Genomic DNA, 56,354 nt, shown 5'->3' with positions numbered 1-56,354 from the left:
CGCCCAGTTCGAGCGGATCGCACAGGAGGCGCAGGCCGCCGGGTCCGCCTGAGCGGACCCCGGACCTCCCGAGGGACGACTCACCCCACGGTGAGCGTGATCGCTCCGGCGTACGTCTGCCCGGCGGCGACGGCTGTGACCGTCCCGTCGACGGTCACGGTCAGCTTCTTGCCACGGGGTGCCTCGACCACGGCGTCGGCCGCGAGGGCGAATTTCGTCAGGTACGAGGTGCCGGTGACCGTCCAAGTGGAGCCTGCGCCGAGCTGGACGACAACCCCGTTGTTCACCGCCGCCTGCGTCGTGTTGGTGACCTCGCCCAGCTCGTAGAAGTTGGAGGCGTCGATCGTGGAGACGCGGTGCTGGGTCCTTGACGCCGAGATGACGCCCTTCACGCTGCTGTCGTCGAAGGTGAGGACCATGTTCTTGCCCTTGCGCATGCCGTTGTAGAAGTCGCCCTTCAGCGCGATGGAGGTGAAGGTGGCGGCTCCGTCGGTGGTGTGGACGGCGGTGACGTCGAAGCCTACGTCCTTCGTCGGGTCGCCGGTGGGCTCGGTGTAGACGCCGACATTCATCATCCTGCCGTTGACGCGGACCGGGCCCGGGTCGTCCAGCTCCATCAGCTGCAGGATGATCCCGTTGCGCGGGTTGAGCCGGGCACCCTGCGAGCCGTCGACGGAGATCGCGGTCTGCTGCCCCTTGTTGAGGAAGGTGGCCTTCGCCGAGTTGATGACGGTGCCGCCGTCGAGCGTCAGTGTTCCGGCGCCGAAGAACATGTAGCCGAAGTGCCCTGAGTTCACGACCGTGTTCTGGGCCGGAAGCGCCGCCAACTCACCTTCACTCAGGCCGAGTTCGAGTTCGGCGTTGAGTGCGGCGACGGCTTCGGGCGTGCTGTCGCCGTAGTGCACGTTCGCCGCCGGGCCGGCGATGATCGTCGCGTAGCTGCCGACGTCGAACCGGGAGCCGAGCACGCGGACGGTCGCGTCACCGATGGCGTAGGTGCCGTAGCCGTACGAACCGGTGTTGCCGACCTGGCTGTTGACCACCGTCAGCTTCAGCCCCCGGCCGCCCTCGACGGACAAGGCGCCCCAGGTCTCCGAGAACACCGTCGAGTCGAGGTAGGTGGCCCGGCTGCCCGCGCCGATGAGGTTGGTGGCGCGGACGTTCCCGTCGAGGCCGAGCATCCAGGGCACCGACTGCATGTACGGCGTCTCGACGGTGGCCTGGTAGTCGGCAGGCAGAACACCGTTCCGGGTGTGGATCCGGGAGTTCTTGACGACGACGTTCGCACCGGCGTCGGCGATGACCCCGGTGCGCACGACGCCCTTGGTCGCGATCCGCGCGCCGTCGACGACGAGAGTGGTCGCGGACCCGGTGCCGACCACGGCGGCACCGTATCCGGCGAAGTCGGAACGCCCGTTCCCGGTGAAGGAGATGACGGGCCGTTCCAGCTTGTAGTCGGCGTCCTTCACGTACACGCCGTCGAAGCACTCGCCGGTCGAGGTGATCGACACGTTCTTCGCGGCGGTGTCGGTGAGTCGGCCCCCGATGACGCTGGTCAGTACGGACTTGGCACGCTCCACGCCGCCGGCGTCCACGTACAGGGCCTGGCGGAAGGGGAAGGTGAGCGTCTCGTAGGTCACCGGGTTCGCCTCGGCCACCGTGAGGACGACGTCGCCCCCGTAGGTGCCTGCCTGGATCAGCGTCCGGGTGCCGCCGGTCTCGGTCAGCAGCTGGCCCGTCTCCACGCCGTCGACGGTCAGGGTGACGCTGTAACCGTCGGGGGCGGCGATCTTCCCGCCCTCGGCGATGGAGAGCCGGGCCACGCGGGTGGTCGCGGAGAGCTCGTACGTCTCCCCGGCGGCGACCGTGATCCGCGTGCCCCGAGCCGTCGCCGGCGCGGCGGTCGCGGAGGCGACCGGGGCCAGTACGGCACCGGCGGTCGCGGTGCCGGCGATGAGAATCGAGCGTCGGGTGATCAGCGTCATGGCATGCCTTCCCAGGGATCGAATGCGCGATGGGATCCGAGCGGATGCGTCAGTCGCGCGGAGTTACTGTCCGGCCGCCTCAACACGGCGGCCACGGCTCGGACTTGGGGCACCAAGGGTGCGCTACCAGAGTGAAACAGCCCTGGGCAACGGGGTGAAGGTGTCCGGCGTACACATCCCGGAACCCGATGCCTCGGATCGCCCGGCCCGGTTCATGGGGTTCACACAGAGTGGCCACAGCGCGGATGGCGCAGGCGAGTTCGGGTGGTTACGCGGGTGCGATCATCCCCGCCGACAGGTCGATGTCCGCCCCGCACAGGCCCGGCATCGCGAGCATCGCAAGGAGGGCCCGGGCGACCTCGTCCGCCTCGACGAGGCGGCCCAGCGCGGCCCGGGAGGCGAAGTCCCGTTCCGCCTCCTCCGGGGTGCAGCCGGTCAGTTCGGCCGTCAGACGGAAGTTGCGGGCCATGCGCGGGCCCCGAACCGGGCCCGGGGAGAGGGAGTTGACCGAGACTCCCTGCGGGCCGGTCTCACCGGCGAGGGTTCGGGTGAGGCCGAGGAGCGCCATCTTCGAGGCCGTGTAGGGAGTGCGGTGGAGCAGGGGGCGTTTCCCGCTGACCGAGGCGATGTTGACGATGTCCCCGCGGCCCGCCGTCAGCATGGGCGGCAGGAAGGCCCGGCACATCAGGTAGACGCCCCGGACGTTGGCGGCGAACACGTCGTCCCACTCGTCCGGCTCGATGTCGACGAGCGGTCTCACGGGGCCTGCGACGCCCGCGTTGTTGACCAGCAACGACACCTCCTCGTCGGCCAGTCGGTCCGCCAGCGCGTGTACCGACTCCGGGTCGGAGACGTCACACACCGCCGTACGCGCCTCACCGCCCTCCTTGACGACCCGGTCCGCCGCGTCTGCGAGGGCGCCCTCGTCACGGCCGACGAGAACCACCCGGGCCCCGGCGTCCGACAGCGACGACGCGAACGCCCGCCCGAGCGGCCCGCCCCCGCCCGTGATGAGCGCCGTACGCCCGCGCAGATCGGTGTACGGGTTCATGCGCCGTTCCACGGCAGGTCGTCGCCCTCCGCCTTCGCCGCGCGTACGTCGCCGGAGCGGGCGTGGCCCTCGAACAGCTCGACCCGGGAGGCCCGCCCGCAGAGTCGCCCGAGGAGGGCCTGCGAGGCGGTGTCGGTGACCTCCTGGTATGTCACCGTCTTGAGGTACTTCCCCACCCAGAGGCCGCCGGTGTAGCGGGCGGCGCCGCGTGTGGGCAGGACGTGGTTGGTGCCGATGACCTTGTCGCCGAACGACACGCAGGTGCCCTCGCCGAGGAACAGGGCGCCGTACTGGGTCATCTTCTCCAGCGCCAGGCGCGGTTCGGCGGTCAGGACCTCCACGTGTTCGAAGGCGAAGTCGTCGGCCAGCGCGTACATCTCGTCCAGGGTGTCGACGACGTGCACCTGGCCGTGGTCGCGCCAGGCCGGCCCCGCGAAGTCGCGGGTGGGCATACCGGGGAGGAGCCGTTCCACCTCGGCGATCGTCCGCTCGGCGACCTCACGGGAGGTGGTGATGAGGACCGCCGGTGAGTCCGGTCCGTGCTCGGCCTGGGAGAGCAGGTCGACCGCGCAGACGAACGGGTCGGCGTCCTCGTCGGCGAGGACGAGGATCTCGGTGGGCCCGGCGAAGAGGTCGATGCCGATCTCGCCGAACAGTTGTCGCTTGGCCTCGGCCACGTAGGCGTTGCCTGGCCCGGCGATCAGGTTGACGGGTCGCATCGAGTCCGTCCCGACCGACATAGCGGCGACCGCCTGCACTCCGCCCAGGAGCCAGATCTCGTCCGCGCCCGCCAGGTGCGCCGCGGCGACTGTGGCGGCCGGGATCTCACCACGGATCGGCGGTGTGCAGGCGACGACACGCGGCACGCCCGCGACCTTGGCGGTGACGACGGTCATGTGGGCGGAGGCGGTGAGCGGGTAGCGGCCACCCGGGATGTAGGCACCGGCGGCCTGCACGGGGATGTGCTTCTGCCCCAGCCGGACGCCCGGCAGGGTCTCCACCTCGAACTCGCGCAGGGAGTCCAGCTGGTGGCGGGCGAAGGCGCGGACCTGGTCCTGGACGAAGCGGATGTCGGCGATGACCTGCTCGGGCACCGACGCGACGATCTTCTCGACCTCCTCGTCGGAGAGCCGGAAGGAGTCCGGGCTCCAGTTGTCGAACTTCTCGGAGTACTCGCGCACGGCCGCGTCACCGCGCTCGCGGATGTCCGCGATGACGCCGGTCACGGTCTCGCGCACCTGGGCGAGTGAGGCGGCCACCTCGGCCCTGGGTACGGCGTGCTTCAGGATCTCTGCCACAACTGCGGCCTTTCTCAAGCGAGTTCGGGAAGGCGTCTCAGACGGGCGGCGCGACGAACAGGACGTCGGGGTCGTTGAACTGCTCCTTGGCGACCGACTCGCTCATCGGGTCGGCCGTCCCCCACTGGTCCTGCGTGATCGGGTCGTCGACGTCATGGCGGCCGGGGTGCCACACGTCCTCTTCGAGGACGGCGAGTTCGGTCGTGTACTCGACGGTGTTGCCGTGCGGGTCGTGGAAATAGGCGAAGGTGTTGTCGCCGGCCAGGTGGCGGCCCGGGCCCCAGGTGAGCCTGGTCCCGGCACGCAGGGCACGGCCCGTGCCGCGCATGTACTCCTCGACGCCCCGCATCTCGAACGAGGCGTGGTGCAGGGAGACATGGGGACCGCGCGCGATGGCGAAGGAGTGGTGGAGAGGGCTGCACCGCAGGAAGTACATGAGGTCGCCCATATGGGTCGAGTAGAGGGTGTCGGTGAGCCGGAACCCGAGGTGTCGGACGTAGAAGTCCCGCAGTCCTTCCGGGTCCTGGGAGTTGACCACGCAGTGCGAGAGCCGTACGGGGATGGCCTCGCGTTCCTCGATCCTGCGGTGGGTGCGGGTTCCGACCTCCGCCGACACCTCGACGACCCGGCCGTCCGGGTCGAAGAAGCGGAAGCCGTAGCCACCCCCGGGGGTGTCCAACTCCGCTGGTTCGGAGATGAGTCGGACCTCTGCCCGGGCCAGTCGCAGCGCCAGTTCGTCCACGGCGGCGGTGGAGACGGCGCCGAACGCGATCAGGTCCATCCGCTTCCGCTCGTCCTGGCGGATCCGCACGATGTACTGCTCGGGGCTGCCCTCGGCGGCGAAGAACGCGATGCCGCTGTCGTTCGCGATCTCGGTCAGGCCCCAGGTGGTGCCGTAGAAAGCGCGCTGGGTGTCGAAGTCCGGTACGGCCAGGTCGACATGGCGCAGATGGGTGATGGGCTGGAAGGCGGAGGCGGTGTCCGGGGTGCTCATGCGTGGCTCCTTACGGTGTTGCGCTGGTGGCCGAGGCCGGTGACCTCCGCCTCCAGCACGTCCCCCGGCTTCAGGAACACGCCCCAGTGCGCGCCGTTGCCTGCCGGGGAACCGGTCAGGAGCAGGTCGCCGGGGCACAGGGTGGTGGTCGTGGACGCGTAGGCGATGAGCCGTGGGATGTCGAAGATCATGTCCTTGGTTGACTCGTCCTGGCGGACAACTCCGTTGTGGCGCAGGGTGATCCGCAGGTCGTCCGGGTCTCCGACGAAGGCGGCCGGGACGAGGAAGGGGCCGGTCGGCAGGAAGGTGTCGGCGTTCTTGGCGGTGAACCAGTCCGTGCCGATGGCCTTCAGGTCGGGCCGGTAGAGGCGGTCGCGGGTCGTGAGGTCGTTGCAGATCGTGTAGCCGGCGACGTGCGACATCGCCTCCTCGGCCGGGATGTTCCTGCCCGGCTTCCCGATGACGAGGGCGAGTTCGAGTTCCCAGTCGTGCTGCTCGCCGAGCGCCGGGAGCACGATGTCGTCGTACGGGCCGCACATCGCGCGCGGCGAGCCGAGGAAGACGTACGGGACGCCGTCGCGTGCCCGCTCGTCCATCATCTTCTCGGCGTCGGCTCGGGCCTCCTCGGGCGTCGCGCCGTGCACGCTCTCCTTCTCGGCGGCGACCAGATCGACCACGTGCTTGCGGTAGTTGGCGCCGCTCTGGAGGATCTGGCCGGGCTCGATCGGGGCCAGGACGCGGAGCGCCGCCAGGTCGTGCCACGGGCCGTCGGCAGCCCTGGCGAGGTCGTGGAGGCGGGGCAGCCAGGCGTCCCAGTCCTCGACGATGGCGCGCACGGAGGGCACCTGGTCGGACAGGTCACGGACGCGGGCGCCGGTGACCAGACCGGGGAAGGCGCCCGAACCGCTCCGATACGTACCGAGCGCGAACGGTCCGGAATGAGTGGGCAGGGAATCGGGCACGGTCGGCTCTCCTCGAACGGCTGGGGGCTCGACCTCGACGCTAGGCAGCATCGGGGGGCGGCGGAAATGGCCGTTGGCGATGCCTGCCATCACCGGCCCGCCTCGGTCCCGGTGGCATCGCCGTACGGGATGGATGACGTGCCCCTTGTCGATGCCTCGATCCGTTGACCCTGCATCCATCGCCCACGCAGGCTCGGACCACCCACCGAGGCCGAGGAGACAGCCGTGACCGCCGTGATCGTCGAACATGCCGAGCTGACCGTCGAGGCCGGTCGTGAGCGGGCGTTCGAGGAGGCGTACGAGAAGGCCCGCCTCGTTCTCGCCGAGGCGGACGGGTTCCGCTGGACCGAGCTGCTGCGCTGCGAGGAGCGGCCGGACACCTATCTGCTGCTGGTCGGCTGGGAGTCCGTCGCCCACCACACGGTGGGGTTCCGCGAGTCCGAACGCTTCGCCCGCTGGCGCTCGCTGGTCGGCCCGTACTTCGCCGCGCCGCCGGTGGTCGAGCACTACAGCGAGCGCGCCGCCCGCTTCACGGGCTGACCGTCACCCCCTGCCACTACGTTCGCAAGGATCCCCATGCCCGTTGAAAAGGTGCTCGTCGTCGGCGGCGGCATCACCGGAAGCGTGCTGTGCCTCGCGCTGGCCCAGCGCGGCGTCGAGGCCGAACTCGTGGAACTGTCACCCCAGTGGTTCGGGGTGGGGCACGGCATCACTCTCCAGGGCAACGCCCTCAAGGCGCTGCGCTCCGTTGGCGTACTGGAACGGGTGCTGGCCCGGGCGGTGCCGTTCGACTTCATGCGGCTGCGCCATGCCGACGGGGAGCTGATCACCGAGTTGCCGACGCCGCACACCGGTGGGCCCGAACTGCCTTCCACGGCAGGGGCGTTGCGGTCCGATCTGCAGAACGCGCTGTGCGACGCCGTGCACGCGCACGGAGTGCGGGTCCGGCTCGGGCTGAGCGTCGAACGGCTCGACCAGTCGTCCCGCCATGTGGACGTCACGTTCACCGACGGTTCGACCGGTCGGTACGACCTGGTGGTCGGCGCCGACGGCATCAACTCGCGGATGCGCGGACGGCTCGGCATCGACACACTTCCCCGTCCGGTCGGCATGTCGATATTCCGTGTCGTCGCCGAGCGTCCCGCCGAGATGGACTGCGCGGAGGTGTACTACGGCGGCCCCCGCTACAAGGCCGGCTACAGCCCGATCTCCCCGGACCAGTGCTACGCCTACCTCCTCGACGAGAACCTCGACGCCTCCCTGGTCGGCGCGCGGGCACCCCTCGGGCTGCTGCGCGAGCGCGGTGCCGGGTACGGCGGTACCTGGGGCAAGATCCTCGCCTCGCTGCCCGACGACACGGCGGTCGACTACCGGTGGATCGAGGCGATTCTTGTCGACGAGCCCTGGCATCGTGGCCGTACGGTGGTGATCGGCGACGCCGCGCACGCGTGCCCGCCGCTCATCGCGCAGGGCGCGGCGATGTGCGCGGAGGACGCGGTGCTGCTGGCCGAGTTGGTCGCCGGGGACGAGCCGGTGGACCTGGCGCTGGAGCACTTCATGGCGCGGCGGCTGCCGAGGGTGCGGATGGTGCTGGAGAACTCGCTCCAGCTTGCCGCCTGGGAGATCGCCCCGGGCACGCCCGGTGCGGACCCGGCGGGCATCATGTCGCGGACGCTGAACTCCCTGACGGCGGCGGCATGAGCGGCCCCGTCGTCGACTTCCACGGCCATCTCGCGGTACCGGCAGCCGACGCCCTGTGCGCGGACACGCCCGGACTCGCCGCCGAGCTGGCCGCCGAGCAGCGCGCCCACTCCCCCGCCTCTCTCGCGGTCAATCGGACTCAACTCCAGCGCCTGACAACCCAGTTGACGGACGTCCAGGCTCGACGCGCCGATCTGGACGCGATGGGTGTGGACGTCCAGGTGGTCGGTCCGATGCCGATGCACCACTACTGGGCCGACATCGAACTCGCCGCCCGGCTCACCCGTACCGTCAACGAGGCGGTGGCCGTGCACTGTGCCGCCGCGCCGGAGCGGCTGTTCGGGCTCGGCACGGTGCCGCTCCAGCACCCGGACCTCGCCGTCGCCCTGCTGGGCGAGGCGGTCGCCGATCACGGTCTGTACGGGATCAGCGTGTCCACGACCGTCGAGGGACGGGAGTTGGCCGATCCCGCGCACGACGTGGTGTGGCAGCGGGCGGAGGAGCTCGGCGCGGTGGTGTTCGTGCATCCGTGGGGCTGCTCGCTCGGCGCCCGGCTGGCCACCCACTACCTGGGCAACACGGTCGGTCAGCCCGTGGAGACGACGGTCGCGCTCTCGCATCTCATCTTCACCGGTGTCCTCGACCGTTTCCCCCGTCTGAAGCTGGTGGCCGCGCACGGCGGGGGCTATCTGCCGACGTACATCGGGCGTTCCGACCACGCCTGGCGGGTCCGCGAGGACGCGCGCGGCTGTCTCGAACCACCGAGCTCGTATCTGCGGCGCATGTGGTTCGACTCGCTCGTCTACACCCCGCGCGCGCTGCGCCACCTGGTCGAGGAGGTGGGCGCGGACCGGGTCGTCCTCGGCACCGACTACCCCTTCGACATGGGCGTGGACGACCCCGTGGCCCGGTTGCACGCCGCCGGGCTGATCGGCGCCGACCGGTCCGCCGTCGCCGGGGGCAACGCCTACGACCTGCTGCTGAAAGGACGCGTCCGATGAACATGGGCACGAATCCCGGCCCCACTACCAGTCCCGGTCCCGGTCACGCTCTCGGTCCCGTCGAGGAGGAACTCGCCAAGGCCCGTTCCGCGTACCGCAACTGGGGCCGCTGGGGGCCGGACGACGTGCTGGGCACCCTCAACCACATCGACGACGCGATGCGTGCGCACGCGGTGGGTCTGGTGCGTCGCGGGCGGCCCTTCTCGCTCGCGCAGGAGTTCAACGAGCGGGGCCCGCAGCGCGGTTTCCGGGGCCGGATCAACCCCGTCCACTACATGAAGGACACAGGTTCGGACGCGGCAGCGGGTACTCAGGGCTTTCCGCACGGGTTCGGCGGCGCCGACGACCATGTCGTGATGCCGCTCCAGGCGTCCACGCAGTGGGACGGGCTCGGCCACATCTTCGACAACAAGCAGGCGTGGAATGGCCGTTCGTGCACGATCGTCAGTGGTGACGGCGACTCCGTCACGGGTATCGAGCACATGAAGGACGCCTTCACCGGACGCGGTGTCCTCCTCGACGTCGGCCGCGCGATCGGCGACGACCACGGCGAACTCCCCGACGGTTTCCCCATCCTGGAGGAACACCTGCGCGCGACGATCGAGGCCCAGGGTGCCACCTCGACGGTCCGCCGCGGCGACCTCGTCCTCGTCCGCACGGGCCAACTCGGCCGCGTACGACGGCTCGGCGACTGGGGAGGCTACGCGGCCGGCGACGCCCCCGGCCTCTCCTTCACCACCCTCGGCTGGCTGCACCGCACGGAGATCGCGGCGATCGCCTCCGACACCTGGGGGCTTGAGGTGCGGCCGTACGAGTTCGCCGAGCGGGCCATGTCCCCGCTGCACCAGATAGCGATCCCCAACATGGGGCTGCCGTTGGGCGAGATGTGGGACCTGGAGGAGCTGTCGGAGGACTGTGCGGCCGACGGTGTCCACGAGTTCCTGCTCGTCGCGGCGCCCCTGCCGGTCACCGGCGCGGTGGGCGCCCCCGTCAACCCGATCGCGATCAAGTGAGCAGGGAGTCGATGACTGTCATCAATCGGGGGACGACCCCCGAACCCCCGCGGAGCAACCGCTTCTCCGGCACCCTCCACCTCCCCGGTGACGAGGACTTCGACGAGGCCCGCTTCGGCCGGGTCTTCAACGCCCGCCGCCCGTCGGACCGTTCACCGGCCGCCGTGTTGCGGGCTGCTACCGAGCAGGACGTCGTCGAGGGCGTGCAGCTCGCCCTGGAACGGGGCTGGCAGGTCGCCGTCCGCTCCGGCGGGCACAGCTGGGCCGCCTGGTCGGTGCGTACGGACACGCTGCTGATCGACCTCGGCGACCTGCGCGAGATGACGTACGACGACACGACCGGGATCGTGACAGCCACCCCGAGCGTCAAGGGCGGCGACGAACTCAACCCGTTCCTCGGCGAGTTCGGCCGCTTCTTCAACGGCGGGCACTGCCCTTCGGTCGGTATCGGGGGCTTCCTCCTCCAGGGCGGCCAGGGCTGGAACGCGCGCGGCTGGGGCTGGGCGGTGGAGAACCTCGTGGCGATCGATGTCGTCACCGCCGAGGGCGAGCTGGTCCGCGCGGACGAGACGACGAACTCCGACCTGTTCTGGGCGGCGCGGGGTGCCGGCCCGGGTTTCTTCGGCGTCGTCACCCGCTTCCACCTCCGCACCCGCCCCCTGCCCGGGCATCTGGCACACACGGTCCACGCGTACCCCCTCGCCCTCTTCGACGAGGTCATGACCTGGCTGCACGGGATGCACCACACGGTGTCGGAGCTGGTCGAGATCGTCGCCCTCACCCAGACCCCGCCCGGCCATGACGAGCCGATGCTGCTGGTCACGGGCGTGTCGATGACCGACACCGCCGAGCAGGCCGCCGATGCGCTGGCGCCGCTGCACGCGAATCCGTACGCCGACCGGGCCGTCTTCCGCGTCGAGGCACAGCCGACCACACTCGCCGAGCAACTCCACAACCAGCGGACGGCGAACCCGGAAGGACATCGCTATCTCGTCGACAACGCCTGGCTGACCGGATCCGCCGAGGACGTCGTGCCGGCCATCCGGAAGGCGTTCACCGATCAGCCCACCCCGCAGACGTTCACCATCTGGTTCTCGATGGCCCCGTTGCGTGAACTCCCCGACATGGCCTTCTCGTTGCAGTCGGAGATCTACTGCGCCACGTACGTCGTCCACAACGAGCCCGAGCGGGACAGGGAGTTGCGCACCTGGCTCGACGACGCGATGGCGGACATGCGGCCGGTGACCGCCGGCCAGTACCTCGGGGACTCCGACTTCACCGTCCGGCAGGTGAGGTTCATGGGCGACGTGCAGTGGCGGAGGCTGCGCGAGATCCGGGCCACACGCGACCCGAAGGGCCTCTTCGCGGGATATCTGAGTACCGGGGCCGTCACCAACACCAACCACTGGGAGCAGTGAGACATGCGGTTCGCGACATACGAGTACCAGGGCGCGGAACGCGCAGGAGTCGTCCAGGGCCGGACTCTCCACCCACTGTCGGCCGGGGTGACCGTCCTCTCCCTCGTCGAGACGGAGACGCTGCACGCGGCCGGGGCCGAAGCACTGGGCCGACCGAGCGAGTTGACGGTGGATCAGGTGCGCCTGCTGCCGCCGCTCAAGCCGCCGTCCATCCGGGACTTCGTCGGCTTCGAGGCGCACATCGAGGGCGTGTCCAAGTCGCTCGACGGGCTGGAGCACGTTCCCGAGGAGTGGTACCGGGCGCCCAACTTCTACTTCACCAACCCGCACGCGGCGTACGGGGCCCACGACGAGGTGCCGGTACCGGCAGGCTGCTCGGTGCTCGACTTCGAGCTGGAGGTGGGCGCGGTCATCGGGCGGGCGGGGCGCGACCTCACGCCCGAGCAGGCCCGCGAGCACATCGTCGGCTACCTCGTCTTCAACGACTGGTCGGCCCGTGACCTGCAGAAACCGGAGAAGAACCTGGGCCTCGGCTTCTCCAAGGGCAAGGACTTCGCCAACACGCTCGGCCCGTATCTCGTCACCGCCGACGAGGTGGAGGACCGCAGGGACGCGGACGGTTTCCTCGATCTGGACATGACCGCCACCCTGAACGGCGAGCTGATCGGCCGGGACACACTCGCCAACGTGTCCTGGACCTTCGAGGAGATGGTCGCCTACGCCGCCCGTGACACCTGGGTGCGCCCCGGTGACATCCTCGGCTCGGGCACCTGCGGCTGGGGCGCGCTCGCGGAGTTCTGGGGCCGCGTCGGAGAGCGCACGCCCCCGCCCCTCGTCCCCGGCGACGAGGTGACACTCACCGTCGAACGCCTCGGCAGCCTCTCCAACCGCATCGTCACCGGACGCGGCGACGCGTATCTTCCGCGCGCCCGCAAGCGGGGCCGCACACCACGGCCGTAGCACGCGATCCTGTGCTGCCGCCGGGTCCGGCATGTGCGGGTCATGTGAGGGCACATGCTTGCCGACCTGCGCGTATTCCCCAGGGCGATGCCTCGCATCCGTCTTCCTGAGAATGCGCGCACGAACCTTCCTCACGCCCGCCTCCCGTCGTTACGCTCCGGTTTCACGGCCGTACGACGATGTGGCCGGCGCCTGCCGCCAGGCGGGACGGAAGGAGACATCCGTGGGTCTGGGAGCGATCGATCTCAATCTTCTGGTGGCGCTGGAGGCCCTGCTGGAGGAGAAGAACGTCACGCACGCCGGTGTCCGCCTCTCCACCAGTCAGTCCGCGATGAGTGGTTCGCTCGCCCGGCTGCGCCGGCACTTCAACGACGAGCTGCTGGTGCGGGTGGGCCGCGAGTACGAGCTGACCCCGCTGGCCGAGCGGCTGCTGCCCGTCGTACAGGCCTCCCTGTACAAGGCCGAGGAGGCTCTGTCGCTGACCCGGCGCTTCGACCCGGAGCGCAGTCGGCAGCGTTTCTCGGTGGTGATGTCGGACTACGTGATGACGGTGTTCGTGGAACCGCTGCTGCGGGCCATCGCGGACGAGGCGCCCGGCGTACGCATCGACTTCCACCCCTTGGTGCACGGCCAGCCGGAGAACGAGACCCATCTGCGCTGCCACGACCTGATGGTGGTGCCGCTCGGCTACCGGCTGCCGGGGATCAGCGAGGCCGTGATGCACGACCGGTTCGTGTGCATCGTCGACCCCGACAACCCGCGCCTCGTCGACGGCCGGATCACGCTCCGCGACCTGGCCGAGATGCCGCATGCCGCCTCGGCGTTCGGTAAGAGCCAGACGCCCGCGGACCGCCAGCTGGAGACCCTCGGCATCGCACCGAAGGTGCAGGTCAGCGCGCCGGGGTTCAGTGTGCTGCCGTTCCTGGTGGGCGGCACCGACCTGGTCGCCCTGGTGCCCGAACGGCTCGCCCGGCGCTACGAGGGCTTCGCCCGCTGTGTCGCCGTACCGACGCCGTTCCCGGACGTACCGCTGGTCGAGGCCATGTACTGGCACCACAACCGGCACTCCGACCCGGCGCACCGCTGGCTGCGCGAGACCATGCGCAGGGTGGGTATCTCCCTGGACGAGCCGGAGGAACCGGCATCGGTGACCGACTCGGGGATCGTGGACACGGATGCCAGCCATGAGGAACGCGCGTTTCCGGAGCTTGCCCCCGCTTCCTAGCGTGGGAGGGGAATCCCGATCCCCCTTGGAGGAACCGTGAGCCGTACGCGTCTGTCCGGCCGTACCGTCGTCGTCACCGGAGCCGCACAGGGCCAGGGCGCCGCCGAGGTGACGGCGGCGGCCCGGGAGGGCGCGTCGGTGATCGCGACCGATGTCCTCGACGAGCCCGGCGAGAAGCTCGCCGCCGCCCTGCGCGCCGACAGCCTCGACGTCACCTACCGCCACCTCGACGTGTCGTCGGAGGGCGGCTGGGCGACCCTCGCGGCCTCTCTGGACGTCGTGCACGGGCTCGTGAACAACGCGGGCATCGCCGTACGGGCACGGCTCGGTGAGGTCGAACTCGCCGACTGGAACCGGGCGTTCGCGGTGAACACGACGGGCGCGCTGCTCGGCATCCAGGCGCTGGCTCCGCTGATGCCGGCCGGTTCGTCGATCGTGAACGTCGGCTCGGTGGCCGGTCTGACGGCCCATCACGCGGTCGCGTACACGGCGAGCAAGTGGGCGCTGCGGGGCCTGTCCCGGGTGGCCGCACTGGAGTTGGCTCCCCGCGGCATCCGTACGAACGTGATCCACCCCGGATACATCGAGACCCCGCTGATGGCGACCGCGAACCCGGTGTTCGTACGCGCGCACCTCGCGATGACACCCCAGGGCCGCCCCGGCACCACCGACGAGGTGGCACCGCTGGTCGTCTACCTGCTCTCGGACGAGGCGTCATATGTCAACGGCGCGGAGATCACCGTGGACGGCGGCTACTCGGCACACGGCGGCGTGAAGGCCATCACGAATGCGCTCGACGCAGGCACATCCAGCCCGTCCACCGGACACTCGTAACTGGTAGTTCTGTGAGAGGGCCGAAGGGGCCCCGCCCGACGGCTGGCCGAACGAGGGCTCTTCCTCGTCTGTTCAGTAGCAGCAGACGAGGACCAGAACGGGCGGGACTTCCGGGAACAGTTCTTCGGGGCTCATGCCGTCGCCCCAGTTCCGCGAAGTGGTCACCGGGGTAGCGGTACGAGTAGTCCACTCCGCATTCTGTGAACGCGATGGCCCAGCGGCGTTCTCGCTGTTCGGGGGTGAGCGGCAAGATCTCTTCCGCCTTGAAGATCTCGCGGGCTTCGGCGGAGCTGATGCCGGTCCACGGCCTGTCCCACGGGTGTAGCTGCGGGGCATGCTGGATGACGGGGGCAGGGGCGGGCTGTGCGGTCCGGTACGACTCCCCGATTCCGCCGTACCAACAGATTGCGGCGGAGGTCGTCCGGGACATCGAGTCGGGCGCGCCGGCAGTGGACCGCCCGGTTCCCTCGGAGTCCGCCCTCATCCAGCGGTGGGGCGTGGCCCGGGACACCGCGCGGCGAGCGGTGCGGCATCTGCGGGATCAGGGCTACGTCTACACCGTGCCGCAGCGAGGAACGTACGTACGGGAGCGCAGCAGCGAAGCTGACGAGAGCTGACACCAGGACTGTGCGCGAGCCCCGCCGCGGCTTGACCCGTTCGGCAGTCCATCCGCCGGGCCGGTGCTTCGCGGAATCCCGGTTGTGGCACGTCGTGCACAGCGGACGGAGACAAGAGAATGCATCCGGATCGGTGGCACCCCGAGCGACCAGCGCACGCCGTGACTCGGGGAAGTGGTCGGCAACGGTCGCTGTCTTGCTGCACAGCACGCACCACGGATGCGCGTACAGGTAGCGGCGCCGGATGCGTTCCCACTTGACCCCGTATCGCCGGGGACAGAGCAAGGGGGACGGGGGCTTACGCGGCATGGGGGGATCACCCCCGATGGGGTGGGAAAGTCGGCCGTGGGAAGATTCACGCGGGTCGGCAGCGAGTCGGTCCGGCGAAAGGGCGTCATCACATGTCAGCAGGATTTTCGGAATGGAAAGTCAACCGGCAATACTCAGTGAATGACCGTGCCGCCTACTTGGGCAAGCAGTATCGCTGCCTGGTGACACACAAATCGAATTCTGCATGCAATCCGAAGACAGCTGTCAAAATGTGGCAAAAGTACACTGCCTAGCCGCTACATCACCTGCCTCGGCGCGAGCCATGAAAAGCCCGTATCGGGGCAGTGCCATACGCGGGCCGAATGGATTCGAACCGTCTCTACCGCCCGGTTTCAGCACGGAGACCACCCGCACCTACTCGGGGCAGAGTGCATGCCTGCACCGCACCCGTATGGGCCGAGTAGGGGTCCGTACGACGGGTGCGGTGCCCAGCGGACGGGTTATCCACAACCAACGGGCTATCCACCAAGATCTAATCGACGAGCGCGCACATGTTCAGCTCTGCGCATGACCGATGAGCGAACCAACGTCCTACAGCGATCCCACAGCGATCCACTGTCCGCCGCCGCTCCGCCGTGGTCGGCTGAGTCCATGACGCCGGAGACCAGAGCCACCAAGGACAAACCACAGTTCGAACTCCGATGCGGCGGGCTGCACTTGGTCATACAGCGAATACCCGCATGGCTTGTCACGCTGGTGTTCACAGCAACGGGAGCGGGGGTCACGTGGCGGATGGGCCGATGAACGGAGCGGACGGAGGGCTTGGATCTTCCTACCGCCGTGTTCAAGTGCACTGGCTAGCCGGGCCTACCAGGGCAGGGCGCGCGCCTACACCGCGCCCTGCCTCATATGGGTAGTCCCACCAGCGGTTGGGCAGTGGAGGGCAGACGATTTTTCCCTTCCAGACATCATTGGCTACCTGCGTTCTGACCAGCGGGAGCCGCCGCCAGTTCCGAACTCCGTTGCCGTCTTGAGCTGGTGGCATTCGCGGCACAGCACGTGCACGTTGTCGCCTGTGTCTGTCCCGCCCGTGGCAAGGGGCCGCAGGTGGTCCACTTCCACTTCACACGCGGGGAAGTCGTCCAGACACCACGCGCACCGGGCGGAACCCTTCCGGTCGATGGTCCGGCGGAGTCGTACAGCAGCGTTATACAGTGCGGCTCGTCGCCCTCGGGACCGACGAGCCCGAACCGACGGACGGTTCTGATAAGCCCGGTCGTGAACGTCGCAGCGTCCGCGGCGAGTTGCCGTGTTGCTGCACTCGGTACAGCGCGCCATGGCCGCCCCTTGGTGCTCGTTGTTGCGTGCCCACCCCCGGACTTGAACCGGGGAACTCTGCGACCGACATCCCCGAGTCGGGGCCGGTACCGCGCACCTCTACCGTTGGGTCAGTGGGCTCGGTGTTGTCCTCGCCGGCTCGGCCGGTCCGGACATGGTGGGGAGACCACACGGGCTTACAACCCGTTTCAGCGACTCGCGGACGAGCCGGTTACTCATGGGCGGTGCGATCTCCCCGCGCTCTGCCTCACGACCCCTGCGGCCACCCCGAACGGGTGCGTGGTGCACGGGCAGAGCTGTTGGTGAGGGTGGGCACTCGGTCCGCCGTTTCCGGGCTGGCGGGGTGCGCGGTAGTCCCTGGTCCCTCTCTCGGAAGTAATAGGGACGGACAGATTTCCACCCGGTCCGAGCTATGACGAAATGACGTTCGGGCTGTCGTTGTAGACCGTGCCCGCGAGGGGGTTCCGGGGTGTAGTCGTCATGCTCTCCGTAGAGAGCGACGCGTTCCTGTGAGGGCGGGCGAGAGGGGCGGTGAGGGTGTTCACCTGTGATCACTCCAGAGTGGTACGTCTGGAGTATCCGGGCCGGCGTTTGAGGACGAGCGCGTTCAGCGCGATACGGGGGTCTGGGGCAGCGCCCCCGGTCAACGCCCGCGCCGACTCCCTACAGGCGAGGAGGCCGGGGCAGATGCCCCGGCCTCCTCGCCTGCGTACACCGGATCACGCGGTCGCGGGCTGCACCTCCACCTCGCCGGTCGCGCCGACCTCGGAGCGTGCGGTGTTCTTCCTGACCAGGAACAGGGTGACCACCGCGCCCAGCAGTGAGGCGCAGCCGCAGATCACCACGCCCAACGCCATGCCGTGGCCGAGCGCGGCCTGAGCGGCGGCCCGGGCACTGTCGCTGCCCGCGTTGACGACGGCGAGCGGCCCGGCCGCCGCCTCCATCCCCGCGTCGGCCCCACTGAGCTTGCCGACCAGCGCGGCGGACGCGGCACTCATCGCGATCGTGCTGATGACGGCGGGACCGAGCCCTTGCCCGAACTCGCGTACGAGGCTGGTGGCGCCGCTGGCCATGCCGGTCATGTGGATCGGTACGGCGTTGACGGCGGCGGAGGTCAGCGACGACACCACGCAGATGAAGCCGACGCCGAGCAGCAGCACCGGACCGATGAAGGCCGCGAGGGAGGTGGTCGTGATGGGCAGGGCGGCGATCCAGAACTGGCCGGCGGCCATGGGCAGCAGTCCGCCCATCAGCAGCCAGCGGGCGTCCACCCTGGTGAGCATCCTGCTCAGCACGGGGGCGAGGAGCAACGGGATCAACTGGAGGATGACGAAGGGCATGCTGGCCCGCAGGGCGCTCAGATGCATCACCGCGCCGAGCCGGATGGACACGCAGTACGCGGTGCCGATGAAGCCGAACATCCCGGCGAGGGCGACGACGGCAGCCGCCGCGAACGAGGGGATCTTCAGCAGTTCCAGGTTGAACATCGGTGACGCGGCGCGCAGTTCGGCGACGACGAACCCGACGAGGGCAATCGCGGCCAGGGAGAGCGAGCCGACGATCGCCGCACTGCTCCAGCCGCGCTCGCCGCCCTCGATGATGCCCCAGAGCAGGGCGGTGAGCCCGACGGCGATGGTGATCTGGCCGGGCCAGTCCAGGGTGCGGCCCTCAGGTGCCTTGGAGTCGGTGACCAGCTTCCAGCACGCGACCGCGACGACCAGCCCGAGGACGACCGGCGGGACGAACGCCCAGCGGAAGTCGGCGACCGTGGCGAGGATTCCGGAGGACAGCGGTCCGGCGGCCGAGGCGAGGGAGATGCTCAGTGCCCAGGTGGATACGGCTTTCGCCCGGTCCTTCTGGTCCGGGGTGGCCGCGGCGATGACCGCGAGGGAGCTGGGGAAGAGCGCGGCGGCACCGACACCGGCGAGTGCCTGGCCGACCCAGAGCATGCCGATGCTCTGCGCGGTGGCGTTGAGGAGTTCACCGAGCGCCAGGATCAGTCCGCCGAGCACCAGCAGGCGTTTACGTCCGAACAGGTCTCCGAGCACACCGAAATTCAGCTCGAGAATGGCGGTGGGCAGAATGAAGGCGGAGGTCACCCAGGCCACTTGGGAACCCGAGGCACCGAATGCGGCCTGGATTTCCCCGTTGATGGGCGAGGGAACGGTAATGCACAGTTGTGCCGCCGCGACCGCGAGGCAACAGGCTATGAGTGTGCCCTTGTCGAGTCTGTTCGGGGAGATCGATTTCGTTGTCTGCGTCATCGCGGCTTCTTCTCTATGAGTTCGATGAGATTTCCCTCGGGGTCACTGACCCAGGCCATACGCACGCCCGGTTGGGGGGACGGCCCCGGTTTCATGACCTCGCCCGCTCCATGGGCGACCAAGGCGTCGTGAACGGGGTCGAGTTCGGGGGTGGTGACCGCGAAGTGCCCGTATCCCTCGGTGAGCGCGGCGGTCAGCGGATCCGGGGCCCGCAGGCCCGGCGCGGAACCGGGCCGGGCGAGCAGTTCGATGCGCCAGCCGTCCGCGTGCTCCAGGACGACTCCTCTCAGTCCGGGGCCTTCGAGGTGGAACTCGAAGACGGTCCTCAGGCCGAACGCGCCCTGGTACCAGGCGGTTTGGGCGGCCAGATCGCGTACGTTGACACCCACGTGGTCGAGTCGGGTGGTCACGTCCGCTCAGCCCGCCATCGCGCTGTCGCCGCCGTCGACCATGAGGTTGGCGCCGTTGACGAACGCCGCCTCGTCGGAGCAGAGGAAGGCCGCGGCCCGTGCGATGTCCTCCGGCTCCCCGACCCGCCCGACGGGGATGCGCGCCTCCAACTGGGCCCGGGGCCCGTCCGGGTCGTCGAGGAACGGCGCGGTGGCCGACGTGCGGGTCATGCCGGGAGCGATGGTGTTGACCCGGATGCGGTGCGGGGCGCCGGCCGCGCACAGGTGTTTGCTCATCGCCAGCACCCCGCCCTTGGCTGCCCCGTGGGGCACCATCGGCATGAAGAGCGCCCCTCGTACGGCGGCCACGGAGGCCACGTTGAGGACGACTCCGCCGCCGCGCGCGATCAGGTGCGGCCAGGCCGCCCGCGTGCAGAAGTAGGGGATGTCCAGTTCGTTGCGGATGGTGAAGTACCAGTCCTCGACGGGCTGGGAGTCGAACGGTCCGTTCCGCAGGGCGGAGGCGTTGTTGTAGAGGATGTCGATCCCGCCGAAGGCCGCGAGGCCGGCCTCGATCCACTCACGGGATCCGCTTTCGGTGGAGAGGTCCACGGGAGCCAGTGACCGCATGATTCCACCGGCCTTCTCGACGATTTCGACGGTTTCGGAAGCGCTGTCCTCGTCAAGGTCGCAGCCGAATACCGTGGCGCCTTCCGCGGCGAATACAAGGGCCGCGGCGCGACCTATTCCGGCCCCCGTTCCACTGATGAAGGCGATTTTCCCGGCCAGTCGACCCATGGTTGCCCTGTCCCTTGTCCAGTGCCGCCGGAGTGCGGTGTTGGAAGCGTAGGTACGGCCATTCGACAGAACAAGAAATGCGTCGCTCCAGGCCCATCGGGGGTTCGTATGGCTGGTATGCGCACCACGGCGGCGGGCGCGTTTTGGTTGGATGGCCTCATGACCACCGACGAGCACGCGCGGATGATGCGGGCCAACGAGGCCAACTGGGACGCCCGTACCCCCGTCCATCTCGCCAGCCGTTTCTACGGTCTGGGCGAGAGCCTCGATCCGGCGCGCTGGTTCGCCTCCTGGGAGTGGGAGGACCTCGGCGAACTGGCCGACCGCGATGTGCTCCACCTCCAGTGCCACCTCGGCACGGAGACCCTCGCCTTCGCCGAGCGCGGGGCACGGGCCGTCGGCCTCGACATTTCCGAGGCGTCCGTGACGGCCGCACGCGGCATCGCGGCCAAGGCGGGCCTCGACGTGACGTACGTACGGGCGAACGTGTACGACGCCGTGCAGGCGCTGGAGCAAAGGCGGTTCGACGTCGTGTACACCGGGAAGGGCGCCCTGTGCTATCTGCCCGATCTGGACCGCTGGGCGGAGACGGTCGCTCAACTCCTGCGTCCCGGCGGCCTGTTGTACATCGTGGAGTTCCATCCGCTGCTCAACTCGCTCGGCCCGAAGCCCGCTCCGGACGACACCGGTGAACTCCTGCTGCGGCACGACTACTTGGGCGCTCCGGGTGCCGCCGTGCACCGCGACGCGACGTTCACGTACACCGACGGGCCGGCCGTGGCGGGGGCCACCGAGAGCTTCGAGTGGATGCACGGAATGGACGAGGCGGTCAACGCGTTGATCGGGGCGGGACTGACCATCCGACGGTTGCGCGAGAGCGACGAACTGCCCTGGCCGCGCTGGCCCCGTATGGAACGTACGGAGTCGGGCTGGTGGCGGTTGCCCGAGCCGCGCATCCCGCTCCTGTACGGGCTCCTCGCGAGCCGCTGAGTCACAACTCACAGCCATGGCCGCGCACCGTGTGCTACGGTGCTGTCAGCACTTGTGTACGCCCTGTTCCGGGCGCCGGTGCAGTTCATCCTCAGTTCGCTGACCCGCCCGTCGGATTCCCGATCGGCGCATCAGCTCACTCAGTACCACCTCACCAGCTGCGACGTAGTTCTGCCGTACCCGAGGTGTTGCTGTCTTCCGCCGCCCGTTGGCGCGCCCGGCGCGCTCGGTTCTCGCGGCCCTCCCCCTTCCTGTTTCCTCCGCGTGCCTCATGCGGCATGCGTCTCCGTCCTTGAAAGGACTCCCGACCATGACCACCACACTCGAACACCCCCCGGTAGAACAACTGCCCCCGACCCGGATCGCGACCGGTGTCCTCGACATCGACGGCAACGGGAAGGGGTACCTGCGGGCCGCCGACAGCTGCCTGCCCACGCCCACCGACCTCCAGGTCTCCCCGGCCCTGATCCGCCGCCACGGCCTGCGCAAAGGCGACCTCGTCGTCGGCGCGCAAGGCGCTCAGCGCGCTCTGACCGAGGTCGCGCTGGTCAACGGCCGCGCACCCGAAGAGCTGCGCGGCCGACGTCACTTCCGCGACCTCACCCCGCTGCACCCTCGTGACCGGCTCCGTCTCGAACACCCGGCGGCCGGACTCACCGGACGCGTCGCCGACCTGATCGCACCCGTCGGCAAGGGCCAGCGCGGGCTGATCGTGGCCCCGCCCAAGACCGGCAAGACCGTACTGCTCCAGCAGATCGCGGCGGCTGTCGCCGGCAACCACCCCGAGTGCCGCCTGATGGTGGTGCTGCTCGACGAGCGGCCCGAGGAGGTCACCGACATGCGGCGCTCCGTGCGCGGCGAGGTGTACGCCTCGACGTTCGACAAGGCGCCCAAGCAGCACATCGCGCTCGCCGAACTCGTCATCGAGCGGGCCAAGCGGCTCGTCGAGGCGGGCGAGGACGTCGTCATCCTCCTGGACTCCCTCACCCGGCTGTGCAGGGCCCACAACAACGCGGCGGCCTCCGGTGGCCGAACCCTCAGCGGCGGGGTCGACGCCGCCGCGATTCTCGGGCCGAAGCGGCTGTTCGGCGCCGCACGCCTGGCCGAGGAGGGCGGTTCGCTCACGATTCTCGCCACGGCCCTGGTGGAGACCGGCTCCCGGGCCGACGGCTTCTTCTTCGAGGAGCTGAAGGGCACGGGCAACATGGAGCTCCGGCTGAGCAGCGAGCTCGCCTCCCAGCGCGTCTACCCGGCCGTCGACATCAACCCGTCCGGCACCCGTCGCGAGGAACTCCTGCTGTCCCCGGCCGAGTTGACGACCGTACAGGGGCTGCGGCGGGCCCTGCAGACGCGGGACGGCCAGGCGAGCCTGGAGACCCTCCTGGAGCGGCTCCGCAGCACGCCCGACAACGCGACCTTCCTTCGGCGGATCCAGCCGACACTGCCCGCCGAGTAGCCACGCCTTTGGGTGCCCGTGTGCTCCCGGGTGTGGCATCCGGGTGTTCGGGCCCGCTTCTCGGCCCCGGCAGCGCCCCGTTCGGCGCGTCCATTCTTACGTTTGCGGTATGACCATCAGATTCCCTTCCCGGATCGCCGCCTCCTGCTGTGCGCTGTGCGTGACGGGCGTGCTGGCGCTCACGCCCGCCCCGGCGTCCGCCCGCACCGGTGCCGACCCGGTCACCCCGAGGGCCGGGGACGCGGGACCGCTGTACCGCTCCGGCACCCAGGCCCGGCTCCGCCCCGGAGCGCCCCGACTCCCCCGGGACGTGTCCGCGCTGTCGTGGCTGGTGGCCGACGCCGGCACCGGTGAGGTGCTCGCCGCGCACAACGCCCACCGCAAGCTGCCGCCGGCCAGCACGCTCAAGACACTCTTCGCCCTCACCGTGCTGCCCACGCTGCCCGCGGGCCTGCAGCACAAGGTCACCGAGGCCGATCTGGCGGGCATCGGGGCCGGCAGCAGTCTGGTCGGGGTCGCGGCGGGGCGTACGTACCGTGTCTCCGACCTGTGGCGAGGGGTGTTCCTCAACTCCGGGAACGACGCCGTGCACGTCCTGGCCGCCATGAGCGGGGGCTGGCGCGACACCGCCGTCCGGATGCAGGCCCGGGCCCGCTCCCTGGGCGCCCGCGACACCCATGTGCGCTCGCCCGACGGCTACGACACGTCGGGGCAGGTGTCGTCGGCGTACGACCTCGCGGTGTTCGGCCGGACCGGGTTGCGCAACGCCGACTTCGCCGCGTACTGCGGCACGGCCTACGCCAAGTTCCCGGGCGGGGGCGGCTGGTCGTACGAGATCCAGAACACCAACCGGCTGCTGACCGGCGCCAACGGCGTCGAGCGCTACCGGGGGGTGATCGGCGTCAAGAACGGCTACACCAGCAGGGCGGGCAACACGCTGGTCGCCGCCGCGCGCCGGGGCGGGCGCACCCTGGTCGTCACGGTGATGAACCCTCAGGACGGCGGCGGATACGCCGTCTACGAGGAGGCCCGCTCGCTGCTCGACTGGGGCTTCGGGGCCGCCGGACGCGTCGATCCCGTCGGCTCGCTGGTCGCCGCGCGGCCAGTGGCGCAGGCGGGCCCGGAGGCGTCGGCCCCGGTGCCGGTGGCCGCCACCGTGGCCTCCGACAGCGGGCCGGGCTGGCCGGAGACCTGGACGATCCTCGGAGCGGCCGTGCTCGGCGCCGGAGCGGTGTCGCTGGTGTTGCGGCTCGTGGGCCCGAAACGCGTCTGACCGGCGTCGTCCACGGGCAGCCACAGCAGCAGCCCGAGGGTGACCCAGACGTACGCGCTGCCGCCGACGAAGCCGTCGACGCCGGACGCGTCGTCGAACCACAGCCACACCACGCTCGTGCACAGCACCGCGTACAGGGCGCCCGCCACGCGCGCGTGCCCGGTGCGCAGCAGGACGGCGAACGACGGGAGCAGCCAGACGAGATGGTGGACCCAGGTGATCGGGCTGACCAGACACGCGGTCAGCCCGGTGAGGGCGAACGCCGCCCACCAGTCCCCCACCGCGACGGCCCGCCGGGCCCGCCACGCCCAGACACCGAGGACGACCACAACCACCACCAGCCACACGGCACGGCTCGGCTCGCCCGGCGCGGCCAGCCGAGCCAGCACACCCTGGAGCGACTGGTTGGAGACGTAAGCCGCCTTCCCGATGCGCTGGGTGTCCCACAGCGCCTCGCTCCAGTAGAAGCGTGAGGCGTCCGGCGCGACCCAGACCGCGAGCGCGGTGGCCGCACCGGCGACGGCCGTCGCGACCCCGGCTGCCCGGCGCCGTCCGGCGAGCAGCAGCAAGCCGATGAACAGGGCCGGGGTCAGCTTGATGGCGGCGGCGAGCCCGATGCCGATGCCCGCCCAGCGGGCCCGCCCGGTCGTCAGCAGCCAGGCGTCGGTGAGGACGAGGGCCAGCAGTACGAGGTTCACCTGGCCGAAGCTGACGGTGTCGCGGACGGGTTCGAACAGCGCCAGTGCGCAGCCGGTCAGGGCCCAGCCGTACCAGCCGTACCGGCGCAGCACGGGTCCGGTGGTCATCCACACCACCGCGCCGAGCGCCGCCAGGTTGAGGAGCAGCGCGGCGGTGATCGCGGCGCGCAGCCCGAGCAGGGCCATCGGCAGCATGCTGACGGCCGCGAACGGCGGATAGGTGAAGCCGTACGCCGTGCCGGGCACCCGGTAGTCGTAGATCCGGCCTCCGTGGTGGACCCAGGTGTCGACGGTCCCGTAGTAGACCCGCAGGTCGAACCAGCCGCGCAGCAGGGGCACGGTCGCCGTGAACACGGTCACCGTGACGACGAGGACGAGCACCAGGAGCAGCCGTTCCCGGTCGGTGCGGGGCAGTCTCACAGGCCTCAGGCTCATACCGTGCTCTCCCGCAGGGGTGTCCGGGCCGTCTGGTGGGCCTGCCAGAGGACGACCACGGCCAGCGCGCCTCCGGAGACGGCCAGGACCAGTTCCTCGGTCCCGGCGGGCGCGCCGCTCGGCAGGGCGAGGAGCGCGACGACTCCCGTGACGGCGGCGAGGCGGTGGCGTATCGCCGGGCTGGTGCTGGGCGCCGCGGCGGCGATGAGGAACAGGGCCCACAGGGCGTACCAGGGCCGGATCGCCGGGCCGAGGACGACCACGACGGCCAGGCTGAGGCCGAGTGCGTAGAGCGGGCTGACGCGTGGCCGGCGCAGCCATATGAAGGCGATGGCGAGAACGGTGACGGCGATGCCGAGCAGGTGCCAGGCCGGGACGGCGAGCGGTGCCAGATCGCTGCCGATCTCTGTGAGCGCGGCGGCCGTCGCGCGGCCGAGAAGGCTGGTGAGGGCCCAGTTCTGGGGTGACACCGGGGTTTTCAGGGCGCCTATCCAGCCGTAGCCGGTACCGGCCAGCGCGGTGACGCCGACAGTGGTGGCGGCTGCCGCGCCCGCGGTGGTCAGTACCGCCCGTACGGGGCTGCGGCCCGCGCGGATCTGGAGCGCCACGACCGCGGCGAGGCCGAGGACGGCCGGCGCCTTGACGAGGGCGGCGAGCGTGACGAGCACGGCGCCGAGGACCGGCCACCGGCCCAGCGCCGCCACCAGGCCGACGCCGAGCAGCCCGAGCATGATGGCGTCGTTGTGGGCGCCTGCCACCAGGTGCAGCAGGACCAGCGGGTTGAGGGCGCCGAGCCAGAGCGCTGCGGCCGGGTCGGCGCCGCTGTGCCGGGCGAGGCGGGGCAAAGCCGCCGCCATCAGTGCCACGCCGAGCAGCGCGACGAGCCGCAGGCCGAACAGGCCGGCGGGGATCTCGCCCCGGGTCAGTCCGGAGAGCCCCGACGCGACGGCGAGGAACACCGGGCCGTAGGGCGCGCCGGTCTGCTGCCACACCGGGGCGACCTCGGCGGCGAGGGGGCCGCCGAGCAGGGCGGGGCCGTGCGTGTACACGTCCATGTGCGCGTCGACCATCGCGCCCTGGGCGAGATAGCTGTAGACGTCCCGGCTGAACAGGGGCGGCGCGAGGAGGAGCGGGGCCGCCCAGACGGCGAGGACGAGCATCAGGGACCGTACGGTGGGCGGCTCCGAGCCCCGGACCAGCCTGCCGAGCAGGGTCCAGGCGGCGATCAGCAGGACGACGCCGAAGTAGACACCGACCAGGCCCAGTGCGGCGCGGGCGGTGGAGGGCGCGATGAGTTCGCGTACAGGGAGGGCCCCGGCGGTCTCGCCTCCGAGGGCGAGGCATGCGGTGCCGATCAGGCCTGTGGCCTGGCAGCGGTGGAGGTTGATCGGGGGAGCCTTGGCCAGCACCTGGTCAGCGTGGCAGGGGTGGGTGGACGGAGGGCTACGGGACGCCTTCCTGGCGGGGGCCTGCGTGTTACCGGTGGGTGGTCTGCTGCCGGCCGGTGGGGGCCTGTCGCGCCCGCGCGGCGGTAGCCGCACATTCGGCACAGCCCCATGCCCCTGAGGGGCGCCCCCTCATCAGAAGACCGACACTCCCGTCAGTGTCGTGAAGCGGTCCAGGGCCGCCACCCCCGCAACCGAGTTGCCCCGCTCGTCCAGCCCCGGGCTCCATACGCACAGCGTGCAGCGGCCCGGGACGATCGCGATGATGCCGCCCCCCACTCCGCTCTTGCCGGGAAGGCCCACTCGATAGGCGAAGTCTCCTGCCGCGTCGTAGGTGCCGCAGGTCAGCATGATGGCGTTGATCTGTTTGGACTGGCTCTGGGTAAGGAGGCGAGTGCCGTCGGCCCGGACGCCGTGGCGGGCCAGGAAGGCCGACGCGAGGGCGAGGTCGGCGCAGGACGCCTCGACCGAGCACTGCCGGAAGTACTGCTCCAGCAGGTCCGGGACCGGGTTGTCGATGTTGCCGTACGAGGCCATGAAGTGCGCGAGGGCGGCGTTGCGGTGGCCGCGTCCGGCCTCGGAGGCGGCGACCTCCTTGTCGAAGGTGAGCCCGGGGTTGCCGGACTCCGTGCGCAGGAAGTCGAGGAGCGTGCCGGCCGCGTCCCCGGTACGGGTGTGCAGGCGGTCGGTGACGACGAGCGCGCCCGCGTTGATGAACGGGTTGCGCGGGATGCCGCTCTCGTACTCCAGCTGGATCAGGGAGTTGAAGGGATTGCCGGAGGGTTCGCGGCCGACGTGCTCCCAGAGTTCGTCGCCCTCGCGGGCCAGGTCGAGGGCGAGGGTGAAGACCTTGGTGACGGACTGCGCGGAGAACGGCTCCCGCCAGTCCCCCACCCCGTACACCGTGCCGTCGAGTTCGGCGACGGCCATGCCGAAGCTGCGCGGGTCGCGGGCGGCGAGCGCCGGGATGTAGTCGGCGGGGCGCCCGCGGCCGGGGGTGCGTTCGATCTCCTCGGCGATGCGTTCCAGGACCGGCAGGAAGGTCGGGGGCGAGGAGGAGGACGAGGGCGAAGGAGCTGATGCCATGATCTCCATTCTCCCTCCGGGCCGGTCCTGGTGCGCATTCGTGGGTGCCCAAGGGGTGCTGGTGAAGCCGGGGCATGCGCCCCTTGGGGGGCGTGGGGCTGTGTCAATATGCGGCTCCGCCGCGATGGAGGTGCCCCCGCTCGAGCGAAGCCGAGAATGGGGGAGCGACCAGCCCCCACCGGCCCGCAGCGAAGAACCCGCCTAACCAGCGGAGCGCTGCGTGCCGTTGCCCGCCAGGATTTCGGGGCGCAGCAGGTCGGCGAGGCGTTCGGCGGGCAACAGGCCCTTCTCCAGGACGAGTTCGGCGACGCCCCGGCCGCTGACGAGTGCCTCCTTGGCGATGTCGGTGGCGGCCGTGTACCCGATGTACGGGTTGAGGGCGGTGACCAGGCCGATGGAGTTCTCCACGCTTGCGCGCAGGGCCTCCGTGTTGGCGGTGATGCCGTCGACGCAGCGTTCGGCGAGTGTGAGGCAGGCGGCGCGCAGGTGGGTGATGGACTCCGAGAGGGAGTGCAGGATGATCGGCTCGAAGGCGTTGAGCTGGAGCTGTCCGGCCTCGGCGGCCATGGTGATGGTGACGTCGTTGCCGATCACCTCGAAGGCGACCTGGTTGACGACCTCGGGGATCACCGGGTTCACCTTGCCGGGCATGATCGACGAACCCGCCTGCACCGGCGGCAGGTTGATCTCACCGAGCCCGGCGCGCGGCCCGGAGGACAGCAGGCGCAGGTCGTTGCAGCTCTTCGAGAGCTTGACGGCGACCCGCTTGAGCACGCCGGACATCTGGACGAACGCCCCGCAGTCCTGGGTGGCTTCGACCAGGTTGGCGGCCGTGACGAGCGGCAGTCCGGTGATCGCGGAGAGGTGGCGGCGGGCCGACTCGGCATATCCGGCGGGGGCGTTGAGGCCCGTACCGATCGCGGTGGCGCCGAGGTTGATCTCGTGGATCAGCTGGACGGCCTCCGCGAGGCGGCTGCGGTCCTCCTCGATCATCACGGCGTACGCCGAGAACTCCTGCCCGAGCGTCATCGGCACGGCGTCCTGCAGTTGCGTACGCCCCATCTTGAGCACGTCGTGGAACTCGACCGCCTTGCGGGCGAAGGCGTCCTGGAGCACGGTCATCGCCTTGAGCAGTTCCTGCACGGCGAAGACGGTCGCGACCTTGACGGCGGTCGGGTAGACGTCGTTGGTGGACTGTCCGAGGTTGACGTCCTCGTTGGGGTGCAGGTGCCGGTAGTGGCCCTTCTCGTGGCCCAGCAGCTCCAACGCCCGGTTGGCGACCACCTCGTTGGCGTTCATGTTCGTCGAGGTGCCCGCCCCGCCCTGGATGACGTCCACCACGAACTGGTCGTGCAGCCTGCCGCCCCGGATCTCCCGGCACGCCTCGACGATCGCGGCGGCCTTCTTCGGCTCCAGCAGACCGAGTTCCTCGTTGGCGAGGGCGGCGGCCTCCTTGACGGCGGCGAGGGCGTCGATGAGGTGCGGGTAGGCGGAGATGGTCATGCCGGTGATGGGGAAGTTCTCCGTGGCGCGCAGGGTGTGGACACCCCAGTACGCCTCGGCGGGAACGTCCCGGTCGCCGAGGAGATCGTGTTCGCTGCGGGTGGCTGCGCCGGTCATGGCTGGGTGGGCCTGCTTTCGTGAAGGGGGCTGGCAATTCAGCCGGTCCGGTGTTCAAGGCCCGCATATCCAGCCCGTCCGGCGTTTGAGGACGAGGCCCCTTCAGGGCCGACAGCGGGGGTCTGGGGGCGTAGCCCCCAGTGGGGTCCCCCCTCTGGGGGAGGGACGGGCAGGGGCGGCGGGGGCGAAGAAATCCGCGCGAATTCCCCTACCGACGCGGTACCGGATCGAGCACGCGGGCAGGTCGGACCCGTCCGACCTCACGGCCGCCGCCGAGCAGAGCCTCGCCCGCGAACTCGGTGAGCAGCGCCGGGTCCACGCCGGCCCGGACGAGTGCCGCCGCCGTCACCGGGACGCGGGCCCGGTTCGCGCCGTCGGCGATCTTCACCGCGACGGCCCGGCCGTCCGGGAGGGCGGCGACCTGGACGCCCTCGAAGCCGTCCTTGCTGAGCAGCCCGGGCACGGCCCGCATCAGCGCGGCCACGTCCCGCCCGGAACCGGAGGCCATCTCGGCGTGGTCGCGCATCGCGTCGGCGACCAGCGCCTCCGGGGTGCCCGGGGCGGCGGTGGTGATCCGGGCCGCGGCGCGGGCGAGACCGTGCAGGGAGATGGAGAAGAGGGGCGCGCCGCAGCCGTCGACGGTGACCCGGGCGATGCGCTGGCCGGTGAGGTCCTCGACGATCTCGGCGATCGCCTGCTGGAGGGGATGGCCCGGGTCCAGGTAGCTGTCGAGGGGCCAGCCGTTGAGCTCGCAGGTGTAGAGCATGGCCGCGTGCTTGCCGGAGCAGTTCTGGGCGAGGCGGGAGGGCAGGCGGCCCTCGCGTATCCAGCCGTCCCGGACGACCGGGTCGAACGGCAGGTCCAGCACATTGCGCAGGTCGTCCTCGGCGAGGCCGGCCAGCTCCAGGATGCGGCGGGAGCCGGCCAGGTGGCGTTCCTCGCCGGAGTGGCTGGCGGCGGCCAGGGAGAGCAGCTCTCCGTCGAGGGGCAGGCCTGCCCTGAGCATGGCCACCGCCTGGACCGGCTTCAGGGCCGAGCGCGGATAGAAGGCCGCCTCGATGTCGCCCACCTGCAGATCCACCTGGCCGTCGGCGCCGAGGACGACGACGGAACCGTAGTGGATGCCCTCGATGACCCCGTCGCGCACCAGGTGCGCGACGGGCGAGTGGAGGGGTTCACGGATCGCGGGGGCGTCCGCCAGAGAACTGCCGTACATGGCTGTCTGTGCTGCTTCCTGCATTACTTCATCCTGCATCACCGCGTGGTTCACGCGTCGGCTCCGGCCGGCCCGCCGGCTTCGGTGGACTGGTTGGCCGTGGTCGCTTCGGCGGCCTTGCGTGCCACCTGGGCGCGGACGGCGTACCAGCCCGCGACCAGTACCCCGGCGATCAGCGGGAGACACAGCACGGTGGTGCGGCCGGCACCGCCGTCGGCGTACATCAGGACGAGAACCGAGGCGAGGAAGGCCAGCGTCACGAGCTCGGTCCACGGGGAGCCGGGGAGGCGGTAGCTCGGCCGGGTCAGCTCGCCGTTCTCGGTCTTCCGCCAGAACACCAGGTGGCAGATCATGATCATGCCCCAGGTGGCGAGGATGCCGATCGCGGCGAAGTTCAGCACGATCTCGAACGCGTCGGCGGGGACGACGAAGTTCAGGCCGACGCCGAGTACGCAGAACCCGCTGGTGAGCAGGATGCCGCCGTACGGGACCTGGCTGCGGCTCATATGGCCGGTGAACTTCGGCGCGGAGCCGGACATCGCCATCGAGCGCAGGATGCGGCCGGTGGAGTACAGGCCCGAGTTGAGGGACGACATGGCCGCCGTGAGGACGACCAGGTTCATCACGCCGCCGGCCGCCGGGATACCGATGTTGGAGAGGACGGTCACGAAGGGACTCTCGCCCGACGTGTACTTGTTCCACGGCAGCAGCATCGCGAGGAGGACCACCGAGCCGACGTAGAAGACACCCACACGCCACATGATCGAGTTGATCGCCTTCGGCATGATCTTCTCGGGGTTCTCGGTCTCGCCCGCCGCGACACCGACGAGTTCGACGGAGGCGTAGGCGAAGACCACGCCCTGGATGATCAGCAGCATGGGCAGCAGGCCGTTGGGGAAGACACCGCCGTTGTCGGTGATCAGGGACGGGCCGGGGGTGGTGCCGTCGACCTCGTGCTGGGTGACCAGCAGGAAGATGCCGATCAGCATGAAGACGACGAGGGCGCTGACCTTGATGATGGCGAACCAGAACTCCAGTTCGCCGAACATCCTCACCGAGATCAGGTTCACGGTGAGGACGACCGCCAGGGCGATCAGCGCGAGCACCCACTGCGGGATGTCGGAGAACAGGCCCCAGTAGTGGGTGTAGAGGGCCACGGCGGTGATGTCGGCGATGCCTGTGGTGGCCCAGTTCAGGAAGTACATCCAGCCCGCGATGTACGCGCCCTTCTCACCCAGGAACTCACGGGCGTACGACACGAACGCACCGGACGAGGGCCGGTACAGGACGAGTTCGCCCAGTGCCCGGACGACGAGGAAGGCGAAGACGCCGCAGACCGCGTACGCGACGAAGAGGGACGGGCCGGCGTCGGCCAGCCGGCCGCCGGCGCCGAGGAACAGGCCGGTGCCGATGGCTCCGCCGATGGCGATCATGTTGACGTGCCGGGACTTCAGCGACTTGCTGTAGCCCGCGTCACCGGCGTCGACGTGTACGGCCTTCTTCTGCGCCGCACCGTTCGCCGCCCTGTTCTCCGTACCGTCCTGCAGGGATTGCTCGCTCACGCCTCGGGTCCGCCTTCCGGGGATGTCTCGTGGGGGGTGTCCGTGTGCGCGGCGCGCACGATGTCGGTGAGGGTCGTGGAGACCCGGTCGAGGTGGTGGGACATGGCCGCCACCGCGTCGTCCTCGCTGCGGTCGATCAGTGCCTCGACGATCGCCCGGTGCTCGCGGTTGGACTGCTCGCGCCGGCCGCCCAGCTCGTTCAGGAAGGCCGACTGACGGGCCAGCGCGTCCCGGATCTCCTCGATCACCCGGCGGAACACCGGGTTCTGGGCGGCCTGCGCCACGGCCAGGTGGAAGAGGGTGTCCATGGCGACCCACGCGGTGGTGTCGGTCTCGTGCTCCATGCGGTCCAGCAGGTGCGCGAGGTGGTCGAGGTCCTCGGGGGTCCGTCGCAGGGCCGCGTAGCCGGCGACCGGGATCTCGACGTGCCGGCGGACTTCGAGGAGGTCACTGGCCGCGTAGTCGCCGAAGGTGGGGTCCTCGACGGTGCTGGACACCACGAAGGTGCCCTTGCCGGTCTTGGAGACGGTCAGGCCCATGGTCTGCAGGGCCCGCAGGGACTCCCGCAGCACGGGCCGGCTCACCTCCAGGCGCCGGCACAGCTCGGCCTCGGAGGGGAGCTTGTCCCCCACGGCGTAATCCCCGCGCTCGATGGCGCTGCGCAGATGACCGAGGACCGCTTCCATCGCGCTGACGCGCCGCGGCACCGAGCCACCTGTCTGGCTGTCTGACAGGTTCACGGGGGTGATCCTGCGGGTGAAGGACCGGGACTGTCAAGGGTGCGAGGCCGGGGCCGTCGTCGCGCCCGTCCTCGTACCCGTCCTCACATCCCGTACCGGCTCAGTTCAGTACACCCGCGCCCAGCAGCCCGAAGAGCAGCAGGCCCACCACGATCCGGTAGATCACGAAGGCGTTGAAGGAGTGCTTGGCGACGAACTTCAGCAGCCAGGCGATGGAGCCGTAGGCGACGACGAAGGACACCACCGTGCCGACGGCCAGCGGCGCCACGCCCACGCCCGCGCCCAGGGCGTCCTTCAGCTCGTACAGCCCGGCGCCGGTCAGGGCGGGGATGCCGAGGAAGAAGGAGAGACGGGTGGCGGCGACCCGGTCCAGGTCGAGGATCAGCGCCGTCGACATGGTGGCGCCGGAGCGGGAGAAGCCGGGGAACAGAAGAGCGAGGATCTGCGAACTGCCCACCAGCATCGCGTCCTTGAAGGTGGTGTCGGCCTCGCCGCGCTTGTGCCGGCCCATCTGGTCCGCGGCCCACATCACCCCGCTTCCGACGATCAGCGAGGCGGCGACCACCCACAGCGAGGCCAGCGGGCCCTCGATCAGCGGCTTGGCGGCAAGGCCGACCACGACGATCGGGATGGTGGCGTAGATGACCCACCAGGCGAACTTGTAGTCGTGGTGGTGGCGCTCGTCGCGGTTACGGAGGCCCCTCCCCCAGGCGGAGACGATCCGGACGATGTCCTTGAAGAAGTACACGAACACCGCGGCGATCGCGCCGACCTGGATGACGGCCGAGAACCCGACCACGGCGTTGTCGTCGACGGGGATGTTCATCAGCCCCTCGGTGATCTTCAGATGGCCGGTCGAGGAGACCGGCAGGAACTCGGTCACCCCCTCGACGGCTCCGAGGATGACGGCCTGACCGACGGAGATGGAGCTCATGGAATCCAGTTCTGCTGGGGAGGGACGGGCAGCGGCGGAGTCAGTCCTACTACACACCGGCAAGGCCCGGACGCCGTCCGCCTACAGCGCGCCGCCCAGCCACACGCCCGCGAAGGCCGCCCCGAGACCGGCCGGCACGCTCACCATGACGTTGGCGACGGCGAGGAGACCCGCCCCGCCCTCGGCCAACCGCAGCGTCTCGTACGAGAAGGTCGAGTACGTGGTCAGCGCACCGCACAGGCCCGTACCCAGGAGCAACTGGAGGTTCGGCCCCGGGGCGGCGCCGGTGAGCAGACCGAGGACCAGACAGCCGGTGACGTTGACGGCGAGGGTGCCCCAGGGGAAGACCGTGTCGTGCCGGGACCGGACCACCCGGTCCGTGAGATAGCGGAGGGGCGCGCCGACCATTCCGCCCACGATCACGAGAAGCCAGTTCACAACGACTTCTTACCGTTCTCGTCCGCTTTGAGGACGCTCACGCGCAGGACGCTGCCGGTCGGCCTGGTCATCGCCGCCTCCGCTTCAGGACCCGGCGAGTCGCGGTCGCGGCGAGCGTCACGGCCGCGAGGGCGGCGAGCAGGGTCGCGGCGAGGTACGCGAACCCGGTGCCGAGGTGGCCGTGCGCGACCAGCTTCTGGATGTCGACCGCGTATGTCGAGAAGGTGGTGAAGCCGCCGAGCACTCCGGTACCGAAGAAGGGGCGTACCAGGTGGTGGGCGGTCCAGATCTCCGTGACGACCACCATGAACACACCGATCACGGCACAGCCGACGACGTTGACCCAGAAAGTGGTCCAGGGGAAACCACCGGCCTGCGCGGGCCAGGCGAGGGAGGCCGCGTACCGGGCGCAGGCGCCGATCGCGCCGCCTATCGCGACCACCCCGACGACGGGCGCCTGCCCGAGAAGGACGGATGGGCGCGGCCGGGCGGCGGCGGTCCCGGTCGGATCGACGGGGGCTGTCATCGTCTTACGTCTCCTACGCGCCTGTGTGCGCAAGCAGGGACGCGGTTCGGATACGGCGGGCCCCACCGCCGCGCCGCGAGCGGGGATCACGGCCGGTCAACAGGGTAACGCCGTGGGTACGGGGGCTGCGCCCCGAAAGAGACGCGGGGCTGTATCGAACACGGCTCCGCCGTGTGGGCGCGACAAGCTCCCGCCGGCCCGCAGAACACTCCGCAGACGGACGGCCCCTACTACCAACCCTTCTCGAACATGCGCGCAACCTCGGCGATGCGCACCTCGTCGGGGCGATAGAACGTGCGCCAGCGGACCCTCTTCGTCCGGACCGCGCCGATGCCCGCCAGCAGGCCCAGGTGCGTGGTGGCGACGGAGAGGGGAACGCCGAGTTTCGCTGCGACGGCCGACGCCGTGACGCCGTCCTCGACGGGATCGCCGTGCCGTTGGGGCGGGAAGTGCGCGCCCGGGTCCTTCAGCCACTCCAGGATCTCCAGGCGTTGCCCGCCTACCGGTCTCTTCAGCATCGCGCCTCCTCGTCCCGGTCACCGCTTGCCGTGTCTCCCAATGTCCCCCAGTTGAGGCCGCCGCGTACGGGGGTTCGCACCTCTTGGCCGAGGTCGAACTCTTTCCATCACGCACGTGAGTTCGAACAAGCCCTTGCATCCCAACGTACAGGGGCCCGGCCACCCCCCTCAGGCAGCCGGACCCCTTGTCACTTCCGTCTCAGCGGTGGCTGAACCACGTCATCGCGGGGAGCGCCTTGTCGTCGTAGCCGAACAGGGCCTGGTTCTCCCAGCCGTTGCCGGAGGAGGCGTCCGTGGGGTCCCAGCCGTTGCCGGTGACCGCCGTCCAGGTCGCCTCCCAGTAGAAGACGCCGAGGCCGCGACCGTTCGGCACGGCCTCCACGACGTTCAGGATGTCCCGGAACCAGGCCGACTGCCCGGCCGTGGACGCCGCGTACCCGGAGACGAGCTCACCGGTCGTGTCGATGATGTTCTCGTGCGAGTCCTTGCTGTCCAGCCGGAAGGGGTAGGCCGTCTCGGCGACGTACACCGGCTTGCCGTAGCGCGCGGCCGCGTCGTCCAGGGTGGTCTGGAAGTCGTAGAGCGAGCCGTGCCAGTAGCCGTAGTAGGACAGGCCGATGGCGTCGAACTTCACACCGTTGGAGACCGCGCTGTCGAACCACCAGCGGGTGCCCGACAGATCGCCGCCCTTGGCCAGGTGCAGCGCGACGGTCGTGCCGGAGTTGACCGCCTTGACCGCGTTGTAGCCGGAGTTGAGCAGCCCGGCGAGCTGCGACCAGTTGTCGGTCGAGCCCTCGGACCACAGCATGCCGCCGTTGATCTCGTTGCCGACCTGGACCATGTCGGCGGTGGTGCCCTGGGACTTGAGGGCGCCCAGGACGTCGTACGTGTGGTTGTAGACGTCCGTCTTCAGCTGAGTGTACGAGTGTCCGGCCCACGCGGCCGGCTTGGACTGGGCGCCCGGGTCGGCCCAGGTGTCCGAGTAGTGGAAATCGACCAGCAGCTTCATGCCCTGCGCCTTGATGCGCTTGGCGATGGCGAGGACACGCGCTTTGTTGTTGTAGCCGTCGGCCGGGTTGACCCAGACCTTGACCCGCGCGTAGTTCATGCCGGAGCTCTTCAGGACGGTGAGCGCGTCCGAGGTCGTGCCGGAGCTGGTCTTGTACGTGCCGCCCAGCGCCTCGCTCTTGGGGAGGGAGGAGATGTCGGCGCCCTTGACGGACAGCCCGCCCGTGCCGGAGGCGAAGGTCAGGTCGTCGACGTTGATCCAGTTGCCCGCGTTGGCATCGGAGTTGACGCTGATCGTGCACTGGTTGTTCGTCACGGCGATCGGCACGACGATCCGGATCCACCCGCTGGCGGAGACGGGCAGGTCGGTGCGCTGCTCGGAGCTGCCGCAGTTCTTCAGCGCTATGTAGGCCGACTTCTGCCCGCCGCCCGAGCGTACCCACGCGGTGAGCTTGTAGTTGCCGTTGGTGAGACCGGACAGGTACTGGTAGGTCTCCACCTTGTAGGCGGAGGCGGAGTAGTGGGACAGGCGGTAACTGCCGCCGTGGCCACCGGACTCGACGTACGAGGCACCCGTGTCGCCGTACTCCGTCCAGCCGTTGGGGACGGCCGCGCCGGAACCGTCGGCCTCGAAGCCGCCGTTGGTGAGGGTGCTGGCCGCCTGCGCAGAGGTTGCGGGGAGCGCGGTGAGGGCGAGGCCTGCGGCGAGCGGGAGCAGCAGTGCCCTGAGGGTGCGCCTGGTGGCGAGTCTGGATGTGCGCCTGGGATGGAACATCGTCGTCCGTCGTCCCTTCGACGTGATGGGTTGGGGGTGTCCCTCCCGAGGGGAAGGAGGGAGCCCCTCCGCCCGCGGCTCTCGTGGCACGCACGGGCGGAGGGGAACTTGCGGCTCAGCCGTCGAGTCGTACGACCCGGACGGCTCCGGCGGGCAGCGCGAGGCGGCCCGCGGCTCGTTCGCCCGTCAGCAGTTCGGTGCCGGGTGCCTCCAGGGGCACCTTGGTGTCCGACGCGGTGTGGTTGACGGCGAACAGGTAGGTTCCCGACTCGCCGGTGCGGCGGACGAGTTCGACGTCGTGCGGGAGGTCGGCGCGGGGTGCGATGTCGGCGTCCTCGGTGGCCCAGCCGAGCAGGGCGTCCAGGCCGTGCGCGTCGAGGCGGGTCGACACGTACCAGGCGGTGCCCTCGCCGAGGCGGTGGCGGGTGACGGCCGGCTGGTCGGCGGTGAGTCCGTCGGCGTACGTCCAGACGGTCTCGGCGCCGCGCGGGACGACGAACTCGGTCCACACGTCGCCGGTCAGCTCGGAGCCGTCGGGGCCGGTGATGCGCACGGCGTCGCCCTGGAGCAGCGGTGAGAACTCCTCGACGGTCAGGCCGAGTACATCGCGCAGGGCACCCGGGTAGGGGCCCTCGTGCACGGCGTCGTGCTCGTCGACGATGCCGGAGAAGTAGGAGACGACGAGGGTGCCGCCGTTCTCGACGTACTCCCTGAGGTTGTTCCCGGCGGCCTCCGTCATCAGGTACAGGGCGGGGACGACGACAAGGGGATAGGCCGACAAGTCGGCTTCCGGGTGGGCGAAGTCGACCGTGAGGTGGCGGTCGTACAGAGCCTCGTAGAAGGCGTCGGCGCGCTCTCGCGGGTCGAGGTCCTCGCTGGGGCGCCACTGGAGGTTCTGCGCCCACCAGGAGTGCCAGTCCCACAGGACGGCGACGTCGGCGACCGTGCGGGTGGATCGGATCGAGGCCAACGAGTCGAGGGAGGCGCCGAGTTCGACGACCTCGCGCCACACGCGGGTCTCCGTGCCGCCGTGCGGGAGCATCGCCGAGTGGAACTTCTCGGCGCCGCGCCGGGACTGGCGCCACTGGAAGAACATCGCGCCCTCGGAGCCCCGGGCCACGTGGGCGAGGGAGTTGCGGGCCATCTGGCCCGGTGCCTTCGCGGGGTTGCGGGCCTGCCAGTTGACACCCGAGGTGGAGTGCTCCAGCAGGATCCAGGGGGCGCCGCCGCCGACGGAGCGGGTGAGGTCGGCGGCCATCGCCAGGTTGACGTGGGTGCGGCGGCCGTCGGTGATCAGGTAGTGGTCGTTGGTGACGATGTCGACCTCGCGGCCCCAGGCCCAGTAGTCGACGGAGTCGCACTGGCTGAGCGCGGTCATGAAGTTGGTGGTGACCGGGATGCCGGGCGACAGGCGGTGCAGGATGTCCCGCTCCATCACGAAGTTCTCGCGCATGGTGGCGTCGGCGAACCGCTTGTAGTCCAGTGCCTGGCCCGGGTTGCCGACCGTGGGTGCGGCGCGCGGCGGGTTGATCTGCTCGAAGGTGGCGTACCGCTGGCCCCAGAACGCCGTTCCCCAGGCCTTGTTGACGCCGTCGACCGTCTCGTACGCCGTCTCCAGCCAGCGGCGGAAGTGGTCGGCGCAGGAGTCGCAGTAGCAGGCCGAGACGGGGACGCCGTACTCGTTGTGCACGTGCCACATCGCGAGCGCCGGGTGGGTGCCGTAGCGCTCGGCGAGCTTCGTGGTGATGTTGGCGGCGGCGGCGCGGTAGTCGGCGTTGCTGTGACAGATCGCGGCGCGGGAGCCGAACTCGTAGCGCACACCCTCGGGGGTGACCGGCAGCGCGTCCGGGTGCTCGCGGTAGAACCAGGCCGGCGGGGCCACCGTGGGCGTACCGAGGTCGGCACGGATGCCGTTCTCGTGCAGCAGGTCCAGCAGACGGCTCAGCCAGCCGAAGTCGTACACCCCGGGAGCGGTCTCCAGCAGGGCCCACGAGAAAATTCCGACGCTGACCATCGTGACGCCGGCCTCGCGCATCAGCCGGACATCCTCCTGCCAGACGCTCTCCGGCCACTGCTCGGGGTTGTAGTCCCCGCCGAAGGCCAGCCTGGTGAGGCCCGTGGGGGTGGTCTCCGGCATGGAATGTCTCCCGGTTGGTGGGTCACTGTGGAACATATCTTGGGAACGTGCACACACAGCTTTCGTAGTGCGGGCCCTAGATAACCGCACGGCAACAACCATTGACAAGTGTCCAGTGTGTTTCTCTACTGTGAACGCTCACAGAAGGATGGCGGGCTTTCGCAGCAGGCGAGGGCCCCACCAGGTCAGGGGAGAACGTTCCATGCCGAACACGAAGCAGTGGCGCCTCGTGGCAACCGCAGTCGCCGTCACGCTCGGCGCCACCACACTCGCCGCTTGCGGGTCCGACGACGACAGCGACGCCCAGTCGGGCCCGGTGTCGCTGACGTACTGGACCTGGACGCCCGGCATGGACAAGGTCGTCGACCTGTGGAACAAGGGGCCGGGCAAGGAGCAGCAGATCACCGTCACGGTGAAGAAGCAGGCGTCCGGCGACACCCTGGTCACCAAGATCCTTACCGCGCACAAGGCCAAGAAGGCGCCGGACCTCGTGCAGGCCGAGTACCAGGCACTGCCGACGCTGGTCAGCAATGACGCGCTCGCGGACATCTCGGGCGATGTCGGCGACACGAAGAAGGACTTCGCCGAGGGTGTCTGGCAGCAGACGACGCTGGGCACGGACGCGGTGTACGCGGTGCCGCAGGACATCGGGCCGATGATGTTCTACTACCGCGAGGACCTCTTCAAGGAGTACGGCCTGAAGGTCCCGACCACGTGGGAAGAGTTCGCCCAGACCGCCCGGGACCTGAAGAACAAGGCCCCGGACAAGGACCTCACCACCTTCTCCGCCAATGACTCCGGTCTCTTCGCGGGCCTGGCCCAGCAGGCCGGCGCCAAGTGGTGGACGACCTCCGGCGAGAAGTGGAAGGTCGGTATCGACGACGCGGCGACCCAGAAGGTCGCCAAGTTCTGGGGCGACCTCGTCAAGGAGGGCGCCATCGACAACCAGCCCATGTACACCCCGGCCTGGAACAAGGCGCTCAACACCGGCAAGCAGATCGCCTGGGTCAGCGCGGTGTGGGCGCCGGGCACACTGACGACGGCCGCACCGGACACCAAGGGCAAGTGGGCGATGGCCCCGCTCCCCCAGTGGTCGGCCGGCGAGGACGTGACGGGCAGCTGGGGCGGCTCCTCGACCGCCGTCACCACCGACTCGGGCCACAAGTCGGCCGCCGCGAAGTTCGCCGCCTGGCTGAACACCGACCGTGCCGCGCTGGCCGCGCTCGCCAAGGAGGGCGGGATCTACCCGGCCGCCACGGGCGCCCAGCTCAGCGGCGCGTTCGTCAAGTCGCCCGAGTTCTTCTCCAACCAGGCGGACTTCTACACCCAGGCCGCCGAGATCGCGAAGACCACGGCACCCTCCGCGTGGGGCCCGAACGTGAACGTGGCGTACACCTCCTTCAAGGACGCGTTCGCCTCGGCCGCGAAGAACAAGTCGGACTTCGGTGCCGCCCTGAAGACGATGCAGGACGACACGGTCGCCGACCTGAAGAAGCAGGGCTTCGGAGTCGCGGAGTGACCAACGCACGCCGGAGGTCGTACGGGGTCAGGTCGGCCCCGTACGCCTTCCTCCTTCCCGCGGTGATCCTCTTCGCCCTCTTCTTCGCGCTGCCCATCGGCTACGCACTCTGGCTGAGCCTGCACAAGGTGAAGGTCTCCGGCCTGGGCCTCGGTGCCGGGGCGCGCAAGGAGGTCTGGGCGGGCATCGGGAACTACACCGACGCCCTCACCGACAACGAGTTGCTGAACGGCGCACTGCGCGTGGTCGGCTACGGCGCGATCGTGGTCCCGGTGATGCTGGGGCTCGCCCTCGTCTTCGCGCTGATGCTCGACGCGGACAAGGTGCGGTTCACCCCCTTCACCCGGCTCGCGATCTTCCTGCCGTACGCCGTTCCGGGCGTCGTCGCCGCGCTGCTCTGGGGCTTCCTGTACCTGCCGGACGTCAGCCCGTTCTACTTCGTCCTGGACAAGCTGGGGATGCCGCAGCCGGACCTGCTGGACGGCGGTCCGCTGTATCTCGCCCTCTCGAACATCGCGGTGTGGGGCGGTACCGGCTTCAACATGATCGTCATCTACACCGCGCTGCGGTCCATCCCGGCCGAGGTGTACGAGGCGGCAAAGCTGGACGGCGCCACCCCGCTGCAGATCGCGCTGCGGATCAAGATCCCGATGGTGGCGCCCTCGCTGGTGCTGACCTTCTTCTTCTCGATCATCGCGACGCTCCAGGTGTTCAGCGAGCCGACCACCCTCAAGCCGCTCACCAACTCCGTGTCCACGACGTGGAGTCCGCTGATGAAGGTGTACCAGGACGCCTTCGGCAAGGGTGACATCTACTCGGCCGCGGCCGAGGCGACGATCATCGCGATCGTCACGCTGGTCCTGTCGTTCGGCTTCCTGCGGACCGCGAACTCCCGTAACAAGCAGGAGGCAGCACGATGAGTTCTCTTGCCGTGGGCAAGGCGGAAGCGGCGACGGGCACCAGGCCCGGCACCGCACAACGCCCGCCCCTGCGCAGCCGGATCGCCCTGATCCCGACGATCACGCTTCTGCTGGGCGCGCTGTACTGCCTGCTGCCGGTCGCGTGGGTGGTGATCGCGGCGACAAAATCGGGCAGCGAGCTGTTCTCCACGTTCACGTTCCTGCCCGGCAGCGGCTTCACGGACAACATCAAGGAACTGAGCGCCTACCGCGACGGCGTCTACTGGAAGTGGATGGGCAACTCCGCCCTCTACGCCGGGCTCGGCGCCTTCCTGTCGACAGCTGTCTCGGCGATCAGCGGCTACGCGCTGGCGATCTACCGGTTCCGCGGCCGGGAGACGGTGTTCAGCGTCCTTATGGCGGGCGTGCTGATGCCGCCGGTGATCCTCGCGATCCCCCAGTACCTGCTGCTGGCGAAGGCTGACATCACGGACTCGTACGCGTCCGTGCTGCTGCCGCTGATCCTCTCCCCGTACGGCGTCTACCTCGCGCGGATCTACGCCGCCGCGGCGGTGCCGACCGATGTGGTCGAGGCCGGACGGATGGACGGCGCGAGCGAGTGGCGCATCTTCACCAGGGTCGCGCTGCCGATGATGATCCCGGGCCTCGTGACGGTGTTCCTGTTCCAGTTCGTGGCCGTGTGGAACAACTTCCTGCTCCCCTACATCATGCTCAGCGACGACGAGAAGTTCCCGATCACACTGGGTCTGTTCACGCTTCTCGAACAGGGAGCGAACACTCCGGCCCTCTACACGCTGGTGATCACGGGCGCGCTCCTGGCGGTCATCCCGCTCATCGCTCTGTTCCTGGTCATCCAGCGGTTCTGGAGCCTCGACCTGCTGTCCGGAGCCGTAAAGTCATGACCATGAGCAATACCGGGGGCCGGCGCAAACCGCCGACGATCCACGACGTGGCCCGCGAGGCGGGAGTGTCCCGAGGCACCGTCTCGCGCGTACTCAACGGCGGGCACTACGTCAGCCCGACCGCGCACGAGGCGGTGAACGCCGCTATCCGCAAGACCGGTTACGTGGTGAACCGCCACGCCCGCTCGCTCATCACCGGCCGTTCCGACTCGATCGGCTTCCTGCTGACGGAGCCTCAGGAACGCTTCTTCGAGGACCCCAACTTCAATGTCCTGCTGCGGGGTTGCACCCAGGCACTGGCGGCGCACGACATTCCGCTGCTGCTGATGCTGGCGGGCACCGAGGACGAACGGCGCCGCATCACGCGGTACATCACCGCCGGCCATGTCGACGGGGTGCTGCTGGTCTCCAGCCACTCCGGTGACCCGGTCGCGCAGGAGCTGTGCGAGGCGGGCGTACCGCTCGTCGCGTGCGGCAAGCCGATCGGCCTCGGTTCCAAGGTGAGCTACGTGGCCGCGGCCGACCGCGACGGCGCCCGGGACATGGTCCGCCATCTCCTGTCGCTGGGCCGCCGCCGCATCGGCGTGGTCACCGGCCCGCTCGACACCCCGGGCGGCGTGGAACGCCTCGCCGGCTACCGCGAGGTCCTCGCCGAGGAGGGCATCGAACACGACGACCGCCTCGTCGTCTCCGGCGACTACAGCCGGGCCAGCGGCGAGGCCGGCGCGGAACGGCTGCTGGCCCAGGCCCCGGACATGGACGCCGTGTTCGTCGCGTCCGACCTGATGGCCCAGGGCGTGCTCACGGCACTGGAACGGGCGGGACGCAGCGTCCCCGGGGACGTGTCGGTGGGCGGCTTCGACGACTCCTCCGCCGCCCTGGCCGCCCGGCCCCAGCTGACGACCATCCGGCAGCCCTACGACCGGATCAGCGCCGAGATGGTCCGGGTACTGCTCGCGCAGATCGGCGGCGAGGACCCGGCGGCGGTGATCCTGCCCACCGAGCTGATCAAGCGGGGATCCGCCTGAGTCGGCGATCACATCACCTCGCCCACGTCGTTTTTTATGCATACGCATTAACATGGGGTGCATGGCAACGAACAAGGCCGGTGCGGGGCTGGCGGACCAGTGGCGGGACATCCTGGCGGCGCACGCCCGCACGATGTGCGAGATCGACCGCGCACTGCATCCGCACGGCCTGGGTGCCAGTGACTTCGAGGTGCTCGACGTCCTCGTCGCCGAGGCGGCCTGCGCGACGGACACCTCCGACCCGGGCGAGCAGTGCCGGGTGCAGGACATCGCCGGGCGGGTCCACCTCAGCCAGAGCGCGCTGTCGCGGCTCATCGGACGGCTGGAGAAGGACGGACTGGTGGAGCGGAGCATGTGCGTGGAGGACCGGCGGGGGGTGCGGGTCGCTCTGACCGCTCGGGGGCGTCAGCTGCACGGTGAGGTTCTGCCGCTTCAACGTGCCGCGCTGGCGCGGACGTTGGGAAGCCGAGTGGATAGGTAGTTCGTCTGCTGCGGGTCGGTGGGGGCTTGTCGCGCCCACGCGGCGGAGCCGCATGTCGACACAGCCCCGCGCCCCTTGACGGGCGCGATTGTCCTCAACTCAGTAGTTGTCGTACCGCCGCGAACGCCGCCTCCACCGTGGCCGGGTCCGTGCCTGGGCGGGCCAGGGCGCTCATCGGGATCGGGGGGACCGGGGGCAGTCCCCCGTACGGGGTGAGGCCGTCGGGGGCCGGGCCCACCGTGGCCAGCAGGGCCACGCCACGGCCGGTGCGGGCCAGGTCGAGGACGCCCGCCAGATAGCCCGCGTCGCCGACCACCAACGCCGGGACGCCCTGCTCGGCGAGGGTCGCGATGGCCCGGCGCCGGATGGCGCAGGGGTCCTCGATCGCGACCAGCGGGACGGGGACAGGAGCGGCCGGGGGCGTCCAGCCGGGCGGAGCGTGCCAGGTCAGCGGCAGGCCACCGACCGATGTGCCCTCCGTCGCGGCGGCCTCCGTGACGTACACGGCGACATCGACGCTGCCGCGTTCCACCGCCTCCACCAGCCGCGCCGACCGGTCGATACGGAAACGCACCCGACAGCCGGGCCGCACCGCCTCGACGGCCGCCGTCAGCAGGGGCAGGAACTGGTCGGCGGCATGCTCGGTGGAGCCGAGGGTGATCGTGTCGCCGTCGACGTCGAGCAGCGTGCGTACGGCCTCGTCGTGGACGGCGAGGACACGGCGGGCCTGTTCGAGCAGCAGTCGGCCCTCCGGGGTGAACCGCGTGCCCCGGCCCTCACGCTCGACGACGGGCCGGCCCAGCGTCTTCTCCAGCCGGCGGACGTGCTGGCTGACCGCGGACTGGCTGAGGGCGAGCGCTTGGGCCGCGCGATGGAAACCGCCGTGGTCGGCGATCCCGGTCAGGCTGCGCAACGCCACGATGTCGAGCACAGGTTGGGGCATACGGTGACCGTAGCCCGCCCGGCTCATCGATCGCCATTCCCGATCGATCACGGATTCCGATCGATTTCGATGCGGAATCGTCGTTGGACGTGATGCACCGGAGCCGGTCATGATGAGCGCATGGCGTATCCGACCGCATTTGCTGCCCTTCTCACGCAGCGCCGAGTCATCGACTTCGGCGTGGCGTGCAGCGCGCGCTGTCGTTGATCCCACGCCGCCTCCCGGCGTTTCCGTACGGCCTCCACTGATCGGCTTCCCGCTGCTCGCCTGCCGGTAGGCCGTCCTCCCTCTCCCCCTCTCTCTCCGGTCCTTCTCCTCATTCCCTCTCTCCACGCGCCCTTTTGCCTGCCCTGAAACGGGAGTCGCCCCCTCATGTCCTCTTCCTCCCTCTCCTCCGCCCCCACCTCCTGGGACGAACCCGAAGGTCTCGCCGCGCGCGGCACGCTGATCGTGCTGTCGGGCCGGGGCGAACACGGCGGTGTGTACGAGCGGTTCGGCCGCCGTCTCGCCTTCGACGCCTACCGTGTACGGGCGTTGGGCGACCCGTCCGCCGATCCGTCCGTGCTCGACGAAGCGGCCAAACTCCTCACCGACGAGTCACTGCCGGGCCCGAAGGTCCTCGTCGGCTCGGACACGGGTACCCGGTACGCCCTTCAGGTCGCCGCCGAGCACCCGGCGGGCGTCGACGCGCTGATTCTCGTGGGTCTGCCCACCAGTCCCTGGGAGTCAGGGAGTTGGGACGACGAACTTGCGGCGCGGACCGCCTGCCCGACCCACCAGGGGCGCCTCGCCGACGACCCCGCCTTCCGGCGCGGTGCGATCGGGACGACCGTCGATCTGCCGGAGCCGCACCTCGACCAGGTCCAGGTGCCCGTGCTCGCCCTGCACGGCAAGGACGACCCGGTCAGCCCGCTCGACCTGGCGCTGAGCGTCTACGAGGGTCACGGGCACGTCCGGACCGTGACCTTCGTCGGTGGCCGGCACGACGTTCTCAACGACGCGCTGCACCGCACCGCCGCCGCCACTGTCGTCCTCTTCCTCGAACGGCTGCGCCTGTCCCCCGAGCTGCCCGTGATCGCGAAGGGTCTCGCATGAGCACCTCGCGTGTGACGACGACCGTCGCCGAGTTGCACGACGCCCTCGCCTCCGAGAACCCGCCCCTCGTCCTCGACGTCCGCTGGGCGCTCGGCGATCCGTACGGCCGCGACCACTACGCGGACGCACACATCCCGGGCGCCGTGTACGTCGACCTGGACACCGAGTTGGCCGGGCCGCCCAGCCCTGAGGGCGGCCGGCATCCACTGCCGGAACTCGCGGAGTTGCAGGCGGCAGCTCGCAGTTGGGGGCTCGGGCAGGACCAACCGATCGTCGTCTACGACGACTTGGGCAACACCGCCGCCGCTCGGGCCTGGTGGCTGCTGCGGTACGCCGGAGTGACCGACGTGACGCTGCTGGACGGGGCGTTGGGTGCCTGGCGGGCGGCAGGACTGACGCTGGAGTCCGGCCTCCCCGCCGATCCGGAACCCGGCGATGTCGTTCTACACGCAGGCGGACTGCCGCTCACCGATATCGACGGTGCCGCCGAACTCGCCCGCGACGGGCTTTTGTTGGACGCCCGTGCCGGCGAACGATATCGGGGTGAGGTGGAGCCGGTCGACCTCCGCGCGGGACACATCCCGGGCGCGGTCTCCGCTCCCACCGGAGAGAACCTCGCGGCCGACGGGACCTTCCTGCTGCCCGAGCTGCTGCGCAAGCGGTTCGAGGACCGGGGTGCCGCCGACGCGTCGCGCATCGGCGTGTACTGCGGTTCCGGTGTCACCGCCGCCCACCAGATCGCCGCCCTCGCCCTCGCCGGTTTCGACGCGACCCTCTTCGCCGGTTCCTGGTCCGCCTGGTCCGCCGATCCCACCCGCCCGGCAGCGACCGGCCCCGCCCCCGCCTGACCCGAGGCCCACGACTTTCCCCAGGCCCCAGGGCCCCGCGAGAGGAACCCCGCCATGATGACGACCAAACCGCTCGACGCGGCACCCCTGGCCCCGCTGCCGCCCCCCGACAGTCCCCCTGACCGGGCACCCCGGGTCACGATCCGCGGTGCCGCCCGCACCACCCGCCGCTTCCAGCTGCCGCGTTCGGTACGCCGGGCCTCCGGACCCGTGGGCCTCGTACTCCTCTGGTTCCTGACCTCGGCCACCGGTGTGCTGCCCGAGTCGGTGCTCGCCTCCCCCGTGGACGTCCTGAAACAGGCCGTCGACCTGACGAAGAACGGCGAACTGCCCAGCGCCATCGCCGCGTCGGGCCGCCGGGCAGCCATCGGCTTCCTCATCGGGGCGACGATCGCGCTCGTCCTCTCCCTGCTCGCCGGGCTGTTCCGGCTCGGCGAGGACGTCATCGACTCGTCGATGGGCATGTTCCGGGCAATCCCCTGGGTGGGTCTGATCCCGCTGTTCATCGTCTGGTTCGGCATCGAGGAGACCCCGAAGATCGCGCTGGTCGCCCTCGGAGTCACCTATCCCCTGTACTTCAACATCTACGGCGGGATCAGGTCCACCGACGCGCAACTCGTCGAAGCCGCACGGATGATGGGGCTCGGCCGGCTCGGGCTGATCAAGTACGTCATCCTGCCGAGCGCACTGCCCGGAGCACTCGTGGGGCTCCGGTACGCGCTCTCCACCGCCTGGCTCGCCCTTGTCTTCGCCGAGCAGATCAACGCGGACGCCGGGCTCGGTTATCTGATGAGCAACGCCCAGCAGTACTTCCGTACCGACATCATCGTGCTCTGCCTCGCCGTGTACGCACTGCTCGGCCTCGCCTGCGACTTCGCCGTACGGGTCCTGTCCCGCCGCCTGCTGACCTGGCGGGCCAACTTCGAGGGCGAGGCGTGATCACCATGGCCAACAGCGTGGAAATACGGGGGCTTTCGCGGGCCTTCGACGGCAACACCGTTCTGCACGAGCTCGATCTCGACATCCGTGAGGGCGAGTTCGTGGCCCTGCTCGGGCACAGCGGCTGCGGAAAGTCGACGCTGCTGCGCATCCTTGCCGGGCTCGACGACGAGATCGGCGGCGAGGTGACCGTGCCCGCGCGGCGCAGCGCGGCCTTCCAGTCGCCGCGGCTGCTGCCCTGGCTGAAGGTGTGGCGCAACGTCGTCCTCGGGCTGCCCGGACGGCCGAACCGGACCCTCGCCGCGAAGGCGCTGGACGAGGTCGGTATCGCGGACCGCGCGACCGTCTGGCCCAAGACACTGTCCGGCGGCCAGGCCCAGCGGGTCTCGCTGGCCCGAGCCCTGGTCCGCGAGCCCGAACTCCTGCTGCTGGACGAGCCGTTCGGCGCGCTCGACGCGCTGACGCGCGGCAAGGTGCAGCAACTGGTCGCCGAGCTCTGGCAGCGGCACCGTTGCGCGATCCTCCTGGTCACCCATGACGTGGAGGAGGCGCTGCTGCTCGCCGACCGCGTCCTGGTGATGGACGAGGGCCGCATCGCCCACGACCTCGCCGTCGGCCTGCCCCGCCCGCGCGACCTCACCTCACCCGAGTTCGTCACCCTCCGCGCCCGCCTCCTCGGCTGGCTCGGCGTCACCGCACACACCCTCGAAGGGACCCCCTCGTGATACGCAGACTCGCCACCGCCGCGCTGAGCGTCACCGCACTGCTGGCGCTGACCGCCTGCGGCGCGGACTCCTCGGCGGACGCCGCCGGGAGTGGCTCCAAAGTGACCCTCACCATCGGCGACCAGGCCAAGACCCTCCAGACCATCGTCGCTGCCTCCGGGGCCCTCAAGGGCGCCAAGTACAACGTGAAGTGGGCCGAGTTCGAGGGCGCGGCCCCGCTCTACCAGGCCGTGCAGGCGGGCGCCGCCGACACCGGCTTCTCCGCCGACCTGCCGGCGCTCCAGGCCCTCAGCGGCGGCGTGAAGATCAAGAACATCGCCGCCCTGAAGAACGACGGCACACATGTCGGTCTCGTGGTCCGCAAGGACTCCGGCATCGACAGCGTCAAGGATCTCAAGGGCCAGAAGGTCGTGGTCTCCTCTGCCAAGGGCAGCATCTCGGAGTACCTGCTGGCCAACGTCCTCAAGCAGAACGGCCTGGACTACAAGGACGTCAAGGTGCAGTACCTGCTGCCCACCGACGCGCAGGCCGCCTTCTCCTCCGGCAGGATCAAGGTCTGGGCGATCTTCGGTGTCTACCAGGCCGTCGCCCTGGAGCAGGGCGGCAAGCTGCTGGTCGACGGCGCGGACGGCCGGGTCAGTGGCTACGGCTTCGTCAACGCCTCCGACAAGGCCCTCGCCGACTCCTCGAAGAAGGCCGCGCTGTCCGACTTCCTGAAGCGGCTCGGTACGGCCCTGAAGTGGACCAGCACGCACAAGGACGCCTACGCGAAGGCCATCCAGGAGCGCAACGGCGCCGACGTCTCGGTGGCGAAGACGCTGGCCTCGGCGGCGTACGGCCAGGTCCTGCCGATCACCGACGACGTGAACAGGACCGTCCAGGACGTGGCCGACCTCATGAACAGCATCGGTGTCCTGGACCCGAGTGTCGACGTGGCGAAGTCGGCGGACACGTCCCTTCTCAAGTAACCATCACGACAAGGAAGTTCCCCATGCCTGTCGAGTTCATCAGCGCCGTCCACACCGACACCGGATCCAACGGCCCCGCCTCCAGCAGCCGCACCGGCGGCTTCGACCCCGACTTCGTCCGCAAGTACGCCCGTACCCTGGACGACGGTGGCTTCGACCACACCCTGGTCGCCTACCACTCGGCGTCCCCGGACGCCCTCCAGCTCGCCCAGTTCGTCGCCACCCACACCGAGCGGATCCGCCCGATCCTGGCCCACCGGCCGGGCGTGATCTTCCCGACCCACGCGGCCCGCGCGCTCGCCACCCTGGACCAGATCAGCAACGGCCGCCTGTCGCTGCACATCATCTCCGGGGGCAGCGACGAGGAGCAGCACCGGGAGGGCGACTACCTCAACAAGTCGGAGCGGTACGAGCGTTCGGACGAGTACATCCAGATCCTGCGGAAGGTCTGGCAGGCCGACGGGCCCGTCTCGCACGAGGGCAAGTACTTCAAGTTCGAGGGCTACTACTCGGACGTGAAGCCCTACAACGGACTGGTCCCGGTCTCCGTCGGCGGGTCGTCCCAGGACGCCTACCAGGTCGGCGGGCAGCAGGGTGACATCTTCGGGCTGTGGGGCGAGCCGTTGAAGGAGACGGCTGAGCAGATCACCGCCGTCAACACGGTCGCCAGGGCCGCGGGGCGCCCCGACCCCCGTATCTGGGTGTCGTTCCGCCCGATCATCGCGCCCACCGACGAACTGGCCTGGGAGAAGGCGCACCGCACGCTCGGCGTCCTCAAGGACCAGACGTCGAACACCGAGATGCTGCGCCACTACCGGACCAACGGCCGCCCCGCGAACGTCGGTTCGCAGCGGCTGCTGGACATCGCCGAGCGGGGCGAGGTCCACGACCGGTGCCTGTGGACCGCCCCGGCCGTCGCCACCAACGCGGCCGGCGCCTCGACCGCCCTGGTCGGCTCACCCGAGACCGTCGCGAAGGCGCTCCTCGACTACGTCGACATCGGCTGCGACCTGCTGTCGATCCGGGGCTACGACCCGCTCAACGACGCGATCGACTACGCCCGTTACATCCTTCCGCTGGTCCGCCAGGAACTCGCCCACCGCGCGGCGACGACGACCCGGGCCGCCTGACCTCACCAACTCCCCGCCCACCCCATCCTGTCTGCGAACACCCCTATGGAGACTCCGTGTTGCGCCGCTCACGCTCACTGCGCACGTCCGCCGCCGTCCTGCTGCTCGCCCTCACCGCGGCCTGCGGAAGCCAGGCCCAGGCCGAATCGCCGTCCGGCCAGTCCGCCGTCACCCTGAAGGTCGGCGCGACCGGCTGGAAGGTCGAGGAGGCGGTCCTGAAGTTCGCCCACCTCGACGACACCCCCTACAAGGTCAAGTGGAACGTCTTCCAGGGCGGTGACCTCCAGCTCCAGGCGATCCGCGCCGACGCCCTCGACGTCGCCTCCTCCAGCGAGATCCCGCCGATCTTCGCCGCCGCCGACGGCAAGCCGAACTTCAAGGTCGTCGCCGTGCAGCGCGGCTCCACGCTCAACCAGGAGGTCGTCGTCCCCAAGGGCTCGAAGGTGACCGACATCGCCGGCCTGAAGGGCAAGAAGGTCGGCTACGTCCAGAACACGACCGCCCACTACTTCCTCTACCAGCTGCTGAAGCAGGCGGGCCTGAAGTGGTCCGACGTCGACGCCAAGCCCCTCCTGCCCAACGACGGCCTCGCGGCACTGAACGGCGGCGGCATCGACGCCTTCGCCTCCTTCGGTACGTCGATCATCACCGCCCACCAGCAGGGCGCCACCACGGTCGGCTCGGGCAAGGACATCCTGTCGGGCAACTTCCTCTGGACGGCCCGCGACAGCGTGCTCAAGGACCCCGCACAGCAGGCGGCGACGGCCGATCTCATCGCCCGGATCACCCAGGCGTACGCGTACGTCAGGGACGGCCGCGTGGCCGAGTTCGCGAAGATCGTGTCGTCGAACACCCACCAGCCGCTCGCCCAGGCGAACAAGGACCTGGTCGCCCAGCAGACCCAGCGCCCGACACAGGCCCGCACGGTCGGCGACGACACCATCGCCTCGCAGCAGAAGGTGGCGGACGTCTTCAGCGAACTCGGCGCGCTCAAGGAACCCTTGGACGTGAAGTCGTTCTGGTCCACCAAGCTCAACACCGAACTGGCCGCCGACCTGAAGAAGACGCTGTGACCGCCCGCATCGCCGAACTGGCCGCCGGTTACGACCGGTCGGGCGCGTTCCCCGCCGAGTCCCTCAAGGCCGCCCACGAGGCCGGCCTGCTCACCGCCACCATCGGTGAGCGGTACGGCGGCCAGGGCGCCGGCGTCGAGGAGACCGCACGCATCCTGCACACCCTCGGCCAGGGCGACCCGTCCGTCGCCCTGATCGCCGCGATGACCCTGACCACCCACGGTCGGCAGTCCGTTCAGCCGCACTGGCCCGAGGAGTTGTACGCGCGGGTCGTCAAGGAGTCGTTCGTACGCCCTGTGCTCATCAACCACGCACGCGTGGAACCCGAGTTGGGCTCTCCAGCGCGCGGCGGACTGCCCGTCACCCGGGCCCGGCGCACCGGGGACGGCTGGTCGGTCAGCGGGACGAAGCGGTTCGTCACCGGCGCCGAGGGCCTGGACTGGTTCCTGGTGTGGGCCACCACCGACGAGCCGGAACCGCGCGTGGGCACCTTCCTGGTGCCCGGCGACTCCCCCGGCATCGAAGTCAGCGGCCACTGGGACCAGTTGGGGCTACGGGCGAGCGGCAGCCACGACGTGAAGTTCCGGGACGTGGAGGTGCCGTTCGAGCACGTCATCGGGCTCGCGCCGTACGGTCCGGCCGCCGAACAGGACAACCGGGCGGGCGCCTCCCTCCATCTGCCGCTCGCCGCCCTGTACTTGGGCGTCGCGAGGGCCGCGCAGGCGTACTTCCACACGTTCGCGCGGACCCGGGTGCCCGCCAACCTCGGTCACCCGGTGGCCCGTACGGAACGGTTCCGGCGGGCAGCCGGGGAGATCGAGGTCCTGCTCGACGGGGCCGAGCAGCTCGTCTTCGGCGGTGCCGCCCGGGTCGACGCCGCCGACACCTCGTACACCCCCGAACAGGCCCTGGGGGCAAGGGTGTTGGCTGACCGCCACGGCGTACAGGCGGTCGGGCTGGCGGTGCGGCTGCTCGGCAATCCGGGGCTGGCCCGGGGCAACCCCCTGGAACGCCACTTCCGCGACATCCAGTGCGCGCCGGTGCACGCTCCTCAGGAGGACATCTCCGTGCTCGCCATCGGAACGAAGGCACTGGAGGCGCAGGCATCGGCCGCAGAGGACGGCGACCGGTGACCGCTCCGACGACGACCGCATCCGCTCAGCTCCTGGGCCTCCTGGCCCGTGATCTGCCGCCCGACCGGCTGGCCACCGACCCGGCGACGCTGGCCGCGCACGCCACCGACCGCTCCGGTACCCGGGTGTTCGGCGGTCCGCTCGCCGTCGTGCACGCACGGCGGACCGAGGACGTGACCGTCACCCTCCGGCACGCGCACGCCCTGCGCGTGCCGGTGGTGCCGCGTGGCGCGGGCACCGGGCTGTCGGGCGGTGCGACGGCCGGCGAGGGCACCCTCGTCCTCGACCTGTCCGGCATGGACCGCATTCTCGAACTGTCGGCGGACGACCAGCTCGCCGTCGTCGAACCCGGCGTGATCACCGCCGAGTTGGACCGGGCGGCGGGCGCGCACGGTCTGCGGTACGCGCCCGATCCGGCGAGCGCGGCCCTGTCGACGATCGGCGGGAACATCGCCACCAACGCGGGCGGACTGCGCTGCGCCAAGTACGGCGTGACGCGGGACAGCGTGCTCGGTCTGGAGGCGGTGCTCGCGGACGGCACGGTGGTGCGCACAGGCCGCCGTACCGTCAAGGGTGTCACCGGCTACGACCTGACCGCGCTGCTCACCGGGTCGGAGGGCACCCTCGCGGTGATCACTTCGGCGACCCTGCGCCTGCGCCCGCTGCCGGTGGCCACGGCCACCCTCGCCGCCTACTTCCCGTCCTTCGAGGCAGCCGCCGAGGCCTCGTACGCGATCGGCAGGGCCGGGGTCGTCCCGGCACTGGCCGAGTTGGTCGACGGACCGGTGCTGCACGCCGTCGACCCGGCGCTGCGGGAGCGGGGCGCGGCCCTGCTGCTGGTGCAGTGCGACGGGGCGGGTGCCGGCGTGGAGGCGGCGGCGGTCGCCGAGGTCCTCGCCGGGACGGGGGCGACGTCGGTCGAACGGACCGAGGATCCCGCCGAGGCCGAGGCCCTGCTCGCCGCCCGCCGGGGCGCGCTGCCCGCGCTGGAACGGCTGGGCCGCCCGCTCATCGAGGACATCGCGGTACCCCGCTCCCGGCTCGCGGAGGCGGCCCGGGAGATCCGGGCCATCTCGCGGCGCCACGACGTCCCGGTGTTCACCATCGCGCACGCGGCGGACGGGAACCTGCACCCGATCATCGTCGTCGACCCGGCCCTGGACGGACTACCGGACGCGGCCTGGGAGGCGGCCGGCGAGATATTCGCCCTCGCACTGCGGCTCGGCGGGACCTTGACCGGCGAGCACGGAGTCGGGGTGCTGAAGCGGCAGTGGGTCGCCGACGAACTGGGGCCCACCGCCCATGCGTTGCAGCGCCGCATCAAGGACGCGTTCGATCCGCGGGGCATCCTCAACCCGGGCAAGTCCCTCTAGCCGGGCGGGGGTTCAGTACTCGAACGGCCTGGCCAGCAGGCTGCGTACACCCTCGGAGGTGATCGTCAGACCATGCGGGGAGGCCGCGTCTATGGTGAGCGCCAGGTCGCCGGTGGGCCACTGGTCGGCGAGTGCGCCCAGCGGGATCAGACGGTAGCGGGAGACGGCCGGCAGCAGCCCGGCCAGCTCCGGCTCCGAGGTGAACACGGGCACGGCCTCCCGCCCGTCCCGCTCCTCCAGGACGGGCAGCGCGACAGTCGAGGGGTCGCCGGCGTCCACGTCACTGACGTCGTCCGGTACGGGAACCAGCACGTCGCTCATCGCGAGGACGTCCAGCGCGGTCGGGTCCTGGCTGTCGCCGGCCAAGGCGTCGAGCGCCCGCCGGGCCGGTGTCGCGGTGTGATGGTGTGCGGGCGTCTCCATGGTGGGTCCCCTGGTAGCAGTGGTCGTACGGGCCGCCCGGGACACGGTCGGCCCCGGGCATGGTCGCCAGGCGCCTACCCGGCCGGGTCCAGGGCATGCGGGGCCCGGCGCGTCAGTGCGGTCGCCGCCGCCGTAGTCACGCGAACGAGTCTCACAGCGATCGCCCCCGATGGTGAGAACGAACCAGTAATGGTGACCGCCGCCCACGCGCGCGCCGACAGCCCGTGCCTAGCGTGGGCGTATGCCGATGCAACCCTGGTTCTCCGATGCCAAGCTGGGCATCTTCATCCACTACGGCATCTACGCCGTGGACGGCTGGGCCGAGTCGTGGTCCTTCTACACCGGCGAGGTCACGCACGAGGAGTACATGAAACAGCTCGACCGTTTCACCGCCTCGCGCTACGACCCGCACGCCTGGGCGGAGCTGTTCGCCCGCGTCGGCGCCCAGTACGCCGTCCTCACCACCAAGCACCACGACGGCGTGGCCCTGTGGGACACCGACCACCGGAATCTGGACGTGGTCCGGGACACCCCGGCAGGCCGCGACCTGGTCACCGGCTTCGTCGACGCTCTGCGCGAGCAGAACCTGAAGGTCGGCCTCTACTACTCGCACTCCGACTGGAACCACCCCGACTACGCGAGCCGGCGCCACCCAGGCCCGCACATCGTCGAGCCCAACGACTACTCCCACGCCCGCCCCGGCGAGGAGGACCCGGAGGCCTGGGCGCGCTATCTCGCCTACCGCGACGGCCAGGTGGGCGAGCTGGTCGAACGTTTCCGCCCCGACGTCCTCTGGTTCGACGGCGAGTGGGAGCGCACCGAGGAGCAGTGGCGGATGCGGGAGCTGTCCGAGCTGATCCTCGCGGGCAACCCGGACACCATCCTCAACGCCCGCATGCTCGGCTACGGCGACTACGCCACCCCCGAGCAGGGTGTTCCGCTGATCGCCCCGGACGGCCCGTGGGAACTGTGCCTGACGATCAACGACTCGTGGAGCTACCGGGCCACGGACCGCGACTTCAAGTCGGTGCGCCAGCTGGTGCGTTACTTCACGGAGACGATCGGCATGGGCGGCAACCTGCTGCTCGGGGCCGGCCCGATGGAGGACGGCACGATCCCCCCGGAACAGGTCGAGCGACTGGAGGGGCTCGGCGCCTGGGTCAAGAAGCACTCCGACTCGGTGTACGGCACGGTCGCGGGGCTGCCCGCCGGGCACCACTACGGCCCGAGCACGCTCTGCGCCGACCGGCGCACCCTGTACCTGATCTGCTTCGACGCGCCCCGCGAGGCCGTCTCGATCCGGGGCCTGCGCAACACGGTCCGGCGCGTCTCGGTCGTCGGCACGGGCACCGAGCTGGGCCACCACGTCACCGGGGGCCTCGACAAGGTGCCGGGCGTCACCTGGATCGACGCGCCCGGGGCGGCCGACCTCGACGAGTACGCGACCGTCCTGGCCGTGGAGCTCGACGGCGAACTGGACCTCTACCGGGGCACGGGCCGCGACTGACACCCGGGAACCCGTCCCGCCGGAATGTCCGGCGGGACGCTCACCGTGACGCCGCGGTCCGGGTCATTCGGAACCGGCGAAACCCGTGGTGTCGAACCATGTCGGCGCCTCGGCGTCGGACATCGCCTGCTTGATCCGGAACAGTGCGAACTCGTTCAGTTCCGGCAGCGCGTCCACCGCGAACCAGCCGACGTCCAGCGACTCGTCGTCGTTGACCCGCGCTTCTCCACCGACGGCCCGGCAGCCAATGCCGTTGCTTGATTACTGGACTATCGCGGTGTGCAACGTGATGGCCTTGGCTGTGATCCGCCGTGTCGGTTGCCGGTCCCGGGTGTTGATCCGGTAGGAGAGCTTCGAGGAGTACTTCGAGTC

At 70.1% G+C, this 56,354-nt stretch carries 52 protein-coding genes and 2 pseudogenes (1 of these 54 running past the window's edge); 29 read left to right on the top strand and 25 right to left on the bottom strand.

What is annotated here, in order from left to right; genetic code table 11:
* A protein-coding gene (locus tag G3I71_RS37675) for a nuclear transport factor 2 family protein (protein WP_164322116.1) crosses the window boundary here: on the top strand, window positions 1–52 show its 3' portion. The gene continues 350 nt to the left of window position 1, outside the view; 52 of the gene's 402 nt are visible here — the last part of the coding sequence; its start codon lies beyond the left edge, outside the window; its stop codon occupies window positions 50–52.
* A gap of 28 nt (window positions 53–80) precedes the next feature.
* Here the strand turns inward: G3I71_RS37675 and G3I71_RS37670 are convergent, their stop codons facing one another.
* The 5 genes from G3I71_RS37670 to G3I71_RS37650 all read right to left on the bottom strand — a co-directional run bounded on the left by G3I71_RS37670 (window position 81) and on the right by G3I71_RS37650 (window position 6,290).
* Window positions 81–1,985 (bottom strand): hypothetical protein, encoded by a 1,905-nt coding sequence (locus G3I71_RS37670; RefSeq protein ID WP_164322114.1) that lies wholly within the window; start codon window positions 1,983–1,985, stop codon window positions 81–83.
* A gap of 268 nt (window positions 1,986–2,253) precedes the next feature.
* A complete protein-coding gene (locus tag G3I71_RS37665; RefSeq protein WP_164322112.1) occupies window positions 2,254–3,036 on the bottom strand; it encodes an SDR family NAD(P)-dependent oxidoreductase in 783 nt (260 codons plus the stop codon).
* Complete coding sequence (gene hisD / locus G3I71_RS37660) at window positions 3,033–4,334, bottom strand: histidinol dehydrogenase (protein WP_164322110.1); 1,302 nt, start codon at window positions 4,332–4,334, stop codon at window positions 3,033–3,035. Before hisD ends, G3I71_RS37665 begins: the two co-directional genes overlap by 4 nt.
* 37 nt (window positions 4,335–4,371) lie before the next feature.
* Complete coding sequence (locus G3I71_RS37655; RefSeq protein WP_164322108.1) at window positions 4,372–5,328, bottom strand: VOC family protein; 957 nt, start codon at window positions 5,326–5,328, stop codon at window positions 4,372–4,374.
* Complete coding sequence (locus tag G3I71_RS37650) at window positions 5,325–6,290, bottom strand: fumarylacetoacetate hydrolase family protein (protein ID WP_343243184.1); 966 nt, start codon at window positions 6,288–6,290, stop codon at window positions 5,325–5,327. The genes G3I71_RS37655 and G3I71_RS37650 overlap by 4 nt, the downstream gene beginning before the upstream one ends.
* A gap of 225 nt (window positions 6,291–6,515) precedes the next feature.
* On the opposite strand from G3I71_RS37650, the gene G3I71_RS37645 reads away from it, so the two are divergent.
* The 10 genes from G3I71_RS37645 (at window position 6,516) to G3I71_RS53000 (ending at window position 15,622) form a co-directional block, all read left to right on the top strand.
* A complete protein-coding gene (locus tag G3I71_RS37645) occupies window positions 6,516–6,830 on the top strand; it encodes an antibiotic biosynthesis monooxygenase (protein ID WP_343243183.1) in 315 nt (104 codons plus the stop codon).
* Between the two features lie 36 nt (window positions 6,831–6,866).
* On the top strand, window positions 6,867–7,991 hold the full coding sequence (locus G3I71_RS37640) for an FAD-dependent monooxygenase (RefSeq protein WP_164322105.1): 1,125 nt from the start codon (window positions 6,867–6,869) through the stop codon (window positions 7,989–7,991).
* Window positions 7,988–8,992: an amidohydrolase family protein gene (locus G3I71_RS37635; RefSeq protein WP_164322103.1), complete on the top strand. Its 1,005-nt coding sequence runs from the start codon at window positions 7,988–7,990 to the stop codon at window positions 8,990–8,992. The genes G3I71_RS37640 and G3I71_RS37635 overlap by 4 nt, the downstream gene beginning before the upstream one ends.
* Window positions 8,989–10,005, top strand: a complete 1,017-nt coding sequence (locus G3I71_RS37630; protein WP_239149575.1) for a cyclase family protein — start codon at window positions 8,989–8,991, stop codon at window positions 10,003–10,005. The genes G3I71_RS37635 and G3I71_RS37630 overlap by 4 nt, the downstream gene beginning before the upstream one ends.
* 11 nt (window positions 10,006–10,016) lie before the next feature.
* Complete coding sequence (locus tag G3I71_RS37625; protein WP_164322101.1) at window positions 10,017–11,423, top strand: FAD-binding oxidoreductase; 1,407 nt, start codon at window positions 10,017–10,019, stop codon at window positions 11,421–11,423.
* Between the two features lie 3 nt (window positions 11,424–11,426).
* On the top strand, window positions 11,427–12,383 hold the full coding sequence (locus G3I71_RS37620) for a fumarylacetoacetate hydrolase family protein (RefSeq protein ID WP_164322099.1): 957 nt from the start codon (window positions 11,427–11,429) through the stop codon (window positions 12,381–12,383).
* Window positions 12,384–12,606: 223 nt separating this feature from the next.
* A complete protein-coding gene (locus tag G3I71_RS37615) occupies window positions 12,607–13,608 on the top strand; it encodes a LysR family transcriptional regulator (RefSeq protein WP_164322096.1) in 1,002 nt (333 codons plus the stop codon).
* 36 nt (window positions 13,609–13,644) lie between these two features.
* Complete coding sequence (locus G3I71_RS37610; protein ID WP_164322094.1) at window positions 13,645–14,442, top strand: SDR family oxidoreductase; 798 nt, start codon at window positions 13,645–13,647, stop codon at window positions 14,440–14,442.
* 341 nt (window positions 14,443–14,783) lie between these two features.
* The gene (locus G3I71_RS37605) at window positions 14,784–15,059 is read left to right on the top strand and encodes a winged helix-turn-helix domain-containing protein (protein ID WP_164322092.1); all 276 of its coding nucleotides are present in this window, start codon (window positions 14,784–14,786) and stop codon (window positions 15,057–15,059) included.
* 401 nt (window positions 15,060–15,460) lie between these two features.
* A complete protein-coding gene (locus G3I71_RS53000) occupies window positions 15,461–15,622 on the top strand; it encodes a carbohydrate-binding protein (protein ID WP_369335577.1) in 162 nt (53 codons plus the stop codon).
* A 682-nt stretch (window positions 15,623–16,304) separates the two neighbouring features.
* Here G3I71_RS53000 and G3I71_RS37600 read toward each other — a convergent pair.
* From G3I71_RS37600 to G3I71_RS37585, 4 genes are all read right to left on the bottom strand, one after another.
* Window positions 16,305–16,667, bottom strand: a complete 363-nt coding sequence (locus tag G3I71_RS37600) for an HNH endonuclease (protein WP_164322090.1) — start codon at window positions 16,665–16,667, stop codon at window positions 16,305–16,307.
* 719 nt (window positions 16,668–17,386) lie between these two features.
* Entirely contained in the window at window positions 17,387–18,931 is a 1,545-nt protein-coding gene (locus G3I71_RS37595) for an MFS transporter (RefSeq protein WP_164322088.1), read from the bottom strand.
* Entirely contained in the window at window positions 18,928–19,341 is a 414-nt protein-coding gene (locus G3I71_RS37590; RefSeq protein ID WP_164322086.1) for a VOC family protein, read from the bottom strand. The genes G3I71_RS37595 and G3I71_RS37590 overlap by 4 nt, the downstream gene beginning before the upstream one ends.
* A gap of 6 nt (window positions 19,342–19,347) precedes the next feature.
* Window positions 19,348–20,118, bottom strand: a complete 771-nt coding sequence (locus tag G3I71_RS37585; protein WP_164322084.1) for an SDR family NAD(P)-dependent oxidoreductase — start codon at window positions 20,116–20,118, stop codon at window positions 19,348–19,350.
* A 159-nt stretch (window positions 20,119–20,277) separates the two neighbouring features.
* Between G3I71_RS37585 and G3I71_RS37580 the strand changes: the two genes are divergently transcribed.
* From G3I71_RS37580 to G3I71_RS37570, 3 genes and pseudogenes are all read left to right on the top strand, one after another.
* Window positions 20,278–21,108 carry a class I SAM-dependent methyltransferase gene (locus G3I71_RS37580; protein ID WP_164322082.1) on the top strand — a complete coding sequence of 277 codons (831 nt, stop codon included), beginning with the start codon at window positions 20,278–20,280 and terminating at the stop codon, window positions 21,106–21,108.
* Between the two features lie 310 nt (window positions 21,109–21,418).
* Complete coding sequence (gene rho / locus G3I71_RS37575; RefSeq protein WP_164322080.1) at window positions 21,419–22,564, top strand: transcription termination factor Rho; 1,146 nt, start codon at window positions 21,419–21,421, stop codon at window positions 22,562–22,564.
* Between the two features lie 109 nt (window positions 22,565–22,673).
* Window positions 22,674–23,546, top strand: a pseudogene (locus G3I71_RS37570) (D-alanyl-D-alanine carboxypeptidase family protein); the annotation flags it as partial.
* Window positions 23,547–23,581: 35 nt separating this feature from the next.
* On the opposite strand, the gene G3I71_RS52795 reads toward G3I71_RS37570, so the two are convergent.
* The 13 genes from G3I71_RS52795 to G3I71_RS37505 form a co-directional block, all read right to left on the bottom strand.
* A complete protein-coding gene (locus G3I71_RS52795) occupies window positions 23,582–24,955 on the bottom strand; it encodes a glycosyltransferase 87 family protein (RefSeq protein ID WP_343243181.1) in 1,374 nt (457 codons plus the stop codon).
* Window positions 24,956–24,966: 11 nt separating this feature from the next.
* Complete coding sequence (gene mptB, locus G3I71_RS37560; RefSeq protein ID WP_343243180.1) at window positions 24,967–26,379, bottom strand: polyprenol phosphomannose-dependent alpha 1,6 mannosyltransferase MptB; 1,413 nt, start codon at window positions 26,377–26,379, stop codon at window positions 24,967–24,969.
* Between the two features lie 171 nt (window positions 26,380–26,550).
* Entirely contained in the window at window positions 26,551–27,510 is a 960-nt protein-coding gene (locus G3I71_RS37555; RefSeq protein ID WP_164322076.1) for a glutaminase, read from the bottom strand.
* 192 nt (window positions 27,511–27,702) lie between these two features.
* Window positions 27,703–29,121, bottom strand: coding sequence for an aspartate ammonia-lyase (gene aspA / locus G3I71_RS37550; protein WP_164322074.1), 1,419 nt, complete (start codon window positions 29,119–29,121; stop codon window positions 27,703–27,705).
* A 208-nt stretch (window positions 29,122–29,329) separates the two neighbouring features.
* Window positions 29,330–30,337 (bottom strand): asparaginase, encoded by a 1,008-nt coding sequence (locus G3I71_RS37545; protein ID WP_203732423.1) that lies wholly within the window; start codon window positions 30,335–30,337, stop codon window positions 29,330–29,332.
* A gap of 50 nt (window positions 30,338–30,387) precedes the next feature.
* Window positions 30,388–31,899 (bottom strand): amino acid permease, encoded by a 1,512-nt coding sequence (locus tag G3I71_RS37540; protein WP_343243179.1) that lies wholly within the window; start codon window positions 31,897–31,899, stop codon window positions 30,388–30,390.
* On the bottom strand, window positions 31,896–32,585 hold the full coding sequence (locus G3I71_RS37535) for a FadR/GntR family transcriptional regulator (protein WP_164322187.1): 690 nt from the start codon (window positions 32,583–32,585) through the stop codon (window positions 31,896–31,898). Before G3I71_RS37535 ends, G3I71_RS37540 begins: the two co-directional genes overlap by 4 nt.
* Before the next feature lie 154 nt (window positions 32,586–32,739).
* Complete coding sequence (locus tag G3I71_RS37530; RefSeq protein ID WP_164322070.1) at window positions 32,740–33,573, bottom strand: undecaprenyl-diphosphate phosphatase; 834 nt, start codon at window positions 33,571–33,573, stop codon at window positions 32,740–32,742.
* An 81-nt stretch (window positions 33,574–33,654) separates the two neighbouring features.
* Complete coding sequence (gene crcB / locus G3I71_RS37525) at window positions 33,655–34,011, bottom strand: fluoride efflux transporter CrcB (RefSeq protein ID WP_164322068.1); 357 nt, start codon at window positions 34,009–34,011, stop codon at window positions 33,655–33,657.
* 67 nt (window positions 34,012–34,078) lie between these two features.
* Window positions 34,079–34,537 (bottom strand): fluoride efflux transporter CrcB, encoded by a 459-nt coding sequence (gene crcB, locus G3I71_RS37520; protein ID WP_164322066.1) that lies wholly within the window; start codon window positions 34,535–34,537, stop codon window positions 34,079–34,081.
* Window positions 34,538–34,767: 230 nt separating this feature from the next.
* Complete coding sequence (locus G3I71_RS37515; protein WP_164322064.1) at window positions 34,768–35,055, bottom strand: helix-turn-helix transcriptional regulator; 288 nt, start codon at window positions 35,053–35,055, stop codon at window positions 34,768–34,770.
* A 199-nt stretch (window positions 35,056–35,254) separates the two neighbouring features.
* Window positions 35,255–36,838: a glycosyl hydrolase 53 family protein gene (locus G3I71_RS37510; protein ID WP_164322062.1), complete on the bottom strand. Its 1,584-nt coding sequence runs from the start codon at window positions 36,836–36,838 to the stop codon at window positions 35,255–35,257.
* A gap of 115 nt (window positions 36,839–36,953) precedes the next feature.
* Complete coding sequence (locus tag G3I71_RS37505) at window positions 36,954–38,975, bottom strand: beta-galactosidase (RefSeq protein ID WP_164322060.1); 2,022 nt, start codon at window positions 38,973–38,975, stop codon at window positions 36,954–36,956.
* A 202-nt stretch (window positions 38,976–39,177) separates the two neighbouring features.
* Between G3I71_RS37505 and G3I71_RS37500 the strand changes: the two genes are divergently transcribed.
* From G3I71_RS37500 to G3I71_RS37480, 5 genes are all read left to right on the top strand, one after another.
* Window positions 39,178–40,494 carry an ABC transporter substrate-binding protein gene (locus tag G3I71_RS37500; protein WP_164322058.1) on the top strand — a complete coding sequence of 439 codons (1,317 nt, stop codon included), beginning with the start codon at window positions 39,178–39,180 and terminating at the stop codon, window positions 40,492–40,494.
* Entirely contained in the window at window positions 40,491–41,414 is a 924-nt protein-coding gene (locus G3I71_RS37495; RefSeq protein ID WP_164322056.1) for a carbohydrate ABC transporter permease, read from the top strand. Before G3I71_RS37500 ends, G3I71_RS37495 begins: the two co-directional genes overlap by 4 nt.
* On the top strand, window positions 41,411–42,316 hold the full coding sequence (locus tag G3I71_RS37490; RefSeq protein ID WP_164322054.1) for a carbohydrate ABC transporter permease: 906 nt from the start codon (window positions 41,411–41,413) through the stop codon (window positions 42,314–42,316). Before G3I71_RS37495 ends, G3I71_RS37490 begins: the two co-directional genes overlap by 4 nt.
* Window positions 42,313–43,344, top strand: coding sequence for a LacI family DNA-binding transcriptional regulator (locus tag G3I71_RS37485; RefSeq protein WP_164322053.1), 1,032 nt, complete (start codon window positions 42,313–42,315; stop codon window positions 43,342–43,344). The genes G3I71_RS37490 and G3I71_RS37485 overlap by 4 nt, the downstream gene beginning before the upstream one ends.
* Before the next feature lie 61 nt (window positions 43,345–43,405).
* Window positions 43,406–43,825: a MarR family winged helix-turn-helix transcriptional regulator gene (locus G3I71_RS37480; protein ID WP_164322050.1), complete on the top strand. Its 420-nt coding sequence runs from the start codon at window positions 43,406–43,408 to the stop codon at window positions 43,823–43,825.
* Between the two features lie 94 nt (window positions 43,826–43,919).
* Here the strand turns inward: G3I71_RS37480 and G3I71_RS37475 are convergent, their stop codons facing one another.
* On the bottom strand, window positions 43,920–44,768 hold the full coding sequence (locus G3I71_RS37475; RefSeq protein ID WP_164322049.1) for a LysR family transcriptional regulator: 849 nt from the start codon (window positions 44,766–44,768) through the stop codon (window positions 43,920–43,922).
* Between the two features lie 372 nt (window positions 44,769–45,140).
* On the opposite strand from G3I71_RS37475, the gene G3I71_RS37470 reads away from it, so the two are divergent.
* The 9 genes from G3I71_RS37470 to G3I71_RS37430 are packed head-to-tail and all read left to right on the top strand — an operon-like array spanning window position 45,141 to window position 54,052.
* On the top strand, window positions 45,141–45,863 hold the full coding sequence (locus G3I71_RS37470) for an alpha/beta hydrolase (protein ID WP_164322047.1): 723 nt from the start codon (window positions 45,141–45,143) through the stop codon (window positions 45,861–45,863).
* On the top strand, window positions 45,860–46,711 hold the full coding sequence (locus G3I71_RS37465) for a sulfurtransferase (RefSeq protein WP_164322045.1): 852 nt from the start codon (window positions 45,860–45,862) through the stop codon (window positions 46,709–46,711). Before G3I71_RS37470 ends, G3I71_RS37465 begins: the two co-directional genes overlap by 4 nt.
* Before the next feature lie 57 nt (window positions 46,712–46,768).
* Window positions 46,769–47,650, top strand: coding sequence for an ABC transporter permease (locus G3I71_RS37460; RefSeq protein WP_164322185.1), 882 nt, complete (start codon window positions 46,769–46,771; stop codon window positions 47,648–47,650).
* 5 nt (window positions 47,651–47,655) lie between these two features.
* A complete protein-coding gene (locus G3I71_RS37455; protein WP_164322043.1) occupies window positions 47,656–48,375 on the top strand; it encodes an ABC transporter ATP-binding protein in 720 nt (239 codons plus the stop codon).
* Window positions 48,372–49,343 (top strand): ABC transporter substrate-binding protein, encoded by a 972-nt coding sequence (locus tag G3I71_RS37450; RefSeq protein ID WP_164322041.1) that lies wholly within the window; start codon window positions 48,372–48,374, stop codon window positions 49,341–49,343. The genes G3I71_RS37455 and G3I71_RS37450 overlap by 4 nt, the downstream gene beginning before the upstream one ends.
* A gap of 23 nt (window positions 49,344–49,366) precedes the next feature.
* Window positions 49,367–50,473, top strand: a complete 1,107-nt coding sequence (locus G3I71_RS37445; protein WP_164322039.1) for an LLM class flavin-dependent oxidoreductase — start codon at window positions 49,367–49,369, stop codon at window positions 50,471–50,473.
* 59 nt (window positions 50,474–50,532) lie between these two features.
* Window positions 50,533–51,546, top strand: coding sequence for an ABC transporter substrate-binding protein (locus G3I71_RS37440; RefSeq protein ID WP_164322183.1), 1,014 nt, complete (start codon window positions 50,533–50,535; stop codon window positions 51,544–51,546).
* Complete coding sequence (locus tag G3I71_RS37435; protein ID WP_164322037.1) at window positions 51,543–52,679, top strand: acyl-CoA dehydrogenase family protein; 1,137 nt, start codon at window positions 51,543–51,545, stop codon at window positions 52,677–52,679. The genes G3I71_RS37440 and G3I71_RS37435 overlap by 4 nt, the downstream gene beginning before the upstream one ends.
* Window positions 52,676–54,052 (top strand): FAD-linked oxidase C-terminal domain-containing protein, encoded by a 1,377-nt coding sequence (locus G3I71_RS37430; RefSeq protein WP_164322034.1) that lies wholly within the window; start codon window positions 52,676–52,678, stop codon window positions 54,050–54,052. The genes G3I71_RS37435 and G3I71_RS37430 overlap by 4 nt, the downstream gene beginning before the upstream one ends.
* A gap of 12 nt (window positions 54,053–54,064) precedes the next feature.
* Here the strand turns inward: G3I71_RS37430 and G3I71_RS37425 are convergent, their stop codons facing one another.
* The gene (locus G3I71_RS37425) at window positions 54,065–54,475 is read right to left on the bottom strand and encodes an SseB family protein (protein ID WP_164322032.1); all 411 of its coding nucleotides are present in this window, start codon (window positions 54,473–54,475) and stop codon (window positions 54,065–54,067) included.
* Between the two features lie 241 nt (window positions 54,476–54,716).
* Between G3I71_RS37425 and G3I71_RS37420 the strand changes: the two genes are divergently transcribed.
* Complete coding sequence (locus tag G3I71_RS37420; protein ID WP_164322030.1) at window positions 54,717–55,982, top strand: alpha-L-fucosidase; 1,266 nt, start codon at window positions 54,717–54,719, stop codon at window positions 55,980–55,982.
* Window positions 55,983–56,045: 63 nt separating this feature from the next.
* On the opposite strand, the pseudogene G3I71_RS37415 reads toward G3I71_RS37420, so the two are convergent.
* A pseudogene (locus tag G3I71_RS37415) lies at window positions 56,046–56,225 on the bottom strand (NUDIX hydrolase); the annotation flags it as partial.
* Window positions 56,226–56,354 lie beyond the last annotated feature (129 nt).

This window comes from Streptomyces sp. SID12501, from assembly GCF_010550245.1.
In the GTDB taxonomy this organism is placed as follows: domain Bacteria; phylum Actinomycetota; class Actinomycetes; order Streptomycetales; family Streptomycetaceae; genus Streptomyces.
This window is presented reverse-complemented; position numbering and strand designations above follow the sequence as displayed.

What these genes read in the sequence shown, in the direction of transcription:
- G3I71_RS37625 (WP_164322101.1), top strand. Translation starts at nt 10,017, where the DNA reads ATGACTGTCATCAATCGGGGGACGACCCCCGAACCCCCGCGGAGCAAC.
- G3I71_RS37580 (WP_164322082.1), top strand. Translation starts at nt 20,278, where the DNA reads ATGACCACCGACGAGCACGCGCGGATGATGCGGGCCAACGAGGCCAAC.
- G3I71_RS37465 (WP_164322045.1), top strand. Translation starts at nt 45,860, where the DNA reads ATGAGCACCTCGCGTGTGACGACGACCGTCGCCGAGTTGCACGACGCC.
- G3I71_RS37445 (WP_164322039.1), top strand. Translation starts at nt 49,367, where the DNA reads ATGCCTGTCGAGTTCATCAGCGCCGTCCACACCGACACCGGATCCAAC.
- aspA (WP_164322074.1), bottom strand. Translation starts at nt 29,121, where the DNA reads ATGACCGGCGCAGCCACCCGCAGCGAACACGATCTCCTCGGCGACCGG.
- rho (WP_164322080.1), top strand. Translation starts at nt 21,419, where the DNA reads ATGACCACCACACTCGAACACCCCCCGGTAGAACAACTGCCCCCGACC.
- G3I71_RS37630 (WP_239149575.1), top strand. Translation starts at nt 8,989, where the DNA reads ATGAACATGGGCACGAATCCCGGCCCCACTACCAGTCCCGGTCCCGGT.
- G3I71_RS37670 (WP_164322114.1), bottom strand. Translation starts at nt 1,985, where the DNA reads ATGACGCTGATCACCCGACGCTCGATTCTCATCGCCGGCACCGCGACC.
- G3I71_RS37425 (WP_164322032.1), bottom strand. Translation starts at nt 54,475, where the DNA reads ATGGAGACGCCCGCACACCATCACACCGCGACACCGGCCCGGCGGGCG.
- G3I71_RS37500 (WP_164322058.1), top strand. Translation starts at nt 39,178, where the DNA reads ATGCCGAACACGAAGCAGTGGCGCCTCGTGGCAACCGCAGTCGCCGTC.
- G3I71_RS37605 (WP_164322092.1), top strand. Translation starts at nt 14,784, where the DNA reads ATGACGGGGGCAGGGGCGGGCTGTGCGGTCCGGTACGACTCCCCGATT.
- G3I71_RS37655 (WP_164322108.1), bottom strand. Translation starts at nt 5,328, where the DNA reads ATGAGCACCCCGGACACCGCCTCCGCCTTCCAGCCCATCACCCATCTG.
- G3I71_RS37470 (WP_164322047.1), top strand. Translation starts at nt 45,141, where the DNA reads ATGTCCTCTTCCTCCCTCTCCTCCGCCCCCACCTCCTGGGACGAACCC.
- G3I71_RS37555 (WP_164322076.1), bottom strand. Translation starts at nt 27,510, where the DNA reads ATGGAGATCATGGCATCAGCTCCTTCGCCCTCGTCCTCCTCCTCGCCC.
- G3I71_RS37455 (WP_164322043.1), top strand. Translation starts at nt 47,656, where the DNA reads ATGGCCAACAGCGTGGAAATACGGGGGCTTTCGCGGGCCTTCGACGGC.
- G3I71_RS37510 (WP_164322062.1), bottom strand. Translation starts at nt 36,838, where the DNA reads ATGTTCCATCCCAGGCGCACATCCAGACTCGCCACCAGGCGCACCCTC.
- G3I71_RS37485 (WP_164322053.1), top strand. Translation starts at nt 42,313, where the DNA reads ATGACCATGAGCAATACCGGGGGCCGGCGCAAACCGCCGACGATCCAC.
- G3I71_RS37535 (WP_164322187.1), bottom strand. Translation starts at nt 32,585, where the DNA reads ATGGAAGCGGTCCTCGGTCATCTGCGCAGCGCCATCGAGCGCGGGGAT.
- G3I71_RS37530 (WP_164322070.1), bottom strand. Translation starts at nt 33,573, where the DNA reads ATGAGCTCCATCTCCGTCGGTCAGGCCGTCATCCTCGGAGCCGTCGAG.
- G3I71_RS37545 (WP_203732423.1), bottom strand. Translation starts at nt 30,337, where the DNA reads ATGTACGGCAGTTCTCTGGCGGACGCCCCCGCGATCCGTGAACCCCTC.
- G3I71_RS37665 (WP_164322112.1), bottom strand. Translation starts at nt 3,036, where the DNA reads ATGAACCCGTACACCGATCTGCGCGGGCGTACGGCGCTCATCACGGGC.
- G3I71_RS37595 (WP_164322088.1), bottom strand. Translation starts at nt 18,931, where the DNA reads ATGACGCAGACAACGAAATCGATCTCCCCGAACAGACTCGACAAGGGC.
- crcB (WP_164322066.1), bottom strand. Translation starts at nt 34,537, where the DNA reads ATGACAGCCCCCGTCGATCCGACCGGGACCGCCGCCGCCCGGCCGCGC.
- G3I71_RS37490 (WP_164322054.1), top strand. Translation starts at nt 41,411, where the DNA reads ATGAGTTCTCTTGCCGTGGGCAAGGCGGAAGCGGCGACGGGCACCAGG.
- G3I71_RS37460 (WP_164322185.1), top strand. Translation starts at nt 46,769, where the DNA reads ATGACGACCAAACCGCTCGACGCGGCACCCCTGGCCCCGCTGCCGCCC.
- G3I71_RS37585 (WP_164322084.1), bottom strand. Translation starts at nt 20,118, where the DNA reads ATGGGTCGACTGGCCGGGAAAATCGCCTTCATCAGTGGAACGGGGGCC.
- G3I71_RS37480 (WP_164322050.1), top strand. Translation starts at nt 43,406, where the DNA reads ATGGCAACGAACAAGGCCGGTGCGGGGCTGGCGGACCAGTGGCGGGAC.
- G3I71_RS37515 (WP_164322064.1), bottom strand. Translation starts at nt 35,055, where the DNA reads ATGCTGAAGAGACCGGTAGGCGGGCAACGCCTGGAGATCCTGGAGTGG.
- G3I71_RS37635 (WP_164322103.1), top strand. Translation starts at nt 7,988, where the DNA reads ATGAGCGGCCCCGTCGTCGACTTCCACGGCCATCTCGCGGTACCGGCA.
- G3I71_RS37505 (WP_164322060.1), bottom strand. Translation starts at nt 38,975, where the DNA reads ATGCCGGAGACCACCCCCACGGGCCTCACCAGGCTGGCCTTCGGCGGG.
- G3I71_RS37620 (WP_164322099.1), top strand. Translation starts at nt 11,427, where the DNA reads ATGCGGTTCGCGACATACGAGTACCAGGGCGCGGAACGCGCAGGAGTC.
- G3I71_RS37600 (WP_164322090.1), bottom strand. Translation starts at nt 16,667, where the DNA reads ATGGCGCGCTGTACCGAGTGCAGCAACACGGCAACTCGCCGCGGACGC.
- G3I71_RS37475 (WP_164322049.1), bottom strand. Translation starts at nt 44,768, where the DNA reads ATGCCCCAACCTGTGCTCGACATCGTGGCGTTGCGCAGCCTGACCGGG.
- G3I71_RS37420 (WP_164322030.1), top strand. Translation starts at nt 54,717, where the DNA reads ATGCCGATGCAACCCTGGTTCTCCGATGCCAAGCTGGGCATCTTCATC.
- G3I71_RS53000 (WP_369335577.1), top strand. Translation starts at nt 15,461, where the DNA reads ATGTCAGCAGGATTTTCGGAATGGAAAGTCAACCGGCAATACTCAGTG.
- G3I71_RS37640 (WP_164322105.1), top strand. Translation starts at nt 6,867, where the DNA reads ATGCCCGTTGAAAAGGTGCTCGTCGTCGGCGGCGGCATCACCGGAAGC.